The organism is Burkholderia sp. RF2-non_BP3 (assembly GCF_001522185.1).
GTDB lineage: Bacteria > Pseudomonadota > Gammaproteobacteria > Burkholderiales > Burkholderiaceae > Burkholderia > Burkholderia diffusa.
Genome location: NZ_LOSU01000033.1, coordinates 169922 through 223222 on the forward strand (window position 1 = coordinate 169922; position 53301 = coordinate 223222).

Annotated in this window: 62 protein-coding genes (2 of these 62 only partly in view); 33 read left to right on the forward strand and 29 right to left on the reverse strand. The window is 66.3% G+C overall.

Annotated elements, in window-relative coordinates; all coding sequences use genetic code 11:
• Nucleotides 1-131, forward strand: the 3' portion of a protein-coding gene (locus tag WS45_RS17050) for a hypothetical protein (protein WP_059536832.1). 355 nt of this gene lie to the left of the window's left edge; 131 of the gene's 486 nt are visible here — the last part of the coding sequence; its start codon lies beyond the left edge, outside the window; it ends in the stop codon at nucleotides 129-131.
• On the opposite strand, the gene WS45_RS17055 is transcribed toward WS45_RS17050, so the two are convergent.
• From WS45_RS17055 to WS45_RS17065, 3 genes are all read right to left on the reverse strand, one after another.
• Nucleotides 106-582 (reverse strand): NUDIX hydrolase, encoded by a 477-nt coding sequence (locus WS45_RS17055; protein WP_059700840.1) that lies wholly within the window; start codon nucleotides 580-582, stop codon nucleotides 106-108. The genes WS45_RS17050 and WS45_RS17055 overlap by 26 nt on opposite strands.
• 133 nt (nucleotides 583-715) lie before the next feature.
• Complete coding sequence (locus WS45_RS17060; protein ID WP_059700841.1) at nucleotides 716-1630, reverse strand: manganese catalase family protein; 915 nt, start codon at nucleotides 1628-1630, stop codon at nucleotides 716-718.
• Nucleotides 1631-1837: 207 nt separating this feature from the next.
• Nucleotides 1838-2137, reverse strand: a complete 300-nt coding sequence (locus WS45_RS17065) for a hypothetical protein (protein ID WP_257140481.1) — start codon at nucleotides 2135-2137, stop codon at nucleotides 1838-1840.
• A gap of 119 nt (nucleotides 2138-2256) precedes the next feature.
• Between WS45_RS17065 and WS45_RS17070 the strand changes: the two genes are divergently transcribed.
• The 3 genes from WS45_RS17070 to WS45_RS17080 all read left to right on the forward strand — a co-directional run bounded on the left by WS45_RS17070 (nucleotide 2257) and on the right by WS45_RS17080 (nucleotide 7032).
• Nucleotides 2257-3657, forward strand: coding sequence for an HlyD family secretion protein (locus tag WS45_RS17070; RefSeq protein ID WP_059701022.1), 1401 nt, complete (start codon nucleotides 2257-2259; stop codon nucleotides 3655-3657).
• Between the two features lie 85 nt (nucleotides 3658-3742).
• Nucleotides 3743-5338 carry a DHA2 family efflux MFS transporter permease subunit gene (locus WS45_RS17075; protein WP_059700843.1) on the forward strand — a complete coding sequence of 532 codons (1596 nt, stop codon included), beginning with the start codon at nucleotides 3743-3745 and terminating at the stop codon, nucleotides 5336-5338.
• A 2-nt stretch (nucleotides 5339-5340) separates the two neighbouring features.
• Nucleotides 5341-7032, forward strand: a complete 1692-nt coding sequence (locus WS45_RS17080; RefSeq protein ID WP_059700844.1) for an efflux transporter outer membrane subunit — start codon at nucleotides 5341-5343, stop codon at nucleotides 7030-7032.
• A gap of 24 nt (nucleotides 7033-7056) precedes the next feature.
• Here WS45_RS17080 and WS45_RS17085 read toward each other — a convergent pair whose 3' ends face one another.
• The 3 genes from WS45_RS17085 to WS45_RS17095 form a co-directional block, all read right to left on the reverse strand.
• A complete protein-coding gene (locus WS45_RS17085) occupies nucleotides 7057-7611 on the reverse strand; it encodes a GNAT family N-acetyltransferase (RefSeq protein ID WP_257127628.1) in 555 nt (184 codons plus the stop codon).
• 197 nt (nucleotides 7612-7808) lie between these two features.
• Nucleotides 7809-8030 (reverse strand): hypothetical protein, encoded by a 222-nt coding sequence (locus tag WS45_RS17090; protein WP_059536799.1) that lies wholly within the window; start codon nucleotides 8028-8030, stop codon nucleotides 7809-7811.
• A 65-nt stretch (nucleotides 8031-8095) separates the two neighbouring features.
• Nucleotides 8096-8359: an HPr family phosphocarrier protein gene (locus WS45_RS17095; protein WP_059536796.1), complete on the reverse strand. Its 264-nt coding sequence runs from the start codon at nucleotides 8357-8359 to the stop codon at nucleotides 8096-8098.
• 367 nt (nucleotides 8360-8726) lie between these two features.
• Between WS45_RS17095 and WS45_RS17100 the strand changes: the two genes are divergently transcribed.
• Nucleotides 8727-9071, forward strand: coding sequence for a zinc ribbon domain-containing protein YjdM (locus WS45_RS17100; RefSeq protein ID WP_031401187.1), 345 nt, complete (start codon nucleotides 8727-8729; stop codon nucleotides 9069-9071).
• Between the two features lie 46 nt (nucleotides 9072-9117).
• Entirely contained in the window at nucleotides 9118-9954 is an 837-nt protein-coding gene (locus tag WS45_RS17105) for a hypothetical protein (protein ID WP_059700845.1), read from the forward strand.
• Nucleotides 9955-9989: 35 nt separating this feature from the next.
• Here the strand turns inward: WS45_RS17105 and WS45_RS17110 are convergent, their stop codons facing one another.
• Nucleotides 9990-10175, reverse strand: a complete 186-nt coding sequence (locus WS45_RS17110) for a ribbon-helix-helix protein, CopG family (protein WP_059680929.1) — start codon at nucleotides 10173-10175, stop codon at nucleotides 9990-9992.
• A gap of 437 nt (nucleotides 10176-10612) precedes the next feature.
• Here WS45_RS17110 and WS45_RS17115 point away from each other — a divergent pair, with 437 nt between their 5' ends.
• On the forward strand, nucleotides 10613-10963 hold the full coding sequence (locus tag WS45_RS17115) for a hypothetical protein (RefSeq protein ID WP_059536789.1): 351 nt from the start codon (nucleotides 10613-10615) through the stop codon (nucleotides 10961-10963).
• Entirely contained in the window at nucleotides 10960-11172 is a 213-nt protein-coding gene (locus tag WS45_RS17120) for a DUF2909 domain-containing protein (protein WP_059511443.1), read from the forward strand. Before WS45_RS17115 ends, WS45_RS17120 begins: the two co-directional genes overlap by 4 nt.
• 71 nt (nucleotides 11173-11243) lie before the next feature.
• Here WS45_RS17120 and WS45_RS17125 read toward each other — a convergent pair whose 3' ends face one another.
• From WS45_RS17125 to hyfB, 6 genes are read right to left on the reverse strand one after another with little or no spacing between them, the layout of a single operon-like run.
• The gene (locus WS45_RS17125; RefSeq protein WP_059700846.1) at nucleotides 11244-11759 is read right to left on the reverse strand and encodes an NADH-quinone oxidoreductase subunit B family protein; all 516 of its coding nucleotides are present in this window, start codon (nucleotides 11757-11759) and stop codon (nucleotides 11244-11246) included.
• Nucleotides 11759-13321 carry a hydrogenase large subunit gene (locus WS45_RS17130; RefSeq protein ID WP_059700847.1) on the reverse strand — a complete coding sequence of 521 codons (1563 nt, stop codon included), beginning with the start codon at nucleotides 13319-13321 and terminating at the stop codon, nucleotides 11759-11761. The genes WS45_RS17125 and WS45_RS17130 overlap by 1 nt, the downstream gene beginning before the upstream one ends.
• A 3-nt stretch (nucleotides 13322-13324) precedes the next feature.
• Nucleotides 13325-14788 carry a hydrogenase 4 subunit F gene (locus WS45_RS17135; protein ID WP_059693003.1) on the reverse strand — a complete coding sequence of 488 codons (1464 nt, stop codon included), beginning with the start codon at nucleotides 14786-14788 and terminating at the stop codon, nucleotides 13325-13327.
• Nucleotides 14781-15440: a hypothetical protein gene (locus WS45_RS17140; RefSeq protein WP_059536774.1), complete on the reverse strand. Its 660-nt coding sequence runs from the start codon at nucleotides 15438-15440 to the stop codon at nucleotides 14781-14783. Before WS45_RS17140 ends, WS45_RS17135 begins: the two co-directional genes overlap by 8 nt.
• On the reverse strand, nucleotides 15441-16391 hold the full coding sequence (locus tag WS45_RS17145; protein WP_059536771.1) for a respiratory chain complex I subunit 1 family protein: 951 nt from the start codon (nucleotides 16389-16391) through the stop codon (nucleotides 15441-15443). It abuts the gene before it with no gap.
• A complete protein-coding gene (gene hyfB, locus WS45_RS17150) occupies nucleotides 16385-18391 on the reverse strand; it encodes a hydrogenase 4 subunit B (RefSeq protein WP_059700848.1) in 2007 nt (668 codons plus the stop codon). Before hyfB ends, WS45_RS17145 begins: the two co-directional genes overlap by 7 nt.
• A gap of 245 nt (nucleotides 18392-18636) precedes the next feature.
• Between hyfB and WS45_RS17155 the strand changes: the two genes are divergently transcribed.
• On the forward strand, nucleotides 18637-19404 hold the full coding sequence (locus WS45_RS17155; RefSeq protein WP_059536764.1) for a YoaK family protein: 768 nt from the start codon (nucleotides 18637-18639) through the stop codon (nucleotides 19402-19404).
• Nucleotides 19405-19512: 108 nt separating this feature from the next.
• Nucleotides 19513-19710, forward strand: a complete 198-nt coding sequence (locus WS45_RS17160; protein ID WP_059536760.1) for a ribbon-helix-helix protein, CopG family — start codon at nucleotides 19513-19515, stop codon at nucleotides 19708-19710.
• Between the two features lie 13 nt (nucleotides 19711-19723).
• Here the strand turns inward: WS45_RS17160 and WS45_RS17165 are convergent, their stop codons facing one another.
• Together WS45_RS17165 and WS45_RS17170 are read right to left on the reverse strand one after the other, a co-directional pair.
• Complete coding sequence (locus WS45_RS17165; protein ID WP_059700849.1) at nucleotides 19724-20560, reverse strand: hypothetical protein; 837 nt, start codon at nucleotides 20558-20560, stop codon at nucleotides 19724-19726.
• Nucleotides 20550-20888 (reverse strand): alkylphosphonate utilization protein, encoded by a 339-nt coding sequence (locus tag WS45_RS17170; RefSeq protein ID WP_063896542.1) that lies wholly within the window; start codon nucleotides 20886-20888, stop codon nucleotides 20550-20552. Before WS45_RS17170 ends, WS45_RS17165 begins: the two co-directional genes overlap by 11 nt.
• A 214-nt stretch (nucleotides 20889-21102) precedes the next feature.
• On the opposite strand from WS45_RS17170, the gene WS45_RS17175 reads away from it, so the two are divergent.
• From WS45_RS17175 to WS45_RS17185, 4 genes are all read left to right on the forward strand, one after another.
• Entirely contained in the window at nucleotides 21103-21549 is a 447-nt protein-coding gene (locus tag WS45_RS17175; protein ID WP_059700850.1) for a hypothetical protein, read from the forward strand.
• 321 nt (nucleotides 21550-21870) lie between these two features.
• On the forward strand, nucleotides 21871-22092 hold the full coding sequence (locus WS45_RS33665) for a hypothetical protein (RefSeq protein ID WP_082721967.1): 222 nt from the start codon (nucleotides 21871-21873) through the stop codon (nucleotides 22090-22092).
• 183 nt (nucleotides 22093-22275) lie between these two features.
• Complete coding sequence (locus WS45_RS36170; protein ID WP_257140483.1) at nucleotides 22276-22755, forward strand: hypothetical protein; 480 nt, start codon at nucleotides 22276-22278, stop codon at nucleotides 22753-22755.
• 96 nt (nucleotides 22756-22851) lie between these two features.
• Nucleotides 22852-23274 carry an amino acid-binding protein gene (locus tag WS45_RS17185; protein WP_059536754.1) on the forward strand — a complete coding sequence of 141 codons (423 nt, stop codon included), beginning with the start codon at nucleotides 22852-22854 and terminating at the stop codon, nucleotides 23272-23274.
• A gap of 608 nt (nucleotides 23275-23882) precedes the next feature.
• On the opposite strand, the gene WS45_RS17190 is transcribed toward WS45_RS17185, so the two are convergent.
• From WS45_RS17190 to WS45_RS17205, 4 genes are all read right to left on the reverse strand, one after another.
• Nucleotides 23883-24446 carry an Hsp20/alpha crystallin family protein gene (locus WS45_RS17190; protein ID WP_059536746.1) on the reverse strand — a complete coding sequence of 188 codons (564 nt, stop codon included), beginning with the start codon at nucleotides 24444-24446 and terminating at the stop codon, nucleotides 23883-23885.
• 50 nt (nucleotides 24447-24496) lie between these two features.
• Nucleotides 24497-24697 carry a hypothetical protein gene (locus WS45_RS17195; protein ID WP_257140484.1) on the reverse strand — a complete coding sequence of 67 codons (201 nt, stop codon included), beginning with the start codon at nucleotides 24695-24697 and terminating at the stop codon, nucleotides 24497-24499.
• Nucleotides 24698-24852: 155 nt separating this feature from the next.
• Complete coding sequence (locus WS45_RS17200; protein WP_059536744.1) at nucleotides 24853-25260, reverse strand: Hsp20/alpha crystallin family protein; 408 nt, start codon at nucleotides 25258-25260, stop codon at nucleotides 24853-24855.
• A 15-nt stretch (nucleotides 25261-25275) separates the two neighbouring features.
• Nucleotides 25276-25716, reverse strand: a complete 441-nt coding sequence (locus WS45_RS17205) for an Hsp20/alpha crystallin family protein (RefSeq protein ID WP_059700852.1) — start codon at nucleotides 25714-25716, stop codon at nucleotides 25276-25278.
• 249 nt (nucleotides 25717-25965) lie between these two features.
• Here WS45_RS17205 and WS45_RS17210 point away from each other — a divergent pair, with 249 nt between their 5' ends.
• Entirely contained in the window at nucleotides 25966-26349 is a 384-nt protein-coding gene (locus tag WS45_RS17210) for a hypothetical protein (protein ID WP_059537393.1), read from the forward strand.
• 41 nt (nucleotides 26350-26390) lie between these two features.
• Here the strand turns inward: WS45_RS17210 and WS45_RS17215 are convergent, their stop codons facing one another.
• Together WS45_RS17215 and WS45_RS17220 are read right to left on the reverse strand one after the other, a co-directional pair.
• Complete coding sequence (locus WS45_RS17215) at nucleotides 26391-27695, reverse strand: HipA domain-containing protein (RefSeq protein WP_059700853.1); 1305 nt, start codon at nucleotides 27693-27695, stop codon at nucleotides 26391-26393.
• Nucleotides 27685-27969, reverse strand: a complete 285-nt coding sequence (locus tag WS45_RS17220) for a helix-turn-helix domain-containing protein (protein WP_059700854.1) — start codon at nucleotides 27967-27969, stop codon at nucleotides 27685-27687. The genes WS45_RS17215 and WS45_RS17220 overlap by 11 nt, the downstream gene beginning before the upstream one ends.
• A gap of 406 nt (nucleotides 27970-28375) precedes the next feature.
• Here WS45_RS17220 and WS45_RS17225 point away from each other — a divergent pair, with 406 nt between their 5' ends.
• Entirely contained in the window at nucleotides 28376-29086 is a 711-nt protein-coding gene (locus WS45_RS17225; protein ID WP_059701024.1) for an MgtC/SapB family protein, read from the forward strand.
• Nucleotides 29087-29136: 50 nt separating this feature from the next.
• Here the strand turns inward: WS45_RS17225 and WS45_RS17230 are convergent, their stop codons facing one another.
• On the reverse strand, nucleotides 29137-31326 hold the full coding sequence (locus WS45_RS17230; RefSeq protein WP_059700855.1) for a hybrid sensor histidine kinase/response regulator: 2190 nt from the start codon (nucleotides 31324-31326) through the stop codon (nucleotides 29137-29139).
• A gap of 289 nt (nucleotides 31327-31615) precedes the next feature.
• Nucleotides 31616-31864, reverse strand: coding sequence for a hypothetical protein (locus tag WS45_RS17235; RefSeq protein ID WP_236873301.1), 249 nt, complete (start codon nucleotides 31862-31864; stop codon nucleotides 31616-31618).
• On the opposite strand from WS45_RS17235, the gene WS45_RS17240 reads away from it, so the two are divergent.
• Complete coding sequence (locus WS45_RS17240; RefSeq protein ID WP_257140485.1) at nucleotides 31841-32221, forward strand: class I SAM-dependent methyltransferase; 381 nt, start codon at nucleotides 31841-31843, stop codon at nucleotides 32219-32221. The genes WS45_RS17235 and WS45_RS17240 overlap by 24 nt on opposite strands.
• A 239-nt stretch (nucleotides 32222-32460) precedes the next feature.
• Nucleotides 32461-34872, forward strand: coding sequence for a phosphoenolpyruvate synthase (gene ppsA, locus WS45_RS17245; RefSeq protein ID WP_059700856.1), 2412 nt, complete (start codon nucleotides 32461-32463; stop codon nucleotides 34870-34872).
• Nucleotides 34873-34923: 51 nt separating this feature from the next.
• On the opposite strand, the gene phaZ is transcribed toward ppsA, so the two are convergent.
• Nucleotides 34924-36138, reverse strand: a complete 1215-nt coding sequence (phaZ, locus tag WS45_RS17250; protein WP_059700857.1) for a polyhydroxyalkanoate depolymerase — start codon at nucleotides 36136-36138, stop codon at nucleotides 34924-34926.
• Between the two features lie 145 nt (nucleotides 36139-36283).
• Here phaZ and WS45_RS17255 point away from each other — a divergent pair, with 145 nt between their 5' ends.
• Both WS45_RS17255 and WS45_RS17260 read left to right on the forward strand, forming a co-directional pair.
• Nucleotides 36284-36817, forward strand: coding sequence for a flavodoxin family protein (locus WS45_RS17255; RefSeq protein ID WP_059700858.1), 534 nt, complete (start codon nucleotides 36284-36286; stop codon nucleotides 36815-36817).
• A complete protein-coding gene (locus WS45_RS17260) occupies nucleotides 36814-39147 on the forward strand; it encodes an FAD-dependent oxidoreductase (RefSeq protein ID WP_059700859.1) in 2334 nt (777 codons plus the stop codon). The genes WS45_RS17255 and WS45_RS17260 overlap by 4 nt, the downstream gene beginning before the upstream one ends.
• Here the strand turns inward: WS45_RS17260 and WS45_RS17265 are convergent.
• The 4 genes from WS45_RS17265 to WS45_RS17280 all read right to left on the reverse strand — a co-directional run bounded on the left by WS45_RS17265 (nucleotide 39119) and on the right by WS45_RS17280 (nucleotide 41048).
• A complete protein-coding gene (locus WS45_RS17265) occupies nucleotides 39119-39541 on the reverse strand; it encodes a GYD domain-containing protein (protein ID WP_257140486.1) in 423 nt (140 codons plus the stop codon). The two genes, WS45_RS17260 and WS45_RS17265, sit on opposite strands and share 29 nt — an antisense overlap.
• Complete coding sequence (locus tag WS45_RS17270) at nucleotides 39469-39888, reverse strand: hypothetical protein (RefSeq protein ID WP_059700860.1); 420 nt, start codon at nucleotides 39886-39888, stop codon at nucleotides 39469-39471. Before WS45_RS17270 ends, WS45_RS17265 begins: the two co-directional genes overlap by 73 nt.
• Nucleotides 39889-40049: 161 nt before the next feature.
• Entirely contained in the window at nucleotides 40050-40712 is a 663-nt protein-coding gene (locus WS45_RS17275; RefSeq protein WP_059452417.1) for a phosphoribosyltransferase, read from the reverse strand.
• A 120-nt stretch (nucleotides 40713-40832) separates the two neighbouring features.
• The gene (locus WS45_RS17280; RefSeq protein ID WP_059536706.1) at nucleotides 40833-41048 is read right to left on the reverse strand and encodes a hypothetical protein; all 216 of its coding nucleotides are present in this window, start codon (nucleotides 41046-41048) and stop codon (nucleotides 40833-40835) included.
• A gap of 291 nt (nucleotides 41049-41339) precedes the next feature.
• On the opposite strand from WS45_RS17280, the gene WS45_RS35675 reads away from it, so the two are divergent.
• The 8 genes from WS45_RS35675 (at nucleotide 41340) to WS45_RS17320 (ending at nucleotide 47060) form a co-directional block, all read left to right on the forward strand.
• Entirely contained in the window at nucleotides 41340-41837 is a 498-nt protein-coding gene (locus tag WS45_RS35675; protein WP_257140487.1) for a hypothetical protein, read from the forward strand.
• Between the two features lie 72 nt (nucleotides 41838-41909).
• Nucleotides 41910-42560 carry a BON domain-containing protein gene (locus WS45_RS17290; RefSeq protein WP_059537382.1) on the forward strand — a complete coding sequence of 217 codons (651 nt, stop codon included), beginning with the start codon at nucleotides 41910-41912 and terminating at the stop codon, nucleotides 42558-42560.
• Between the two features lie 61 nt (nucleotides 42561-42621).
• On the forward strand, nucleotides 42622-43071 hold the full coding sequence (locus tag WS45_RS17295; RefSeq protein ID WP_059693042.1) for a CBS domain-containing protein: 450 nt from the start codon (nucleotides 42622-42624) through the stop codon (nucleotides 43069-43071).
• 90 nt (nucleotides 43072-43161) lie between these two features.
• Nucleotides 43162-43671, forward strand: a complete 510-nt coding sequence (locus WS45_RS17300) for a hypothetical protein (protein ID WP_257140490.1) — start codon at nucleotides 43162-43164, stop codon at nucleotides 43669-43671.
• Nucleotides 43655-43894, forward strand: coding sequence for a hypothetical protein (locus WS45_RS17305; protein ID WP_059452422.1), 240 nt, complete (start codon nucleotides 43655-43657; stop codon nucleotides 43892-43894). Before WS45_RS17300 ends, WS45_RS17305 begins: the two co-directional genes overlap by 17 nt.
• 181 nt (nucleotides 43895-44075) lie before the next feature.
• A complete protein-coding gene (locus WS45_RS17310) occupies nucleotides 44076-44531 on the forward strand; it encodes a hypothetical protein (RefSeq protein ID WP_059701025.1) in 456 nt (151 codons plus the stop codon).
• 79 nt (nucleotides 44532-44610) lie between these two features.
• A complete protein-coding gene (locus WS45_RS17315) occupies nucleotides 44611-45987 on the forward strand; it encodes a nicotinate phosphoribosyltransferase (protein ID WP_059701026.1) in 1377 nt (458 codons plus the stop codon).
• Complete coding sequence (locus tag WS45_RS17320; RefSeq protein WP_059542081.1) at nucleotides 45984-47060, forward strand: hypothetical protein; 1077 nt, start codon at nucleotides 45984-45986, stop codon at nucleotides 47058-47060. Before WS45_RS17315 ends, WS45_RS17320 begins: the two co-directional genes overlap by 4 nt.
• Here WS45_RS17320 and WS45_RS17325 read toward each other — a convergent pair.
• Nucleotides 47038-48024 carry a ribose-phosphate diphosphokinase gene (locus tag WS45_RS17325; RefSeq protein WP_059700861.1) on the reverse strand — a complete coding sequence of 329 codons (987 nt, stop codon included), beginning with the start codon at nucleotides 48022-48024 and terminating at the stop codon, nucleotides 47038-47040. The two genes, WS45_RS17320 and WS45_RS17325, sit on opposite strands and share 23 nt — an antisense overlap.
• A gap of 44 nt (nucleotides 48025-48068) precedes the next feature.
• Between WS45_RS17325 and WS45_RS17330 the strand changes: the two genes are divergently transcribed.
• The 5 genes from WS45_RS17330 to WS45_RS17350 all read left to right on the forward strand — a co-directional run.
• Nucleotides 48069-49028 carry a hypothetical protein gene (locus WS45_RS17330; RefSeq protein ID WP_059700862.1) on the forward strand — a complete coding sequence of 320 codons (960 nt, stop codon included), beginning with the start codon at nucleotides 48069-48071 and terminating at the stop codon, nucleotides 49026-49028.
• 198 nt (nucleotides 49029-49226) lie between these two features.
• Nucleotides 49227-50960: an ABC transporter permease gene (locus tag WS45_RS17335; protein ID WP_059700863.1), complete on the forward strand. Its 1734-nt coding sequence runs from the start codon at nucleotides 49227-49229 to the stop codon at nucleotides 50958-50960.
• Nucleotides 50961-51079: 119 nt separating this feature from the next.
• Nucleotides 51080-52339, forward strand: a complete 1260-nt coding sequence (locus WS45_RS17340; protein ID WP_059452514.1) for an ABC transporter ATP-binding protein — start codon at nucleotides 51080-51082, stop codon at nucleotides 52337-52339.
• A gap of 153 nt (nucleotides 52340-52492) precedes the next feature.
• Nucleotides 52493-52957 carry a hypothetical protein gene (locus WS45_RS17345; protein WP_059700864.1) on the forward strand — a complete coding sequence of 155 codons (465 nt, stop codon included), beginning with the start codon at nucleotides 52493-52495 and terminating at the stop codon, nucleotides 52955-52957.
• 196 nt (nucleotides 52958-53153) lie between these two features.
• Nucleotides 53154-53301: the 5' end (the start) of a CBS domain-containing protein gene (locus WS45_RS17350; RefSeq protein ID WP_059452515.1), read on the forward strand. 302 nt of this gene lie beyond the right edge of the window; 148 of the gene's 450 nt are visible here — the first part of the coding sequence; it begins with the start codon at nucleotides 53154-53156; the stop codon falls past the right edge of the window.

Here is a 53301-nt window from a genome sequence, read left to right on the forward strand (position 1 = left end):
TGCACGACGAAGCGCTGTGGGATGCGCTGACGCCGCTGCTCGAAGGGCTGAAGGTGTTCGCGCAAGGGCTCGCGCGCGAGCCGCGCAATCCGGCGAGCCCGTCGGTCAGCGAGCGGCCGACGGGCGCGTGATCGCGGCGAGCGCAGGCAAGCCGCGTTGCCCGCACAGCGCCGAGAGCTGATGCACGATGCGCTGCGTCGGCGTGCTCGCCGGCCACCGCGCGACCGCGTCGAAGCCGACCCAGCGGCACAGCGCGATCTCGTGCCCGGGGCACGCGTGCCGGCCGGGCGGCATGCGCGCGACGAAGACGTGATGACGCTTCACGCTGCCGTCCACGAAGAAGCAATACGCAAGCTCGAGATCGGCGAGTCCCGTTTCCTCCTGTAATTCGCGACGCGCGGCGTCGAGCGCGGATTCCCCGCGCCGGATCACGCCGCCCGGCAGCGTCCAGCGCGACGAGGGACGGCGCGCGACCAGCAATACGCGATCGTTGCGATGGCACACGATCGTCGCGCGCTCCTTCGCAAGCGGCGCGAGCGGCACCGCGCGCACCGGGAAGGCGGTCGGATCGGGGAGTGTCATGTCCAGCGGGCGACGGGTAAGGGCACGGTCCATGATCCCATCGGGCAACGGGCGTGCCCGCGCCGCGTCGCCGCATCCTGGCGGATGCGACGCGGGCGACCCGATGCGCACGCCGCGAACATGCGGGTGCTGCTCAGCGTTTGACCGGCGCGGCGTTACCCGGCGCCGCCGCCGCCGTGCTGTCGCGCGGTGCACCTGCGCCGAGATCGGCTCCCGTCACGGGATCGCAGCGCGGGTCGGACGCGAGTCGCCGTGTCATCGCTTCGAGCGCCTGCGACTGCTGCGGCTCGACCGCGCCCTTCGCGGCGCCGTCGCCGCCGTCGACCGCCGGCTCGCCGCGCCGAAACGCGAGCGAGTCGCCGCGATTCCACGGGCCCGGCACCGGCTCGCCATCCTGCATCCGGAAGTACACGCGGTCGTACGGGGGCTTCGGCGGCAGCTTGCCCGGCGGGAAATTGCCGGTGATCGCGTACAGCGCCTTCTCGAACGACACCTGGTGCGAGACCTCGCGCGTCATCAGAAAACCCAGTGCGTCGCGGATGCCCGGATCGTCGGTCACGTTGATGAGCCGCTCGTAGATGATCTTCGCGCGCGCTTCGGCCGCGATGTTCGAGCGCAGGTCGGCCGTCGGTTCGCCGATCGTGTCGATGTATGCGGCCGACCAGGGCACGCCGCCCGAATTGGTCAGCGGCGCGCCTGCGCCGTACAGCACCTGCGTGACGTGACTGTCGTTACCCGCGCCGTGCAGCTTGCGGTAGAGCTCGGCCTGTTCGTCGACGGCTTCGGCGAGCTCGCCCTTCGCGCCCCGGTTCAGCATCGCGGCCATCGAGCCGATGACTTCGAGATGGCTCAGTTCCTCGGTCGCGATGTCGAGCAGCATGTCCTTGCGGCCGGGATCCTCTTCGGTGATCGCCTGCGTGAAATAGCGCATCGCGGCGGCGAGTTCGCCTTGCGGTCCGCCGAACTGTTCCAGCAGCAGGTTGGCGAGCCCCGGATTCGGCGCACCGACGCGCACCGTGTACTGAAGCCGTGTGTTGTGAATGAACATGAAACCTCCGTGTCGGGAAATGAACGGCAACTGCGACGGAGGCCGAGCACGGGGCGCGCCCGTGGCGGTGCGGCGAAGCGAGACCGACGTGCCGTGCGGAGCGAGGCCCGATGCTCGCGGGCGCGTGGCGACATCGCTACCGCGCATCGGTCTTGTCGGGTGTCGTGTCGGGCGCGATGCATGCGCCCGCGATTTTTCAACGCGTTGTCATTTCTGCTGCGGCGGCTCGGCATGGACGATGCCCGGCTGGCGCGTGTCGCGGCGTGCGCGCGTGCGGGGTGCCGGCGCGTCGGGCAACTGCGCCGGCCGGCGCTCATCGGGCGCTTGAGGCTTGCCTTCGGCAGGATCGCGCGCGCTGCGTGGTGGCGGCGTGTCCGTGCCGTGTCGCTTGCCCTCCGGGCCGGGCGTGCTGTCGCCGCGGTCCTGTCCGTGCGAATCGGTGTCGAGCGAAGATGATCGCTTCATCGGGGCGCCTGTCGTGGTGATCGGATCGCGATTGCCGCGCATCGCTCGTGCCGGCGGCATCCGGCAGGCGGCGCGCGTGCCGGGTGCGCCGCTTGCTTGCCTGGACGCTTGAGGCCGGCGCGTGCAATACCGCACGCGGCCGCCGCCCGGAGCGATATTTCATGCCCGATGCGACCCTGTTCCCGTTGCCCGTCGATGAGCGATTGCGCGTGTCGTTCCGGCGCACGTTCGCGCCGGAACGACACGGCAGTCGGACGGGGCTGGCGCGGTTGCCGACGCAATGCTCGCCCTCGGCCGCGACGTGGGCCACGGAGGGCGCGTCGACCGCGTTTGCACCTCCGACCGTCTACCGCGCGGGCGACGGCAATGCCGACGCCGGCAACGGCGGTGGCACCGGGCAGCATCGCCATGACGAGCGAGACACCGATGCACCGGGCGGCGGCGGAGGCGACGGCCATCCGCACGACGATCGCGGCGGCCGCACCGGCGGCGATGGCGACGGCGACAACGGCGAAGGCGCGCGCAAGCGGCCCGGCAGGAAACCGCTGATCATCCTCGGCGCGGTGCTGTTCGTGCTGGTGATCGCGGGGATCGTGTGGTGGCTCGCGACGCGCGACCAGGAAAGCACCGACGACGCGTACACCGACGGCAACGCGGTGGCCATTGCACCGCATGTGTCCGGCTACGTGACACGGCTCGCGGTCGACGACAACACGTTCGTGCATCGCGGCGACGTGCTCGTCGAGATCGATCCGCGCGACTACCGCGCGCAAGTCGATGCGGCGCGCGCGCAGCTCGGACTGGCACAGGCCCAGCTCGACGCGGCGCGCGTGCAGCTCGACATCGCGCATGTGCAGTTTCCGGCGCAGTACCGGCAGGCCCGCGCGCAGATCGAATCGGCGGAAGCCGCGTACCGTCAGGCGCTCGCCGCGCAGGAACGGCAGCGCGCGGTCGATGCGCGTGCGACGTCTCAGCAGGCGATCGACGCGGCCGATGCCCAGCGTGCGAGCGCCGATGCGAACGTCGCGATGGCCCAGGCGCAGGCACGTACCGCGAGCCTCGTGCCGCAGCAGATCCGGCAGGCCGAAACGGCCGTCGAGGAGCGCCGCCAGCAGGTGCTCCAGGCGCGTGCGCAACTCGATACGGCCGATCTGAATCTGTCGTACTGCGAACTGCGTGCGTCGTCCGACGGGTGGGTCACGCGCAGGAACGTGCAACTGGGCTCATACCTGCAGGCGGGTGCGTCGATCTTCTCGATCGTCACGCCGCGTGTCTGGATCACCGCGAACTTCAAGGAGTCGCAACTGGAGCGGATGCGTATCGGCGATCGCGTCGACGTGTCGGTCGACGCGTATCCCGATCTCGATCTGCACGGCCACGTCGACAGCATCCAGCTCGGCAGCGGCGCGCATTTCTCCGCATTCCCGGCCGAGAATGCGACCGGCAACTTCGTGAAGATCGTGCAGCGCGTGCCTGTGAAGATCGTGCTCGACGGTCCGCTGCCGCGCAATCCGCCGCTCGGTCTCGGCTTGTCGGCCGAACCGACCGTGCACCTGAAATGACCGGCCGCCGCGCGATGGCCCGCCATCACCGGAGCGATCCGATGCACGACATCCATACGCCCACCTCGTCACGCGGGGCCCGCCGATGAACCGGCCGCCCGACCGGCCGGCATCGTCCGGCGGCGGCGCCTGGCGGCCGGCCGCGAACCCGTGGGTCGTCGCGATCGTCGTCACGCTCGCCGCGTTCATGGAAGTGCTCGACACGACGATCGTGAACGTCGCGCTGCCGCATATCGCGGGCACGATGTCCGCGAGCTACGACGAGGCGACCTGGACGCTCACGTCATATCTTGTCGCGAACGGCATCGTGCTGCCGATTTCGGGCTTCTTCGGGCGCCTGCTCGGTCGCAAGCGCTACTTCGTGCTGTGCATCGCCGCGTTCACGGTGTGCTCGTTCCTGTGCGGCGTCGCGACCAATCTCGGCGAACTGATCGTGTTCCGCGTGCTGCAGGGGCTGTTCGGCGGCGGGCTGCAGCCGAACCAGCAATCGATCATCCTCGACACGTTTCCTCCCGAACAGCGCAACCGCGCGTTCTCGATCTCGGCGATCGCGATCGTCGTCGCGCCGGTGCTCGGGCCGACGCTCGGCGGCTGGATCACCGATCATTTCTCGTGGCGTTGGGTGTTCCTGCTCAACGTGCCGATCGGCGCGCTGACCGTGCTCGCGGTGATGCAGCTCGTCGAGGATCCGCCGTGGCGGCGTGGCGCCGAGCGCGGGATTTCCGTCGATTACATCGGCATCGGGCTGATCGCAATCGGACTCGGCTGCCTGCAGGTCATGCTCGATCGCGGCGAGGACGACGACTGGTTCGGCTCGAACTTCATCCGCATCTTCGCGGCGCTGTCCGCGCTCGGGTTGATCGGCGCGACGATGTGGCTGCTGCGCGCGAGGAAACCGGTGGTCGACCTGTCGTGCCTGCGCGACCGCAACTTCGCACTCGGCTGCGTGACGATCGCGACGTTCGCGGCCGTGCTGTACGGCAGCGCGGTGATCGTGCCGCAACTCGCGCAGCAGCACCTCGGCTATACGGCGACGCTCGCGGGCCTCGTGCTGTCGCCCGGCGCGCTGCTGATCACGATGGAAATCCCGATCGTGAGCCGCCTGATGCCGCACGTGCAGACGCGCTATCTGGTCGGCTTCGGTTTCGTGCTGCTGTCGGGCGCGCTGATCTATTCGCGGATGCTGGTGCCGGACATCGACTACAAGCACCTGGTGATGATCCGCTGCGCGCAGTCGCTGGCGATCGGCTTCCTGTTCGTGCCGATCACGACGCTCGCGTATCTGACCGTGCCGCAGCGGCTCAACGACGACGCGTCCGCGCTGTTCACGATGTTCCGCAACGTCGCGGGGTCCATCGGCATTTCGGTGTCGACCGCGCTGATCCGGGAGCGCACGCAGGCGCGCTTGGCGCACCTGTCCACGCATATGTCGCCGCTATCGCAGAACTTTCAGGAGTCGCTGCAAGATCATGCCCGCACGATCGGCGCGCTGTCGGGCGCGCCGCCGCCGGCCGCGCTCCAGACCGCCACCGGCCGGCTGTACGAGACGTTCATCTCGCAGGCGACGATCCTCGCGTATATCGACGTGTTCGCGATCCTCGCGGTGTTCTGCGCGTTCAGCATTCCGTTGACGTTCCTGTTCTCGCCGGTGAAGGCCGCACGCGGCGCGGGAGGGCATTGAGGATGACGAATCGTCTACAGCGCGGTCGCCGCCGACATTCGCCGCGAGCGCGTGGTATCGCGGCGGTGCTCGCGGTCTGCGCGGCACTCGCGGGCTGCACCGTCGGGCCGGACTTCAAGCCGCCACATGCGGAGGTGCCGGCGAACTGGCACGACCTGAAGGCGCCGGCATCGGCCGCTTCGGGCGCATCGGCTGATTCGACGCCCGGCGCATCCGCGCCGTCGTCGCCGCTGACCAGCGCCGATCCCGACCCACGTTGGTGGCGTGCGTTCGGCGACCCGCTGCTCGACCGGCTGGTCGAGCGCGCCGCGCGTGACAACCTCGGCGTGCAGGCCGCCGTGCTGCGCATCGCGCAGGCGCGGGCGCAGGTGCGCGCGGCGGCTGCGCAGGGCTTGCCCAACGTGCGCGCGAGCGCGAGCTACCAGCGCGAGCAGTTGGGCCTGAAGGGCATCATCGAGGAACAGGGCATCGACCAGCGCGTCGACCGCCTCGGTGCGCCGGGTTCGCCGCTCGACCGGTACGGCCCGGGCACCGGCGCGAGCGTGCAGCAGGGCGCACGGGGTGCGATCGATGCCCTCGAGGCGCCGGTCAACCTGTGGCAGGCCGGATTCGACGCGTCGTGGGAACTCGACCTGTTCGGGCGCGTGCGCCGCTCGGTCGAATCGGCCGGCGCGCAGGCAAGCGCCGCTGTCGCGAGCCGCGACGACGCGTTGCTGTCGCTCGAGGCCGAAGTCGCGCAGACCTATCTGCAACTGCGCGGCGCCGAAGCGCAGCGCGCGCTGGCCGATGACCTCCAACGCGCGCAGCGCGACCTGCTCGACCTCACGCGCGAGCAGGCCGCGCACGGCCTTGCGAGCGATCTGGACGTACGCAGCGCCGACGCGCGGCTCGCGCAGATCCGCGCGCAACTGCCGCAGTTCGACCAGCAGATCGCGCTGCTGCGCAATGGTCTCGCGTATCTGGTCGGGGGGCCGCCGGGTGCGCTCGACGACTGGCTCGACGTGCCGCGCGCATTGCCGGGCGTGCCGCCCGCCGTGCCGGTCGGACTGCCGTCGACGCTCGCGCGCCGGCGGCCCGACATCCGCCGCGCGGAGGCCGACCTGCATGCGGCGACCGCGGACGTCGGCGTCGCCGTCGCGCAGTTCTATCCGGACATCTCCCTGACGGGGCAGGTCGGCCTGCGTGCGTCTCACGTTCGCGAACTCGCGCACTGGTCCCATCTGTTTTATGCGTTCGGGCCGGCCGTGTCGCTGCCGGTTTTTGCGGGCGGGCAACTGGTGTCGAATCTGCGGCTGTCGCAGGCGCGGCAGGCCGAAGCGGCGCTTGCGTACCGACAGGCGGTGCTCGTCGCACTGCGCGACGTCGACAACGCGCTGGCCGTGTATCGCACCGACCAGACGCGCGCAGCCGCGCTCGACGATGCGGAGAAGGCCGAGCGGAGCGCGCTGGAACTCGCGCGCGATCGTTACCGGAAGGGGTTGTCGCCGTTTCTCGACGTGCTCGACGCCGAGCGGCAATGGTCGGAGGGGCGGCAGAAGGCGGTGCAGGGCGCGTTGCAGACGACGACCGATCTGGTCGCGCTCTACAAGGCGCTGGGCGGTGGATGGCAGACGGCCGGCCCGGCGCCGGAAGCGGCTACGCTCGGGGCGACATCGTCGCCGGCGCAGACGGCCCACGCACCTTGGTCGCGATGAAGCGGCCGGTGCGCGACATCGCGCTTACCGGCACGCACGCGAAAACAGCAGCGAATCGGCGTCGTTGAAGCGAATCCGCACAGGATCGGCATACCCGGCCTTCTGCGCGACGCGGATCGACGCGACGTTGGTCGGCGCGATCAGGCACACGCTGCGCTCGAACCGGTGCTGCGCATCGAGCCAGCCGAGCGCATGCGACAACGCCTCGGTCGCGTAGCCCTTGCCGTGCGCCCAGCTCGCGAGCGCCCAGCCGGCTTCCGGCACGCCGCGAATCGACGGCTCGACCGCGCGATGGAAGTCGGCGAAACCGAGATCGCCGACGTAGCGGCCCGACGTCTTCTCGCGAATCGCCCAGTAGCCGTAGCCGAGCAGCGGCCACAGCCCGCGATACGCGAGCAGCCGCATCCACGAGTCGCGCGGCGCCGACGGCTTGCCGTTGAAGATGTGCGCGACGACGGTCGGCTCGGTCCACATCGCGGCGAGCGCGTCGAAGTCGCCGAGCGGGTGGCCTTCGAGAATCAGGCGGGGGGTGTCGAGAACCGGCGGGGACGTGACGGGCGGCAGGGCGCTGAGTGTCATCGGGCGTTCCATGAGGAAAGGAAGGCAGCGCGGTGCGTCGCGCTTGGGCCCCGTACGATACCGCGGAAACCGCGGCGCGGCCGCAAATCCCCGTGTGTGGCGGGGAATGCGATCGCATCGTCCGGCTTGCCGTCGTCCGATGATTGCGGCACGGGCTGGCGGCCGCATGGCGGCATCGCGCCCGTGCCGGGCGGTTTCTACTTGCGGCTTTTCAGGAAGCTGCGCCCGTGCGCGGTGATCGACGCACCGGATCGGCCGTTCGCGGCATGGCTGACGAAGCCCGCGCCGACGAGTTCCTGCTCGACCGACCAGCCAAGCGCCGGCGCATCGCGGCCGTAGCGCACATCGGCGAGGCGCTCGAGCGCCCAGATCGCGGAGGCCGACAGGTTGGGGGTGTTGGACGTGACGTTGTCGTTCATCGCTTCCTCGGAGAGTGGTGATTCAGGATGAACGGCACGAGGCCGTGGGATCGGGCGACGCAGCGTCAGCCCGCCTGCAGCAACGGCAGCAGCGCCTGGAGCGCGGCGTCCTCGTCGGGGCCGGTGGCGAGCACCTGCGCGGACGTGCCGCCATGCATCTGTAGCGCCGCGATGGCCGTCGCGTCCTTCGCGCTGCCGCTGAGCCCGTTGGCGAGCAGCAGGATGTCGCTTTCGAAGCGGTGTGCCGCCGCGACGATCGCATCACGCGCCGCGATCGCACGGTTGCGGTTCCAGGCGGGGCCGATTTCAACGTAGACGACGGTTGCCACGATGCGGATCAGCCTTGGGGAAAGTTGCCGGAACGCCGTGCAACGGCCGGCCGGCGGCACGGCGGGACCGCGCTGAGCGCGGTTTCCCGACGGGGCGCAGGGTGTTGTACACCAGGCATCGGTGCATCATTCATCTCGAACATGTCGACATCCTCAGCGAAACCGCCATCAAGTCCGGCGAACGATCGAAAGTTGACGATTATAATACGGCAACGTGTTTATGTGTATTGCATTATAATGTCGTGTGCGCGACGTGCTGCCCGGTCGATTTGTCGACGGGGCCGTACGGCGCGCGGTCCGGCCACGCGCTTGCGTGTCCGGTATTTTTTTATCGATTGACCTGAAATCCCACCGAATGGAAGCTGCAATGAACGCCGCCCCCGCCTGCCCGCAATGCGCGATGGAAAACACCTACCCGGATGGCACGCTGACCGTGTGCGCGGACTGCGGCCACGAATGGTCGGCCGGCGCCGGCGCCGAAGCGGGCGACGAACCGGCGGGCGACGTCGTCAAGGACGCGAATGGCAACGTGCTGTCGGACGGCGATTCGGTCGTGCTGATCAAGGACTTGCGCGTGAAGGGTTCGTCGATCACGCTGAAGATGGGCACCAAGGTGAAGAGCATCCGTCTCGTCGGCGGCGATCACGAAGTCGATTGCAAGACCGACATGGGCGGCTTCATGCTGAAGGCCTGCTACCTGAAGAAGGTATGACCGCACGCGGTACGAGCGACTCTCCGATCAACCGGGCCTGTCGAGCATGAGCGAGGATCGAATTTCCTATGACGCGTTCCTGCAGTTCCTGGCGGCGCCGTTGAACGACGGCCGTCCGTTCGTGCTCGAGACCAAGCACGCGGTGTCGCTGCACTTCGACCACTTCGGCACGCAGAGCTTCATGTCGCTGAAGGATCCGGTGAGGCTCGAACTCGGCTATACGCGCGTGATGATGGGTTTCCTGCTGCTGCAGCCGGCGCCCGCGCGTATCTGCATGATCGGGCTCGGCGGTGGATCGCTGGCGAAGTACTGCTATCGGCACTTGCCCGACACGGCGATCGACGCGGTCGAGATCAATCCGGACGTGATCGCGCTGCGCGACGTGTTCAGGATTCCAGAAGACGACGCGCGCTTCGCGGTGATCTGCGCGGACGGCGCCGACTACGTCGAAAGGCCGGACGTCCAGGCGGACGTGATCCTGCACGACGCATTCGTCGCCGACGGCATGCCGGGCCGCTGCACGGGCACCGCGTTTCTCGATGCGTGCCGTGCGCGGCTGAGCGAAACGGGCGTGCTCGCGATCAACTTCATGGACGACGATCCGGCGTTGCCGCGGCATCTCGAGCAACTGCGCACGGTGTTCGACGATTCGTGTGCGCTGGTGCCGTGCGGCGACGACAACAACTTCATTGCGTTCGCGTGGAAGAACGGCAACCCGCTGCCGTCGCTGCGCATCCTGCTCGAGCGCGCGCTGGGATTCGGCTCGGCGGGCGCGCTCAAGCTGTCGTCCACCGCTCGGCGCATGAAGGCGGGGGAGCGCATCGATCCCGCGCGGCTCGTCTGGCGCGCGCGCGAACATTCACGATGGGAAATCTGCGCCTGACGGCGCCGCAGGTTTGACCGCGCCTACTTCATCCCTTACTTCACTCGCTTGCCGAGCGTGCTCTTGGTCTTGTACGTGACGCCGTGTTTGTCGAGATACTCGCGGATCAACTGACGCACGACTTGCGACGGTGTGAGGTCCTGCTCGGCGCAGAGCATTTCGAATGCTTCTTTCTTGGCGGGATCGATCAGGACGGTCAGGCGGGCGGTTTTCGTTTCCATCGGGATGGCAGGGGTGGTCGATATGTTAATCAAATTATAATCCATCCGCTTTCGGCGCCATGTCCGGATGTGTCATGCACGGGTCGTGCACCGGTTCAACGCCGGTGTACGAGCCACGTGAACAGCTCGTCGAGCATCGGTTACGATGCCGGTCGCCGGTGCGAGGTGGCTGCGCGGGCCGCAGGCCCGGGAGCCTCGAATTGCTCGAATCATATGGCAAAGATGATAACGAGATTATCATGCGCTGTTGGTTGTATTGGGCTTTAAGTACAATATCGACCGGGGCTGCCTGCTCCGGCTTGCCCGAGCGGCTCGGTCGTCCGCGCGGCCGATGATCCGGCTGCTTCCGTTTCCACGCGGCGTGCGTGCACCGTTACTGCGGCGCTGCCCGGTCGTCACTTCGTCTTTACTGCACAGCCCACTTCGCTATTCGCCTCATGACCCCGATCAAGTTCGTTCTCCGCTACACGGCGATTCCTTTCGCAGCCATCGTGGCCGTCGTGATGTGGGCAGTCGTGCCGTCGTCGAAAGAGGTCGACGCGCGCCAATATGCGGCGCTGTCGCGCGGATACGCGAGCTTTCCGCTACCGTTTCGACATGAAATCGCGGAAGCGATGGAGCAGGGCCGTATCAGCGACCGGCGTTACCAGACGCTCGTACGCGATTCGCTGGGTAATGGCGTGGCGCTGGACTGGCCGGCGTCGGGTGTTGCCGACGTCGCTGCCGAGCGGCAAAGACTGGCAGCACTGCTGAAGGCCGATTCCGGCCTGGAGGAACATCAACAATGAAGATTGCGCTGGTTTCGGTGGCTTTCGTGATGATTATCGGAAGCCTGGTTTTCGCGCTGTATTTCATGAATCACGACCGGGGCGGCAGCAAGCGGATGGCGTGGTCGCTCGCGGCGCGCGTCGGGCTGTCGATCACGCTGTTCCTGTCGCTGCTGATCGCATACCGGCTCGGGTGGATCGAGCCGACCGGGCTGCCAATCGGGCGGTGATGCGGGGCATTCGCCCTCGCCGCCGCAGCGCACGAGCTATTGCCGACTGAAGGATTGCCACTGGCTCCGTTTCAGTCTCCGCGCGATCGGCAGGCCGTCAAAATGCCGCGCAGCAGATCGATCGGCGGCGGCGGACATCCAGGAATCGTCACATCGACGGGCAGCACCGACGAAACGGGGCCGCACACTGCATAGCTGTCGGCAAAGATGCCGCCCGTGCACGCGCACTCGCCGGCTGCGACGACCAGCTTCGGCGCCGGCGTCGCCTCGTACGCGGCAAGCACGGCTGCCTTCATGTTCAGCGTGACGGGGCCGGTCACGAGCAGAAGGTCCGCATGGCGCGGGCTGGCGACGAATTTGATCCCGCGCCCTTCGATGTTGTAGTACGGGTTGTTCAGCGCATGGATCTCCAGTTCGCAGCCGTTGCACGAACCCGCGTCGATCTGCCGGATGCACAACGCGCGGCCGAGGAGGTCGAGAATGTCCTGACGAATCTGCTGCGCCTCGTGTCGCCAGGCGGCTTCGGCGGTCGGCACGGGCTCGTCGGGAAATTCAGTGCGCGCGAATTGACGGATGAGTTGCCACATCAGAGATCGTGCCCCGCGTAGTTCAGGTTGAACGATTTATTGATCAACGGGAAATCGGGAACGATGTTGCCGATGATCGCGTGCTCAAGCGCCGGCCAGTTCTGCCAGGACGGATCGTGGCAATGGCAGCGCGCGATGGCATCGCCCGACGCCGTCTCGAGCGCGACGAACACGTCGCCGCGCCAACCCTCCACCCAGCCGATTCCCCTGGATGGCGCCGCCGCGGGCGTGACGGTGGTGGCGATCGGCCCGTCCGGGAGAATCGCCAGCAGTTCGCCCATCAGGCGCAACGATTCGTCGATTTCGGCAAACCGCACGGCGACCCGCGCGGCCACGTCGCCGCGCGGGTCGCTTGCCGCCTTGACGGCCAGGTTGCCGTACGGGGCCGGCCGCAGGTTCGCGCGCACGTCGAATGTCTCGCCGCTGGCGCGGGCGGCCATGCCGCGCACGCCGAAATGTGCGACGACGTCGGCATTCAGTCGGCCGGTGCCGAGAAACCGGTCCTGCAGCCCGGACTGGTCCTCGTAGATCTTCCGCATCACGTGTACTTCGCGTGCGATGCGTTCGCATTGTTCGGTGAGCGCCGCCGCGTCCTCGGGATAAATGTCGACGGCCAGCCCGCCCGGCACGATTCGATCCATCAGGTATCGATGCCCGAAGATCCCGTCGTTGGTCCGTACCCAGTTCTCCTTGAGCCGCGAGAACTGCGCGAGACCGAACGCGAATCCGGCGTCGTTGCCGAGCGCGCCGAGGTCGCCGAGGTGATTGGCGATGCGCTCGCGTTCGAGCAGGAGGGCGCGCAGAACCAGCGCACGCGCCGGCACGGCTGTGCCGCACGCCTGCTCGAGCGCCATGCAGTAGGCCCATGAGAACGCAACGGTCGAATCGCCGGCGACCCGGCCCGCGACGCGATGGCCGTTCGACGCGGCCGTCCGTTCGAACAACCGTTCGACGCCGCGATGCACATAGCCGAGCCGCTCCTCGAGCCGCAGCACTTTCTCGCCGACGACCGAAAACCGGAAATGGCCCGGCTCGATGATGCCGGCGTGAATCGGCCCGACCGCGATTTCGTGCACGCCGTCGCCGGAAACCTGCACGAACGGATAATCCGCTTCGTTCGATTCGAACCGCTCGATTCCGGTCGCCCGCTTCTGCAGCGGAAAGTAGTCGCCGGGCCAGTTGCCGTGATTGAGCCACGGGCGCGTGTCGCGCGCATCGCGCTCGCGCAGCCCGGTCAGGTCGAAAATCGCGCGCTGCATGCGCGTTGCGGCGGGAAACACGCCCGCCAGATCGGGATAGTCGCCGTCGGGACGCGGTTCCGACCCGGTCGCGAGACGCACCCACATGACGCCGTCGTCGCATTCGTAAGCCGCGTTGACCGAAAATACGCGCTCGGGCGTTTCGCCGCCCCACATCGCGACGAGGCGGCTTCGCTCCATCCGCGCGGTATGCGCGATGTCGAGCCATCGCGCTTCGTCGACGTCAACCACGGTAGCCGGAACCTGGCCTGCTTCGTGCCCGAGGCGAGTCGAGCCGTCCGCCTGAATCAAGTCGAGTCGCATCGCTTATCCCGCCAGCATCGTTGCAGCCTGGCGATACCACATCGCCAGATAAGGCGGCACGTACAGACCCAGCATCAGGCCGAGCCCCAGATGCACGAACACCGGCAGCAGCGCCGGCCGGTGTTCGAGCGGCGTCGCCGTCGTCGTTTCGCCGAACACCATTCGCTGCACGCGCGCGAAGATCGCCGCGAACGCGACGGCGAGCCCGAGCAGCAGCAACGGCGCGGTCCACGGGAGCGCGTTCATCGCCGTCGTCAGGATCAGGAATTCGCTCGCAAACACGCCGAACGGCGGCAACCCGAGAATGGCAAGTGCGCCAAGCATCAATGCCCAACCGACCGTCGGGCTGACCTGCAGCAGCCCGCGAATGCCGTCGATCGCCTGCGTGCCGGCCTTCTGCGCGGCATGACCGACCGCGAAGAAGATCGCCGACTTGACGAGGGAATGGACCGTCATGTGCAGCAACCCGGCGAACGTCGCGATCGGGCCGCCGAGCCCGAATGCGAACGTCATCAGGCCCATATGCTCGATCGACGAGTACGAGAACAGGCGCTTCACGTCCTTCTGCCGGAACAGCGAGAACGACGCGATCAGGACCGACACGAGCCCGAACCCGACCAGCAATCGCCCAGGCAGGCCGTTGCCGAGCGCGCCGTCGGCCAGCACCTTGCAGCGCAGCACCGCATACAGCGCGACGTTCAGCAGCAGGCCGGACAGCACCGCCGAAATCGGCGTCGGACCTTCGGCGTGCGCGTCCGGCAGCCAGCTATGCATCGGCACGAGGCCGACCTTGGTGCCGTAGCCGACCAGCAGAAACACGAAGGCGATCGACACGATCGTCGGATCGAGCTGCGTCCTGATCGCGGCCAGGCTCGTCCACAACAGCGCGTCGCCGTCGGTCAGTTGCCGGCTCGCGGCAAGATACAGCAGGATCGTGCCGAACAGCGCCTGGGCGATGCCGACGCCGCACAGGATGAAGTATTTCCATGCGGCTTCGAGGCTCGCGGCGGTGCGGTAGACGCTGACGAGCAACACGGTGGCGAGCGTTGCGGCTTCCATCGCGACCCACAGCACGCCGACGTTGTCGGTCAGTAGCGCGAGCAGCATCGCGAACATGAAGAGCTGATACATGCTGTGATAGAGCCGCATGCGTGCGGCGGTCATCCGACCGCGGGCTTCCTCGATCTGCATGTAGGGCCGGGAAAACAGCGAAGTCGTCCAGCCGACGAACGCCGTGAGTGCCACGAGATAGACGTTGAGCGGATCGACGAAAAACGCGCGTCCGAATGCGAACGACGGGCCGTGCTCGACGGTGCGCGCGGCAAGCACCACCGTTGCCGCGAACGTCAGGAAGCTGAAGCCGACGTTCAGCTGGCGCGCGACCCGGCTCGGCCGCACGCAGGCGAGGCACGCCGCTCCCGCGAGCGGCAGGCCGAGCACGGCGAGCACGACGTGGGCGTCATTCATCTTTGAGTTTCTCGAGGTGATGGATGTCCAGGCTGTCGAACTGCTCGCGAATCTGGAACATGAAGACGCCCAGGATCAGGATCCCGATCAGCACGTCGAGCCCGATGCCGAGCTCGACGATCATCGGCATGCCGTTGGTCGCGGCCGCCGCCGCGAAGAACAACCCGTTTTCCATCGACAGAAAGCCGATCACCTGCGGAATGGCCTTCGCGCGCGTGATCATCGCCATGAACGACAGCAGCACGCATGCGAGCGCAATGCCGAGCGTGCCGCGTGCGACCGATGTCGCGAGCTGGCTGATCGGCGCCGCGACATTGAACGCAACGATGACGAGCACGATGCCGATCAGCAGTGTGGTCGGGATATTGATGAGCGGCTCGACGTCGGTCTTGACGTCGAGCCTGCGAACGAGCCGATACAGGAACCACGGAATCACGCCGACCTTCAGCACGAGCGTCAGCGCGGCGGACACGTACAGGTGCACGTCGTCCGTGACGAAGCCGAGGATCAGGTTCGCCGACACGAGCGCGACACCCTGCAGCGTATAGAGATGGATCAGGGACAGGATCCTGCGCTGGCTCAGCATCGCGAACGACAGCATCAGCAGCACGGCCGCGAGGAAATTGATCAGTTGTGTTGCGTAGGCGTGCATTCATGCTCCCAGCAGCAGATGGACGAGCATGCCGATCACGGCCAGCAGGAAGGCGGTCGCCAGGAATTCCGGTACCCGGAAGATGCGCATCTTCGCGTTGGCCGTTTCGACCACGGCGAGCGTCACGCCGCCTGCCGCCAGTTTGACGAAGAGCACCGGCACGGCCAGCAGCAGCGCAACCGGATCGCCCGCGTTCGCGATGCCCCAGGGCACGAACAACGCGAGACCGATGCACGAATACGCGAACAGCTTGAGGCTTGCCGCCCACTCCATCAAGGCAAGGTGCCGTCCCGAATATTCGAGGATCAGCGCCTCGTGGATCATCGTGAGTTCGAGGTGAGTGGTCGGATTGTCGACCGGCAGCCGCGCATTTTCGGCCAGCGCGACCAGCGTGAACGCGATGCCGGCGAACGCCAGGCTCGGGTAGATCGTGAGCTCGCCGCGGCCGAGTGTCGCGACGATGCTCGTCAGCAGCGTCGACTGCGTAATCAGCGAGGCAGACAGGAGCACCATCAGCAGTGCCGGCTCCGCGAGGAAGCCGATCAGCATTTCGCGGCGGGCGCCGAGCGTGCCGAACGCCGTGCCGACGTCCATCGCCGCGAGCGACAGTGTGACGCGCGCGAGCGCAAACAGGCCGACGAGCGCGATTGCATCGGCGGCGGGCGACAGCGGCAACTCGGTCGACAGGGTTGGCACGATCGCGCACGCGAGCGTCATGGCGGCCCAGACGACATAGGGCGCGCCGCGGAACACGGGGCTTGCGCCGTGCGCGATGACCGATTCCTTGTTGAACAGCTTGTGGAGCATCCGGTACGGTTGCCAGATGGACGGTGCACGCCGGTTCTGAAGCCAGGCGCGGCATTGGTTGACCCAGCCCGTGAGCAATGGCGCGGCCGCGATCGCTATCACGATTTCGAGAGTCTGCGAGATGACGCCGGACAGGGTTACCATCGTCTCACCAGCATCAGAAGCACGATCAGCACGACGAAACTGTATGTCAGGTAAACCGCGATCTTGCCCGTCTGCAGGCGGCCCGCCCAGTCGGCGATGCGTTGCGTCAGTGCCGCGATGCGCAAGTAGAGTGCGGACCAGGTGCGATCGGTCACCGACACCCGATAGGCCGGCTGTGCGTCGAATGGCGACGGTAATTGCCGCTCGATGTGCAGCAGCGGTGCGAAGATTTCGCGGATCGGTTGGCCAAATCCTTCCGCCGTATCCTGCATTCGCGCGGTCGTGAACGGAAAGCCGCAGCCCCACGGCGCCGCGCGTCGCAGCCGGCCGTGATAGAAACGCCGTACCAGCACCCACGCGAGTCCGCAGCATGCGATGAAGAACAGCATGAAAGCCGCCGGCATGTAGCTCGCGCGAGCGGCCGACACGGGCGCGAACAGCAGCCAGCCGTGATTGTCCGCGCCGACGCCGGCGCCGACCAGCGTGTGCGTGACGCGATCCAGCAGCTTGACGAACTGCGCCGGCATCAGCCCGAGCAGCACGCTGGCGGTCGCGAACCAGCAGAACGCGAGCCGTTCCCACATGTTCGCATCGCGGGCGCGGTTCAGCTTCGCTTCTCTCGGTTGCCCGAGGAATACGATGCCGAAGAACTTGACCATCGTGTAGCCGGCCAGCGCGGCCGACATGGCGATCAGCGCGGCGGCGATCGGCACGGTCATGGCGAGCACCGAATCCGGCAAGCCTGGCGCGAACAGGAAACTCTGCAGCAACAGCCATTCGGCCGCGAAGCCGCTGAGCGGCGGCAAGCCCGCGCTCGCCGCGACACCCGCGAGCACCGCCCATGCGGTCCAGGGCATGAAGCGAATCAGCCCGCCGAGCTTGCCGAGGTTGCGCTCGCCGGTGGCGTGGAGCACGGCGCCCGTGCCCAGGAACAGCAAGCTCTTGAATGCCGCGTGCGCGACGATTTGATAGAGCATCGCGGTCAGCGCGAGCGCGGACAGGCTCGTCATCCCGTATGCGCGAAACAGCACGGCAAGACCGAGCGCGACGATCATCAGGCCGACGTTGTCGATCGACGAATAGGCGAGCAGGCGTTTCATGTCGGTCTGGATGGTGCTGAACACCACGCCCAGCAGCGCGGTGCCGATGCCAAGCACGAGCAGCAGCACGCCCCACCATGCGATCTGCACGTGCAACAGGTCGAACAGGGTGCGCAGCAGGCCGTACAGACCAACTTTCAACACGAATCCGCTGAGGAGCGCCGAGACGGGTGACGGTGCCGCGGGATGGGCCTCCGGCAGCCACACATGCAGCGGGAAGATGCCGGCCTTCGCGCCGAACCCGACGAGCGCGAACAGGAAGGCGAACGATGCGGAGAAGGTATCCAGCGACTGCGCGCGCAGGTTGGCGAAGGTGTAGTCGCCGGTGCGCGCCTGCAGAATGCCGAAGCAGAGCAGCAGCGCGAGCGCGCCGACGTGCGAGATCAGGAAATACAGATATCCCGCACGGCGGATCTCGCCGATCCGGTGGTTGGTCATCACGAGAAACGTCGCGGACAGCGTCAGCGTCTCCCAGGCGACCATGAACACGTATGCGTCGTCCGCGATCAACACCAGTGCGATGCTTGCGACGCAGACGTGGTATTCGAAGCAGATCAACCCGGGCGCGGATCCTTCGCCCTTGCGGAAATAGCCGGCTGAAAAGGCGCCGATCCCCGTGCTGACGAGGCCCAGCACGAACAGGAAATAGCCGGACAAGCGGTCGAGACGCAGATGAAAGGGCAGGCCGGGAAGCCCGATCGGCAGCACGGCGGCAGACGGTTCGGCAAAGATGCCGGCGAGGCCCGCCGCGGCGGCGAACAGTCCGACCAACGCGCCGAGCGGAAAGAGGCCGTGGGCCACGAGCCGCGTGCGACGCAGCGCCCCGAGCCCCAGCGTGCCGACCGCGAGCCACGCGGCCACGGCCAGCAGGACGAAGTGGACGACCGGCACGGGTGCCATCCGGAATGTCTCCAGTACGCTCGGGTTGGACGAGGTGGTTGGAATGGCCGCTTCTCCCGCGACGTATTCCTGCCCGCATTATGACACCGAAAGGCCAATCCGGATAACAAGGTATGATAATGTCGTTATCATTAAAGTCTCATGAATCCTCGGATGGAGCGGGCGCCCGTGGCGGTTTGTCGCGGCGTTCCGGGTTCCGCCCAGGGCGTCGTTGTCCCCGATCCGGGCGAATGAGGGAAGATCCTATGCCAGCGCAGTACTTCCGAGGCCTGACGGGAAAACACCGTAGCGCGGCCGCGAACCGCCAGCTCGGGTTTTCGCTTGCCTTTGTTGCCGGAGCAACCAATGCCGGCGGTTTCCTCGCGGTCAAGCAATACACGTCGCACATGAGCGGGATCGTGTCGGCGATTGCGGATCAGACGGCACTCGGCGACATCCGGCTCGTGCTGGCCGGAGTGGGTTCGCTCGCGTCGTTTCTGGTGGGCGCCGGCTGCTCGGCGATGCTCGTCAACTGGGGGCGCCGCCGCGGCTTGCAGAGTCAGTATGTGCTGCCGTTGCTGGTCGAAGCCGCGCTGCTGCTCCTGTTCGGGCTGCTCGGCAGCCATCTCGCGCTGTGGGAAGCGTTCTTCATGCCGGTCACGGTCATCTTGCTGTGCTTCATCATGGGGCTGCAAAACGCGATGATCACAAAGCTCTCCGGAGCGGAAATCCGCACGACGCACATGACGGGCATCGTGACGGACCTCGGCATCGAACTCGGCAAACTCTTTTACTGGAACCGCTCGAATGCAGACGTGCACGCGCAGGCGGTGATCGCGAACCGCGCGAAGCTCAGGATTCACGGGACGATGCTGGCGTCGTTCTTCGTCGGGGGGCTGGCCGGCGCAATCGGCTTCAAGCATGTCGGCTACGTGTCGACCGTGCCGCTTGCCGCGGTGCTCGTCACGCTGGCGATCGTGCCCGTTGTCGACGACGTGCTTGAATATCTCTATCGGCTCGACCGCAGGTCGTGAGCGGGGCGCCGAGCGGATCAACGCGTGTGTGACGAATGTTTTCCGGTGCTGGCGGCAAGGGCCGGTGCATTATAATTGGATTAGCATATTCGCCGACTCTGTCCTGTAATGGAAACGAAAACCGCACGCTTGACCATCCTGATCGATCCCGCCAAGAAAGAAGCGTTCGACATGCTCTGCGCGGAGCAGGACCTCACACCGTCGCAAGTCGTGCGGCAGTTGATTCGCGAGTATCTCGAGGAACACGGCGTGAGCTACAAGACGAAAAGCACGCTCGGCAAGCGGGTGAAGCGAAGCGCGGGCTGAGTTCGCAAGCCGGCTAGACGTCGATTTCCCAGTGTGCATGCCCCTGCGCATGCCAGATCAACCGCTTTGGATCGAGGCGTTCTCCTTCCTTCACGCGCCGAGCGGTTGACGACAGCTTGAGTTCGCCGGCAAACGCGAACGAGCGCGCGCGTTCGGACAGCACTCGCCTCGATGGCAAACGAAGCGGCCCTTTCCAGGCGAAAGCGACGAAATTGCTGTCGTCGTCGCAGCGGACAACCGCATACGAAGGGCCGAACACGCAGCCCAGGCGCGCGATGTGAGCGGGCAGCGACGGGTCATCGTCAGCCAGATTGATCGCGAGCACTCCGGAATCGCTCAATCGCTCGCGACAGGCGGTAAAGAACGCGATATTCGCACACCGGCTCGGCATGCCTTCCGCGACGAAGGCATCCAGCAGGATCACGTCGGTGTGGACATCCTCCCGCGTCACGTACTCCGCGCCATCTGCACAGATCACCTTGAATCGAGAGTCGTCCGCAGGAATCCTGAACACGTCGCGTAGCGCGATGACTTCCGGATTGATTTCGACCGCATCGATGGTCACGCTGGGCAGATGCCGATAACAATACTTTGCCAAGGAGCCGCCGCCGAGCCCGATCATGCATATATGTCCGGCGGCTGGGTGCAGCAGCAAACATCCCATCATGGTTCGCGTATAGCCGAGCGCCAGTTCGTCGGGCGTGCGCAGCGACATGAAGCTTTGGGTGGCCTGGTGATCGAAGTGCAGTGAGATCGCGTGCTGCGTCTCCAGTACGTACGGTCGCCCGTCGTGCAGCGGGGTCGAGAGAAATTCGACGAACGCATCGTAGGATGTTCGGTCATGCTCCATGCTCGATCGATCCGGGTAGGCAAGTTGTTGGGGGTGCGTGCAGCGAACGGCAACGACAAGCGGGTTCGCCGTTGTGATCGCCGCCGACGAGATGGATGCTCTTGACCTCGGGGCCCATCTTCAACGCGATCGACGAACCCTTTACGCACAAGTCCTCGATCAGCACGACGGAATCGCCGTCCGACAGGACGGTGCCGTAAACATCCTTGACCACCCGCTCGACGGATTCGTCAGTCGATTTGATGCCGGCGCCGGCCGCCCATTCGTGACTGCAGTCCACGCATACGATCAGCGCGCCGTCCGGGGCAGAGTTCATCGCGACTTTCATTTGTCGGATTCGGGAGAGGCAGGGGAAAGCGGGCGTGCACTTTCATCACCGAGGTTGCCATCGTGCCATCGTGCCGTCGGCTCGCGGGTGCGTCCAGCTCAAAGTTTGATGTGCACCGCATTATAATGCGATACACATTTGTTTATTGCTGTCTTATAATCGCGGCTTGCCGCCGATCGCCGGAGTTGCGGGCGGATTCGCGGAGGTAGTCGACATGTTCGATCTGGATGGGGTGCTACTGCTGCCCGATCGGCGGCCCGTATTCCTGCCGGAGGTCGCGGGAAGCCGAGGGCTTATCGTTGTGGGTGTCGGACGCGGTGGCGAGCGCGGCTTCCAGATGGTTCACCGCTTCCATGATGCGGCCGAACGGCTCGCGGCTGCCGGTATCCATCTGGCCTTCGTTTATCCGAGGGAATCGGCTCGGCATGTGATGGATCCGATCTCAGTGGCCAGTGCGCGGTTCCGGCACCACCCGCGTCTGCTTCTCGATGCAGATGGCTGCTGTTTTGCGCAGGGTGTGCCCCCTCGATTGCTCAATGCCGTGTATCTGAGCAGCGAGATGAAGCGTCTCGCCGGTTTCGAGATCGACGTGCGCAATGCTGCATGGGAGACCGAGTTCCAGGCGTTTCTGATGGCCTGCCAGGTTGCCCCGTCCCACTGAATACCAGGATCTGTCTCACGGCACGCGCGAGGAATATGGCAACCGTCGTCCATTTCGAAATGGGTCCCGCATGGAGCCGGGACGATGTGAACTCCGTCCGTGATGTGCTCGTGGACATGGCGCGTCGCAGCATGTCCGCACAAGTTCTTTCCTGTATTTGCAAGCGACTTCGTCTCGCTGGGCTTTGAAGGCTGTGAGATGTCCTCCGTACACACCGAGGTCGGTGTCAGATGCGACTGGACACGCCTGAGTGCGTGTCTTGCCACATTTGAGCTCGAGACATGCAGCACCCTTGACCATGATCAAATCTTTGGAGACGCCATGAGCGACAACGAAACTTCGACGGTTCAAACTATCTCGGCCTCCGCGATCTGGGCGCTCGAGCGCCTTGCCGATATTCGTTATGGTCGCGATACGCCCGCGCTTGGCTGGTCCATTACCCGAGAACTCATTGGCGCTGGATTCGTGCGCTATCCGACGAACGGTCGAGGAAGCGTTTCGATTACGGCAGCCGGGCAGACTTTCCTGAAAAATCGGAAATAGTGCTTGTCGACGTCGCTCGGGAATCACACGGTCGCGTTGATTCAAACATCCAGGCGGAGTCGTTCATGTTGTGCGCGGTTGTGTCTGATATGGAAAGCGCCAACGTGGCAGTGCGCGGCTGCGGATTGCTGTCGCGCGCGAAGATGAAGAACGTATCGCTGCGGACATGACAAAAGGCTGAACGTGCTTTCCTTCCTGCGGTCCCTTTTTGTTCGGCGCAAGTTTCGCCGGCTTCCGGTGGTTCGTTTTCAATCCAGACCGATCGATCTTGGCATCGACGGTGCCATGCATCCGGGCTGGGAAGTCGCGATCCTGGAGGCGTCCGGCGGTACTGTCGGCGCGGCGACATACAGTCTGGCGCCACGGACCGATCGGGTCTACGTTCATCGGCTGGAAATTCTCGCGTCAATGAGGCGCCGCGGCTATGGTCTTGCCTTCCTGTCGTATTTGCATCGAACGTACCAGTTGCCTATCACCGCCATCGACGATCTACCGGAAGTCCGACCGTTCTGGCGCGCGGCGAGAACCTTTCAATCCGGAACATTGCGGGTAACGGCCGGGCAATCATCCGATGAGTTCCGCGACGAACTGCTTCAATGGCGGCATCGGCAGGCGGTCTTGCTCGCGTTGTGCCCCCAATCAAAAAAATCATCGGATTCCTAGACAAACGCGCATGCCGACCCTCGCGTAAACGGCCTTGCTCGCCGGTCATGCGCGACATAGATTGTCTTCATCGAGGTCCGATTTTCTGGAGGGGGCATGGAACTGTTCGTCGAACGCGTTGACGTTTGGGCGGCCACCATCGAGGACAAGCCGGGCGGTCTTGCGCACGTTTTGAACGCGTTGCGGGATGCTGGCGCGGATTTGCAATTCGTTGTCGCCCGGCGCGCACCGGAAGCACCAGGCAAAGGGGTCGTATTTGTCGCGCCGCTGCAGGGAGACAAGGAGATCCGCGCTGCCACGCAGGCGGGATTCAATGCCACTTCGGGCCTTCACTCCATCCGTGTGATGGGACTGGACCAAGCGGGGATCATCGCGGAGCTGACCCAGAAACTGTCGGACGGCGGGATCAATCTCCGCGGCGTATCCGCTGCCGTGCTGGGCTCGCAGTTCATTGCTTATCTCGCGCTCGACTCGCTGGCCGACGCCGAGCGGGCGATGGATATTTTGCAAAGGGCTTGACTAGCCGTTGTCTCCCGCTGCCTTTGCGTGTCTTCGCGCTTCGTCGTGCCATATGCGGCAAGTACAGTGCGAGGGCAGGAGGGATTGAATAGCTCGACGGTAATCATTCGCGGTTGAGTTTTGAATGAAAGTCGACGCATTGTGATAAGAATACTTATCCTGTCTTATTTATCCAGCATCGCCCATTGCCCCCGCTTGTCGCTTTCGTTCGCTGGTCACCGCAGGCCGGATCTTGCGGCCGTGATTCTCCGTGACGTTGCCCGTTGGCATATGACACCCCCTGAATAGCCTTGCGCCCAACGCGATCCCGGCAATGCGGGCGCGGCCGCACCATACGTCGCCTCGGCAGCGGCCATCGCGTTTCGCTGGCGATCAGAAGCAATTTGTTACAAAGAGCTGTTTTCACGCCCTCTTGAAGCGTGCGATGGGCGCCTCTATTTCGCAATCCGCCAGACATTGGCTCCGCTGCACTGCGGCGTTCCACGCGTCCCGGTACCCGCAGCCCGACTCCCTTATTGGCGATCCTTTGATCGCTCGGAAGATGGAAATGCAGATTCGTCCCCTCTACGATCGGGCGCTCGTCGATGGGGACTTTTTGCATAGTTGCCCTAACATATATCGATCGTGCGACTCACGGTCTGCGTCGGCTCCGACTTTGGCACGGTCAACGTGAGTACACCGTTATCGAACTTTGCCAACGTGCGATCGGGGGCGGCGTATTCCGGCATCGGGATCGTGCGCACGAAGCTTCCATGGGCGCGCTCCAGCCGGTAACAGCCATTTTCCTCGCTGCGTACGTCCTGCTTTTTCTCTCCGCGCAGCACGATTGCCCCGTCCTCGATGCTCACTTTCAGATCTTCGCGCTTCATTCCGGGCAGTTCGGCGGTCACGCGCAGCACCGGTCCTTCATCGACGACGTCGATGCGCGGCTGGAAGCGCGATGAACTGAAGTCGCCGAACCATCGCTCGAGCGCGCCACGGCCTGCGAACGGGTCATGAAAGAACTCCTCCACCGTACGCCACGGTTCACGTGAGAACAATCTCGGCATGTCGGGCCACGCGGCCCGCCACTGTTCGCTCGTCGGCGGGTTTTCCGGGCCTTCTCCGTCGGACTTGCGGGCAGTTCCACGAAGGAACTTGAAGGGATTCCACTTTTTCAGATCGGTATTCATGGCGTCCTCCGATTCAGCTTCAATCCGTTTCGAGCGTGGCGGCCAGTCCGTCAGGTAGCAGGCGTGCCCCGAGCTTCGACTGCTCCGGGCACGCCGCGATCGATCGGCTTCACCGCGTACCCGAGCGCACCGCACCGCGCTTCGGCCCTGCTTGTCCAGTGCTCGCCGAAACGCGTCAGATGCCAATCGGCCGACACCTCATCATTCCGTTCGATCCGGACGATGGCGATGTGGCCATCCGGTGTGGACATGCGTGTCGCGATCTGTCGAACGGGGACGATGCGGACGCATGCCCTTTACAGGACTCCTGAGCGGCATCGGACACCGGTTCCTGCCGCGCCTGGTTCGCGACGGGCGGCGGCGCTTTCCCCGCCGCCCGTGTTCCCGACCCGCCGTTGCCGAAGGGTCAGCCGGTCCTGACTTCAATGCGCCGTGGGCGAGCCTCGTCGCGACGCGGGATCGTCAGCTTCAACACCCCGTCCTGGAGGTTTGCCTCGATCTTCGACGTATCGAAGTCCGGTGACAGCGTGAACGTCCTGGCGAAGTGCGGCTCGCGGACCTCGGCATGCTGCAGGCGCAGGTTTGCCGGCGTCGGCACGACCGCCTCGGCCTCGATCGAGAGGCTGCTGTCGTGAACCTTGACGTCCAGTTTGTCCTTCGTCACGCCGGGTAGATCCGCCCACAGTGTGACGCCCTGATTGCCCTCGTAAATGTCGACGGCAGGGGTGAGGGTGATCCGGCGCGTGGCCTGCTCCGTGTCGCGACGCGTGACTGCGGACGGGGCGCGTTCAGCCAGTTGGGTCATGTCGTTCATGATCGGCTCCTGGAGTTACTGGACAGTGATGGCGCGTGGCTTGGACGACTCGCGCTTGCCGATGCTGATCGACAGGCAGCCATTTTCGTAGCGCGCCTGGACTTTGTCGGGATCGGCGGTGTCGGGCAGCTCGATGACGCGCCGGAAGGTGCCGACAAAGCGCTCCTGCGCATACGTACGCGTCTCGCTTCCAGGGTCGGGTTGTGCCGATTTGCGTTCGCCGCTGATGGTCAGCAAGCCCTTGTCGATCGATACGTCGAGTTCGGCGGCGTCGATGCCCGGGGCGAAGGCAACGATCTCGATCGACTCGTCCGTCGCGCCGACGTTGATCTGGGGAAATGCGCCCAGCCGGCTGGCGCGGATGCTGGACGGGAAGCCGCCGAAGAGTTGCGCCATCTGCTGCTGCAGGCGGTCGAACTCGCTGAAGAGGTCGGTTCCGAAGTAAAGATCGCTCATGATCGTATCCTCCTTGATGGCAATCGGGAGGCGAACGGGCCTACGCGCTCCAGTTCGCCTGCCGGACTGCCGGCAAACAAATCGAAACACGCAGCGCGCGGGATGAAACGGTTCGCGCGTCTGCCTGAGCGAAACTCAAGATAGGCATTCTGCGGAAAATTTCAAGGGGCGTCGCCGGATTTTTGGACTTGAAATTTCGGCGCTGGAACCTATCATCGCACCGGCTTGGAACTGCATGCGGAGGACGCCATGGAATTCGATACGGACTGGCTTACGCTGGGCAGGCATCGTATCCGGCTGCGCTCGACGAAGGGCTTTCCGACCGAGACGATGCGTACCGTGACCGAGGTCGTCAGGCTGGCGATCGACAACAACATGAGCGCGCGGGCGCGACTCGTCGAGATCGTCTGCCGGCAGGAAAAGACCTACGATGTGCTGGTCGGCACGACGATGGCGGAGGACAAGGCTTGTGCACCGCAACTTGAAGCCGCGGTCGCGGTCGTGCTGGGCCTGTTGCCTGACCAGATCAACATCACGGTCACGCCCGTCACGCAAAAGGAGGTCGATCTGCACTTTGGCGTGTACGAGCGGATGCTGTCGGAGAAGCTGAGTACGACGCCGCCGCTCCGCTGACCGATCTGCCTGAACCGGCGCGCCTTTTTCGATATCCGTACTCAATCACCCGTCGACCGAAGCGCGCGCCCCATCTCGGCGATCGGCATCGCCGCGATCGAATTCAGCAACCGCGTCTCCCCGGCGTCCGGGCGGGCGATTGCCCGCACGTCATCGAGCGTCTGCGCGACGTGGCGATCGAGCGGTTCGAGGAAACGCCGCAGTTCGCTGGCCGCCGCCTTGTCCCTGAGCCCGAGTGCCTGTCCGAACGCGATCAGCGCATCCGCATCGATATCGACGAACCGCGTCGCGGTGCCGAGCGGCATCGTCAGTTCGCAGTGCGGCCAGTAATCGCCGCGATGGTCGGGCCGGTGCGTCGGCGTGTGATACACGACCGTGCTGACGATGTCGTAGAACGGCGCGAGCCGGTAACCACGCGCGTCGACGAAGAACGACAGGTTCTTCAGGTGCGCATCGGCATTGCCGACCACCACGTTGAACACGGTCCAGCGGAACACCGACAGACGCGCCAGCGCGCGCGTGCTGGTGCGGTCGATCGCGCGGGCAAGCTCCTGCGCATTCGCGCGCTGGTACTTGAAGCCGCGGTCGTAGTTGAGCAGCTGCATTGCGTCGATCGTATGCACGCGCCCGGCCGGCGCCGACGCGACGTCGCGGTCGAACCGGTCGATCACGTAGCACGCCGACGGCGCGCGCAGGAAGTGCACGTCGGGCACGTCGAGGCCCATCTTCTTCGCGAGCTTCATGCAAAAGAATTCGTTGATCGCCGAGTGCGGGTAGCCGGCCGCGCGCATGTCCGGCTTGAGCAGGTGCATCGACGGCTCGCTGCCGACCGGCTCGTACAGCGCGTAGTCGGGTGCGTCGCCGCGCAGCACCACCAGCAGCTTCTGCTGCGCGCCGGCCGCCGACATGCGCTTGGGCGCGGTGGCCGTCAGTGCACGCTCGGGCATCGCCTGGATCCGGCGTTCGAGCTCGTCGAGCGGCAGCGGCTGCAGGCTGCCGGGCGCTTCCTGTTCACCGTCGGCCAGCAGCGTCAGCGCGCCGGCCGATTCGCGCCCGAAGTACGCGAGCAGGCCCCACGCGTCGGCGGCATCGACCTTTGCCTCGCGCGCGAGCGACGTGCGCATGCCTTCCTCCGGCAGCAGGTTGTCGAAGAACCACTGGACCGGGCGATCGGTCGACGTATCGGTGAAGGTGCCCGCGCGCAGCGCGAACGCCGGCGACAGCGGATAGGCGGTCGGGGATGCGAGCCATTGCGGGTCGTACGCGAACGACCAGATGCCTTTGTCGTCGGTCAGCGTGCCCATGCGCTCGCCGTTGGCGGAGGCGATCAGCGTTCTAGCCGCCATGATTGCTCCTGCGGCGTTGCGAGGCCTTCAACGCGGTGGCTTCCGAAATCTCGACCGACGACTCGGCGTACAGGCGCACGCCCAGTTCGCCGAGCAGCATCATGACCTTGCCGATTTGCGCGGTCGGCTTTCCGGCTTCCACCTGGCTGATGAATTTCGGCGACAGCCCGGTCGCGTTCGCGAGTTCGTCGCGCGTGAACCCCTGCTGGAGCCGCGCCGCGCGGATGAGGTGGGCGAGCGCGCCGATCGTGTCGACGGACTGGGATTCCGACATGACGTTCTCCGTGCTCCGTATCTGATCGGGAACAGTATTGCACAACTGGTCGGCTGAAGCATTACTTCGTATCCGTGCAGGAACGGAGATGCGGGGAAATGACTTGAGACCTCATTTCGTACCCGATCGGGAACAGAAGCTACTGGAGCTGCCTGTTGAAATCATCTCCGTATCCAGTCGGATACGAAAAAGAGGGCTCGGCGTTGTGCTGATCGCATGCGCAGGTGACCGGCCAGGCCGGCGAGGGTGCATGGAGCCGGCGACGGTCACGGTCAGCGAGCCAACGTTCGTCGTCGACGGCCGGCGCCGCGCGCGTCCGTCGTTCCGCCAACAGATCGGGCCCGAACCTTGCGCCCCGCAAGCGCCGCGACGCGTCACGCAATGACGGACTTGAATGGAGGCGCGCATGGAGCCCATGCCGGTCGTACTTCAGTGGGATGCGGTCCTCGTCAGGATCGCCCTCGCGCTGGTCGCGGGCGGGCTGATCGGCCTCGATCGCAGCGAATCCGGCAAGACGGCCGGGCTGCGCACGACGATCCTCGTCTGCCTTGCCGCGTGCCTGGCGATGCTTCAGGTCAATGCATTGCTGCTGCAGGCCGGCAAGCCGGAGGGCGCGTTCTCGGTGCTCGACCTGATGCGCCTGCCGCTCGGCATCCTGACCGGGATGGGCTTCATCGGCGGCGGCGCGATTCTCCATCGCGACGGCCTCGTATCCGGCGTCACCACGGCCGCGACGCTGTGGTTCGTGACGGTGGTCGGTCTGTGCATCGGCGGCGGCCAGCTGTCGCTTGGCGCGCTCGGGCTCGTGCTCGGACTCCTGGTCGTATGGCCGCTGCGGTTGGTCGAGCAGCGCGTACGGAGCGTCAGGACGGCACTGCTCACGATCGAATACGAACTCGGCTCGCCGACGCGCGACCGCCTGACGACCGGGCTGCGGGACGCAGGCTTCGCGTGCCGCACGCGCGGTTTTCGCGAAACGGCCGCGCGTGCCGTGCGCGAGGAGGAACTGCTCGTAACGTGGCGCGAACCGACCAACGCCGATGCGATGCTGCCTCGACTGATCCGGATCGCCGAATTGGCAGACCTGACTTCGATCCGCTGTTCCGCGGAGAACTGAGCCGCACGGTGCCTTCCGGGCGTCGGCTGGTCGCGCGGCCCGTGGCCCGTTCAGCGTCCGGCTTCCGGCTCGGCGCCGTCGTGCGCATCGCCGTTCGTTCCGGGCGGGCTCATCGCGAGATGAAGCGCGGCCGGGTCGACCGGTTTCACGAAATGCTGCAGAAACCCGGTCGCGAGACAACGTTCGCGATCCGCGTTGCGGCCATAGCCGGTCAGCGCGAGAAAGATGCACGGCGTGACTTCGTTGATCGCCTTCAGCCGCCTCAGCAACTCGTAGCCGTCCATCACAGGCAGCCCGATGTCGAGGATCGCGACGTCGGGACGGTAAGCGCGGTACGCGGCCAGCGCGGTCACCGGGTCGTGCACGACGGCGACTTCGTGGCCTGCCTCGCGCAGCCATTGCGCGAGCGTCGACGCGGCATCCTCGTTGTCGTCGACCAGCATCACGCGCCGGCCGGTGCGGCCCGGCGCCATGTCGCGGATGCCGAGCGGCGGCTGCGGCGCGGCGATCGCCAAGGCTTTCGGCCGGTACTCGGGCAGCGAGATCGTAAACGTGCTGCCGCAGCCGGGGCCGGCGCTGTCCGCGCGCACCGTGCCGCCGTGCAGGGTCACGAGACTGCGCACGAGCGCGAGGCCGATACCGAGGCCGCCGTGCGCCTGCTTCGCGTCGCCGTCGAGCCGGTAGAACGGCTCGAAGATGCTGTCGAGGCGGTCGCGCGGAATGCCGGCGCCGTTGTCGCATACCTCGACGAGCGCGGTGCCGTCTGAACCGTGGGCCGCGCGCACCGTGATGTCGCCGCCCGGCAGCGTGTATTTCGCCGCGTTGGTCAGCAGGTTCGCGATGACCTGCGACAGCCGCACCGGGTCGCCGTGGCAGCGCGCGTCCGGATCGGCGTCGACATGCAGGCGGTGACGGCGCTGCTCGAGCAGCGGGCTCGCGACCTCGACCGCATGGTCGACGATGTCGGCGAGCTGCACGACTTCCTTCTTCAGCGTGATCTTGCCGCGCGTGATGCGCGACACGTCGAGCAGGTCGTCGATCAGCCGGACCATGTGATCGAGCTGCCGCTGGATGATCGCGATCTCGTTCGGCGTCGCGTGGCCGTCGCGGTTGCGGATCAGCTCCAGCGCGAGCGAGATCGGCGTCAGCGGATTGCGCAGCTCATGGCCGAGCACCGCGAGAAACTGGTCCTTTGCCTGATTCGCGTCGCGCAGTTCGCCGAGCAGCCGGTCGCGTTCGGCATTCGCGGCGACGAGCTTCTCGCGCGCGGCGACGTGCTCGGTCACCTCGACCGCGCTGACGATCACGCCAAGCCCGTCGGCAAGCGGCTGCGGATTGAAATGCAGCCGGTACACGCGGGCCCCGTCCGGCTCGGGACGGTCGCGGTGCTCGGCGATCGTCGTCGAGCGGCCCTGCGCGCGGGCGGTTTCGAGCGCGCGCACGATCGCCGGCGTATCGCCGCCGGGCAGCACGGCCGTCAGCGGCTGGTCGACGATGTCGGTCCGGCCGCACAGCGCCGAGAAGCGGTGATTCGCGAGCACGATCCGGTGCGCGGCGCCCGACAGCAGCGCGATCGGCAACGGCGCGTGCATCAGAACGCCGTTGCGTTGCTGTTCGGCGTCCTCGCGACGGCGGATTTCATCGCTCAGCGCGCGCGAGCGCTGTTGCGACAGCGCCAGCGTCAGGTGCAACTCGTTCTCGTCGTTGCGCAGCGATGCGGTGGGCAGGATGCGGCGATGCAGCGCGCAGACATGGCGGAACGTCTCCGACTGCTCGGTGCTGGGAAACACGTCGACCGGATAGCCGCAGTAAAGCGAGAAGCGGTGTTGCTCGACCAGTTCGTTCCATAGCGCTTCGAGCCGCAGCGCACCGGCGTACCGCTGCTGCGCGCACAGCAGCGCGACCATTTCGCCGAACGCATGCACGGGGCGGCCGGCGCGGACCGCCGCTTCGACGATCGTGCCGATCGAGCGGCGAAAGCGCGCGGGGTCGGGGAGGTTGCCGTCCATGAAGCTGTCGAGCAGCGTCTGCGCGCTCGACATGAAGATGCGCTCGCGGGCCGCGTCGCCGATCGACGCATCGAGCGTACGCAGGCGTTCGTGCACCGCCGCAAGGCAATCGGGTCGCGCGATCACGATCGCGCTGCCGCCCACGCGCAGCGCCTCGGCCGCGAACAGTGCGACTTCCGACACGAGCTGCGCATCGGACTCGTAGAACTGGACGAAGTGATCGGCCCGCATCGGTGCCGATTCCAGCAGGGGAGGCGCAGTTTTCATAGCTCACGACCAGGCAATGCCGTTGGCGGCCGGCGATTCCGTGCCGCGGCCATATCCGGGCCGACGCGAGCAAGCCGCGTGCCGCGCGCGCCCCCAGGCCCGACGGCCGTGCGGCGTGAGCCCGGCACGCGCGGGCGGCGCCGGGTGACGCTGCGTTTGTAAATTCTGCCGCGGATTGGAGGACGGATGCGCGATCGGGGTGGCGCGGGGGAGGGGGGGCTCGACGGCACGCGTTACGCGCGAAAGCCTGTCATCAGGAAAACGTCGTCGCGACCATGATGCCGAACACGAGGCCGAGCGCGATGCCGGTCAGCCGGCCGTAGATGGATGCGCGCACGTTGTCGTCCAGTTCGAACGGCGAGCGCTTGTGCTTCCATACCGTGCTGAATGCCACCGGACGGGTCAGCAGCACGGTGCATGCGATCAGCACCGGTGTCGCGACGAGCATCGCGATACGCGGCCCGTTCCAGTCGACGCCATGCATCATCAGCGAAACGAGCACGGCGAGCGGCACCTCGACGCACAGGCCGAGCAGCGATCCGATGCGATCCTGTCGTTCGAAGTCTTCGAGCATCATCCGGATCCCCGAAGCCTGTTCGCCGACATCATCCGGTACAGGGGGCCTACCGGCGCACTGCTGTTTCAGACGTCCCTGATCACGCCGGAAATCCTTGCGCGCGGGATCGAGCAATGGTGGTATTGCGTGCCGCGCAACGGGCATATTTCGTTCTACACGAGCCAGGCGCTGACGCTGCTGGCGACGCAGCATGGGCTCGAATTCGGCTCGTTCAGCCCGGAATTGCACGTGGTTTTCGATCGTGCGGCGGCGCCGGGGTGGCTTTCGAAGTTCTTTCAGTGAGGCGGGGGGCTCGGTCACCCGCGTCATCGGGCGCCAGGATTCCGTGACGCCATTGCTCCGGTAGCGAACCCTCGTCGCGAGCCGGATACCCCGTTCGCGCGTTGGCCGCCGTTCTTGATGCAGGTCACGAGAGACGCCGAGGTGTCGGGCCACGATGACCGTGTTCGGCCGACCGCGCCGGCCAATGCCGGACCGCGCCTGTCGCATGTCACTCGGCCGCGACCATCGGAGGGCTCGTCATGGATCACGGGAAAGCACACGTCGTCTGGTTCGACGACCTGCGGCGCGGCGACGTGGCACGCGTCGGCGGCAAGAACGCATCGCTGGGCGAATTGATCGGCAACCTGTCTGCACACGGCGTAAGCGTGCCACCCGGGTTCGCGTCGACCGCGGATGCGTACTGGCGATTCATCGATGCGAACGGATTGAGGCAAGTCATCGGCAGCACGCTCGAGGCGTTCGGCGCACGCAAGATGGCGCTCGCCGACGCCGGTGCGTCGATCCGGCAGGCGATCCTCCAAGGAGACTGGCCCGACGACATCGCCGACGCGATCCGGGACGCGTATCGGCAACTGTGCCGACAGGCCGGCGGTGACGACGTCGATGTCGCCGTGCGCTCGAGCGCGACCGCCGAGGATCTTCCCGACGCGAGCTTCGCGGGCCAGCAGGAAACCTACCTGAACGTGCGCGGCGAACATGCGCTGCTCGCGGCGTGCCGCCGGTGCTATGCGTCGCTGTTCACCGACCGCGCGATCGCCTACCGCGAAGAAAAGGGCTTCGATCACCTGCGCGTCGCGCTGTCGGTCGGCGTGCAGCGGATGGTGCGTTCGGACCTTGGCGCGGCCGGCGTGATGTTTTCGCTCGACACGGAAACCGGATTCGACAAGGTGGTGCTGATCAGCGCGGCGTGGGGGCTTGGCGAGAATGTCGTGCAGGGCACCGTCGACCCCGACGAATACGAGGTGTTCAAGCCATTGCTCGGCGATCCGGCGTGCACGCCCGTCATCGGCAAGACGCTCGGCGGCAAGGCATGCAAGCTGATCTATGCGCGCGACGAGCATGCACCGACCCGCAACGTGCCGACCTCGAAAGCCGAGCGTGCCACCTTCGTGCTGCCGGACCGCGACATCCTGGCCCTTGCGAAGTGGGCCTGCGCGATCGAGGCGCATTATGGCCAGCCGATGGATATCGAGTGGGCAAAGGACGGCATAAGCGGCGAACTGTTCGTCGTGCAGGCACGTCCCGAAACGGTGCAGTCGCGGCGCGAAGCCAGCGCCATCAAGACCTACCGACTTGGTCAGACCGGCCGCAAGCTGCTCACCGGCGTCAGTGTCGGCGAGGCGATCGCGGCCGGCAGCGTGTGCGTGATCGATAGTCCGCACGACATGGGGCGATTCGTCGACGGCGCGGTACTGGTGACGCACACGACCGATCCCGACTGGCTGCCGGTGATGCGCCGCGCCGCCGCGATCATCACCGATCACGGCGGCCGCACCTCGCATGCCGCGATCGTGAGCCGCGAACTGGGATTGCCGGCCATCGTCGGCACCGGCAACGCGACCCGCATGCTGCACGATCAGCAGGAGGTGACGGTATCGTGCGCGGAGGGCGAGGCCGGGTTCGTGTACGAAGGCATCGCGCAATACCACGTGGAGGCGATCGACCTGACCGACCTGCCGGCCACCCGCACGCAAGTCATGCTGAATCTCGCGAATCCGGCCGCGGCGTTCAGATGGTGGCGACTGCCCGCCGACGGAATCGGCCTCGCGCGCATGGAGTTCGTGATCAGCAACCATATCAAGGTTCACCCGATGGCGCTGGCCCACTACGATGCGCTGACCGACGCGCATGCGAAGCGCGAGATCGCTGCGCTGACGTCGGGGTACGACGACCCGTCGAACTATTTCGTCGACCGGCTGGCGCACGGCCTCGCGCGTATCGCGGCGGTCTGTCATCCCGCGCCGGCGATCGTGCGCATGAGCGACTTCAAGACGAACGAGTACGCGCATCTGGTCGGCGGCGCGCAGTTCGAACCGCAGGAAGAAAATCCGATGCTCGGATTTCGCGGCGCGTCACGCTACTATTCGCCGCGCTACCGTGACGGATTCGCGCTCGAATGCCGGGCGATCGCGCGGCTGCGAAACGACATGGGATTCAGGAACGTGGTCGTGATGATCCCGTTCTGCCGGACGCTCGACGAGGCGGACCGCGTGCTCGAGGTCCTGGCCGCCAACGGTCTGAAGCGCGGCGAAGACGGATTGCAGATCTACGTGATGTGCGAAATCCCGTCGAACGTCATTCTGGCGAGCCAGTTTGCGCAGCGCTTCGACGGCTTCTCGATCGGAAGCAACGATCTGACCCAATTGACGCTCGGCGTGGACCGCGATTCGGCGGAACTGGCCGGATTGTTCGACGAACAGAACGAAGCCGTGAAGTGGATGATCGCCCGCGTGATCGAATCCGCGCGCAACGCGGGGGCGAAAGTCGGCCTGTGCGGCCAGGCGCCGAGCGATCATCCGGCATTCGCCGATTTTCTCGTCGCGTGCGGCATCGACTCGATTTCCGTCAGCCCCGACAGCTTCATCGCGGTCAAGCGGCGCGTGGCCGCCGCGGAAAACGCTGCGCCAGGCGAGCGTGCGTCGCCGGAATGAACGGTGTCGGATGATTGCATGACGACCATACCGGGCCGGGCGGACGGCGCATCACGCCGCGCACGAGCGCGCCCCGCCGTGTTCGGCGCGGGCGAACGCCGCCTGCAGTACAGGATGCACGTCGGTGCGCCAGTGATCGCCGGTAAAGAGTCCGTAGTGGTCGCAATCGTCGATGTCGACGCGTTGCCGCGCATTCGCTGCGAGACCGCTGCACATCGCCAGCGCGGCATGGGTCTGGCCGGCACCGGTGACGGCATCGCATTTGCCTTCGACGGTCAGCAACCCGATCGAGCGCAACGCGGCGGGCTCGACCCGCTGGCCGTGGACGTGCCACGTTCGATTTGCCAGGCATGCGCGCTGGAAAACGATGTCGACCGTATCGAGGAAGTATTCGGCCGGCATGTCGAGAAGCGTCAGGTATTCGCGCAGCGCCCGGCGGGCGGTTGCGAGTGCGTCGGCGTCGCCGCTCGACACCGCTTGCCGATAGCCATTGACGAGCGCCATGTAGTGTTGCGGGTAGGTGAGCGCGATCTCGGCGCGCTGAAGATAGGCCGGAAAGACCTGTCGCCCGCATCCGGCGAAGCCATGCGGCACCGTATCGATCAGCGTGGCGCGACACCAGTCGAGCGAATGCGAGCGGGCAGCGGTTCCGAGCGCGCTCGGATTGATGCGGGCATCGAGCGGGCCGCCGATCAACGTCAGGCTCGCCGGCAGCGCGGCGTCGCGTTGCGCGCGCAGCGCGATGGCGCCAAGCGACGGAAACGTCGCCTGACAGACCGCGACGACGTGCACCGGACGCGCGTCCGCCAGCAGGGTATCGATGAAGCGGTCGAGCATCGACACATATTCGTCGAGGCCGAATCGGCCCGCGTCGCACGGCACATCGCGCGCATCGATCCAGTCGGTGATGCACACGTCGCCGTCGACAAGCAGCGTCTCGACCGTCTCCCGCATCATTACGGCCGCATGGCCGGCCAGCGGCACGCAAAGCAGGATCACGCGTCGCGCACCCGCGTGCGAGAAGCGGCGCAGCGTGCAAAACGGCGTGTGCGCGACGATCGTTTCGTCGACGTCGATTCGACGGCCGTCCACGTCGACCGAATCGATGGCGAACCGTGGCGCATCGGCATGCAGGTCGAGCAGGGGTTCGAACAGGTCGGCGTAGCACGACGACGCGACATCGGGCCAGAGACCGCACGTGAAGCGCGCCGCCGCGTCCCACGTTCGCAGCCATTGCCGCTGCTGTTCGATCAGGTCATACCACATGGCGCATGGGCGGAAAATCGCGGGAAATTCGAACAAGCCTACTGTCGCCCGATCGTGCCGCGACGGTTTGACCTGCATCAGCGTCGCCCCGATCGGCGGTGCATAAGCTGGTCTACGGATCCCGGACGGATGCACGGAGCGGAATATGGACACGTCTCGACGCATGCTCGTCGTTTTCTACTCGCGCAGTGAAACGACGGCGGCGATTGCGCGCCGGCTTGCCACGGAACTCGACGCGGATTGCGAACGGCTTCAGGAAGTCGACGATCGGCGGCGGGCGGGGGCCGTCGGCTTCCTGCGTTCGCTCGCCGACGTGATCCGCGATCGTGCCGCGGACCTCCGGCCGACGGCCTGTTCGCCGTCCGCATACGATGTGGTCGTGATAGGCACGCCGGTCTGGGCGGGTCGTGCATCGACGCCGGTTTCGAGCTGGCTCGCGCGGCACGGGAGCGAACTGCGCGCGACCGCATTCTTCTGCACGATGGGCCAGCGCGGCGACCTGACAGCATTCGGGCAGATGCAGGCGCTGGCACGGCAGGCGCCGATCGCGACGTGCGCGATTTCCGGACGCGATATCGGTCGCGGCCTGGCCGCCGGGAAGCTCGCCCATTTCGCACGGTCGATCGCTCACCGGCTTGCCGACCGCGAACGGCGCATGAGCGGGGAGCGGGCAACGTGACGGCGCAGTCTGGGGGCAAGCGCGACTACGATCATGTGCTGGTCGGAGGCGGCATTGCCAGCGTGTCCGCGGCGCATGCGTTGCGGCGCGAAGATCCGTCCGCTCGCATCGCGATCCTGTGCGGCGAACACGTGCTGCCGTATCAGAGACAGCCGCTGACAAAGGAATTTCTCGCAGGAAACCTCGCTCCGGCGGCAATCGCGATACACCCGGCGGGGTTCTACGAGATGCGCAGGATCGACCTGCTTCTGGGAGCGAGGGTCGCGTCGGTAGACTGCGGCGCGCATGTCGTCAGGCTGGAGGATGGCTCCGCGGTACAGTACGGCAAGCTGCTGATCGCGACCGGTGCGTCGCCACGCGGTCTGGCGGTGCCGGGGGCAACGCTGGCGGGCATCGGTCACCTTCACGACCTCGACGACGCGCTCGTGCTTCGCGACAACGCCGCCCGGCGACGACGCCTGCTTGTCGTGGGCGGAGGCTTCACAGGTTTCGAGGCGGCGGCCACGCTGCGCGAGCGCGGTCTGGATGTCACGCTCGTCGAACGCTGCGAGCGGCTGTTGCCGCAGCTGAATTCCGTTCGGCTGTCCGTTCACTTTGCCGGGTTGTGTGCGACGCGTGGCGTCGACGTTCGAACCGGAACGACGGTGGAGCGCTTCATCGGAAAGCAATCGATCGAGGCGGCCGTGCTTGCCGACGGTTGCGTCATCGAATGCGACCTCGTCGTGATTGCCGTGGGCGTCGAGCCGAACTGCGGGTTTCTCGCGGGCAGTGGCATTGCGACAGTGGATGGCGTGCTTGTCGACGAATGCCTGCAATCGTCGGATCCGGACGTCCATGCGGCCGGCGACGTCGCGCGGTTTCGCGACCCGGTATTCGGCGTGCAGAGGCGTATCGAGCACTGGGACAATGCGGTGCGTCAGGGGCGCCTGGCCGCCAGGAACATGCGCGGTGCGCGCTTGCCTTATCGGGATGTATCGATTTTCTACGGAAATGTATTCGATGTACCGTACAACTTCCTCGGCAACGCTGCCGATGCGACCGAAGTCGTCGAACAGGGCCGATTCCCGCATGCTCCGTACTCGTTGCTCTATCTGAGACATCATGTCCTGCGTGCGATGTTCTCGATCGGTGTCCGCGCGGATGAAATGACCGCCGCCGAGGAGACGATCCGCCATCGGGTCAATCTCGGCGCGCAAGTCGGGGCTGCGACGCACGACGTATTGCGGCTGTGCGAACTGCCCGCACAAACGGTCCTGATCCTGCAGGGTGGCGGTGCGCTCGGCGCATTCGAAAGCGGCGCGATCACCGCGCTCGAGGCGCGGGGCGTCCGTCCGGATGTGATCGCGGCCGTGTCGATCGGCGCGTTCAACGGCGCGATCGCCGCGAGCCATCCGGGGCATGCGGCCGAAGCACTCGACGCATTCTGGCGCGAACTGTCGATCAGGAGTCCAGTGGGCGTGCCATCGTCCGCCTATGCGGGACATGCGTTGCTCGCGTGGCATATCGCGCTATTCGGCGTTCCGAATTTCCTTCGGCCGCACTGGTGGCCTGACGGGATTCCGCCGTCCGGCCTTGCTCCGTGGTGGACGAGCTGCTACGACACGCAACCAATGCTCGCGCTACTGCGCCGCCATGTCGATTTCGACGCCCTGGCGGGCAGCGCGACGCGCCTGCTGCTTGGAGCAGTGGACGTGGAAAGCGGGGAACGGCGCATCTTCGACAGCTATGTCGATCGCATCACGCCCGAGCACCTGCTCGCCAGCGGCAGCCTGCCGCCCGCGATGCCGTGGACGCGCATCGACGGCCGCGCTTACTGGGACGGCGGCATCATCAGCAACTCGCCGCTCGATCTCGTGATCGAACGGTGCGGGCGGATAGCAGGGCGCGTGTTTGTTGTCGATTTGTTTTCCGGGTCGCGCCCGTTGCCGTCGAACCTGATCGAGGTCATGCTGCGGCGCGACGAGATCGTCTATGCCGATCGGGTTCGTAACGACCTGCGGTTCGAGGAAAACGAGAACGACTTTCGCGATCTCGTCGAACGTATAACCAGCCAGCTTGATCCGGAAACGGCAGCACGCATGCGACAACTCCCGGAATACATCCGACTGATGGGGAGTCGTGCGCCCGTACGGGTCTTCAGGATCGCGCTGGATGGCCTCGCCGGAGCGAGGGACACTTTCGCGCGCGACTTCGATTTTTCCGATACATCGATTGCAGCGCTGTTTGAACTCGGCCGCAGCGCGGCGCTCGCAGTGCTCGAGTCCAATGCAACGGAACCGCTCGGGGGCGCAGCCGGCCGGCCTAGTCGAGCGAGGCCACCAACGCCTTGAACACTTTCCACTCCACGGCGGGGAAGATTTCGACGCTCGCGTGGCCCAGTGTGCGCATGCCGGCGGAAATTCTGAAGGCGGTGTCCAGATCGGGGGCGGTAAAAATGTCGAGATAATCATAGCGGCCCATCAATGCGAAATTGTGCAGCCATTCGATCTGACCGCACGTCTTCTGCAATCGGTGGACGGCGTGATGCTCGAGCTCGGCCAGTTTCTCCGGCGTCTTGACTGCGTCCGGCGACACGCGTGTAAGCATGACAAAGGTAGGCATGACGAATCCCCAGGGTGTCGCCCCGTGACGGGCCAGGAATGGACGGTCGATCACGCGATCGGCGATGTGCGAGCCGGTCGCCGGGCGGACGACGATGACGGTCCCAAGCCTTGCCCGAACCATGGAATCTCGGCACGGAGCGACGCGACATACCGAGCCCAGCCTCCCGGGTTGTCGGAGAACAGCCAAGCGCACACGGGCTCCGCGAGGGCATCGCGATCGAGCGGCTCGTCGAGCAACAGCTGCGGCCACAGGCAGTATGCGTGGAGGACGGCGCGCGTGAATTCACGCACGGTCGTGTGCGCGAACACATGATTCAGCAGTGGAATGTCCGTGAGCATCGGCTGTGCGGCCAGCAGCGAATCGAGCGTCATGTCATCCGGCTCGTATTCGAGCACGCAACTGAGCGTTCGCAGAATGCTGCCCAGATGCACGAGCAAGGCGCGGCGAGCTTCGGTTTCGTTTGGCATGGGTGGCGTCCGGAATGGCGGAACGGATTGCTCCGCGTGTTCCCTTGCAATCTATGAGCGATGTCGCGCGCGAACGTTGATGGAGGTCAACCGCAGCAGTCAGGACCGTTCGGCATATCAGCCGCGGTGGCCTCGGCAGCGCGCGCCTGCCTGCCATTCTGTCAGCGGGGCACCGTGTCCTCTCCGGTCCGCGACCGGCACGCCGCTGCCAGTATCGCGACGGCCTCGTCGTCGTCCACCTGAGAAAACGAGCGATAGAACGCGCCGACCGAGAAGGCTTCGTCGGACTGCTCGATGCACACCACCTCGTCTGCATAGGGGCGGACTACATCGAGGCCGCGCGCGCAGGCGACCGGTACCGCGCAGACGAGCAGTCGCGGGCGACCCATGCGCGCTGCGTGTAGCGCGGCAATCATGGTCGCGCCGGTCGCGATGCCGTCGTCGACCACGATCGTGATGCGATCTTCCCGGACGACGGGCGGGCGGAAACGCGCATAGTGCGTCCTGCGTGCCGCAAGCACGGCAAGTTGCTCGTGCTGTTCCGCTTCCAGGTAGCGTGACGGAATCGCCATACGCACGGCGTCGCGCGACAAATAGCACCAGCCGGATTCGTCGATCGCGCCAATCGCGAGTTCCGGGTGCCATGGCGCGCGCAACTTTCGCACCAGCACGACGTCGAGGTCGCCATGGAGGCGCGTTGCGAGGATGCTCCCCAGTATCAATGCGCCGCGTGGTATCGCAAGAACCAGGGGGCGTTCGCCACGGTAGGCCTGAAGCACGGACGCAAGCTGATTGGCCGCGTCCCGGCGGTCGTCGAAGATCATTTCACCTCCTGTTGGCGCCGGGGGCGTGCGTTGCTGCGCGCTGGCGCGAAATTCCGTTGTCGAAGCCAGGGCACGGTCGGGCCCGCGGTCGCCCGATCGCCGTCGAACTACACGTAGCGATCAAAGCCGTTCGAGCCGTGCGAGGATCTCATCGGTCCGCCGCAGCAGCGTCCTGTTCCGCTCGGCCGTCTGTCTGACGGTATTCAGTCTTGTGCGCCAGTACGCGGGGGCGGTGATGGATGTCTGCTTGTGAAAGCAGGATCGGGTCTGCTCCAGCAGACGAATGGATCCTTCGATATGTGACAGCTCGCGTTCGACGTCGCAGTACCAGTTCATGCGTGGTCTCCGTTGCATTGACATGACCCATGTTGGATTTCCGATATCGGGCGCGTCTTGATTTCACTCAATGCATCGAATTCATCCGATTTTTCGGTAACTGAAAAGTGATTGGCAGTACGAGGTGACGAGACGTTCAATGCGAAGGCCAGGGCAAGCAACCCCGCCCGGTTTTGCGAGGCGTGCGCATCGGCGCTTCGATGGTTGCATCAGACGAATCGGGGGGCGTTTCGATCGCTCGCGTCTACCGGATGACCTGCATCAATAACGCTTGCCCGGCAGGAGCGAATATTGACGTTCTCGCATGTCGCTCTCGACCGCTATCGACATGTTCCGTGCCGTCTGCGCCTTCACGTTCATGATACGGACACCATCATGCCCGCCTTGCTTACGAACACGCCGAATCGCCAGATCATTTCCCGTTGCGAAGCTTCGGCACTGAGCGTGTCGGCTGCCACGCGTCACAAACACCACCCGATCGGCGCCGATGGCGACCGGCTGCTGAGTCCCCACGAAATCGCGATCCTGATGGTGCTCGCCAGCGAGCCGCGGCGCCAGCAGGGCGACCCCGCCGATCTGCGCTGCCTCGTCGATCGCGGTCTCGTTCGACTGGATGCAGCGTCGCTTGCCGAGGCGCCCGCTCGCCTGTCGGCCGACGGGCGCCAGATGGTGTTGCGACTCGTCAGACGCGATCGCGCCAGGCAAGGGAGCAACGTCGACGTCACGACTGCGTTTCGCGCGATCGCGGCGGAAACATCGGTTGCGATCGCGCACCACGCCGCGCGCTGACCTGTATCAATTCCACGCGGGGCAGCGGGAATTACCGTTGTTTTCATCGATTGCGGACAGGAGTCGATGGCCATGAAAAGCGACAGCGAACTGAAGAAGGACGTCGAGCAGGAACTCGAGTGGGACCCGTCGATCGATGCGGTTCGCATTGGCGTGGAAGTGCACGAACGCATCGTGACGTTGACCGGGCACGTCGCCAGCTATCTGGAGAAGGTCGCGGTGCGCAAGGCCGTCGAGCGTATCGAAGGCGTGCGCGGCATCGTGCTGGAACTCGAGGTGCAAACGGACGACGGCAAGCGTCGCTCGGACGAGGACTTGGCCATCGCAGCGCGCTCGCTCCTGATGTGGGATGCGGGGCTTGGCGAGCAGGCCGTGCACGTCACGGTCGAGAACGGATGCGTGACGCTGTCGGGCGAGGTGATGTGGAGCTACCAGATGCAGGAGGCGGAGCGGGCTGTCGAGCGGCTGCGCGGCGTCACCCGGATCATCAACGAGATTCATGTCCGGCCGCATCCGACGCAATCCGACATCGCGGGCAAGATCCAGGCGGCCTTGATTCGGCATGCAACGGAAGAGGCCGCACACGTCGGCATTACCGTTCAGGACGGTTGCGTGACGTTGACCGGCCAGGTCGGCTCGCTGGGCGAACGGCGGCTTGCCTTCGATGCCGCATGGTCGGCGCCGGGCGTGCGCGACGTGGTCGATCAACTTACCGTTGCATGATGGTTCGGGCGGCGGCGGACCTCGATCGAGGGTCCGCCTCGCCCCGGCCGGGAGAACGAACATGAATGCCGCGATGCTCTGTACCCGCGATGTTGCCACGTGTTCGGCACAAGCAACCGTCGTCGAGGCGGCTGAAATGATGCGCGACGCGCACGCCGGCGATCTGATCGTCGTGCGCGAACAGGAGGGGCGATGCGTGCCGGTCGGTGTGGTGACCGATCGCGACATCGTGCTGACGGTGGTCAGCCCCGATGCGCAGGCCGGCTCGCTGTTCGTCGGTGACATCATGTCGGCGCCCGTCGCGACCGCGAACGTCGACGACGACCTCTGGCTGCTCGCGAAGCGGATGCGTCAGCACGGCGTCCGTCGATTGCCGGTCGTCGGCGGCGACGGCGAACTGGTCGGCATCGTCTCGCTCGACGATCTGCTGCGCGCGGCCGCGGCGCTGCTCGACGAGTTGCGGCTCGTGGCGGCCCGCCAGCCGTATTTCGAGGAGAAGCAACGTGGCTGATCCGGTCGGTTCCCGCTTCCGTCGCGCCGCGCATGGCGCAGCGGCGGTCTCGATGCCGGTGCGACGCGCCCTCCGGACGCGCGCGAATCCATGACACGCGGCCGGCATACCGACCCGCGCAACCGGATGCGCCGGTGGCTCGGCGCAATCGGTCTCTGCCTGCTGCTGTCGAGCGCGACGACGTGGCTCGGCGCGATCCACGACCATCCGGTAAGCACCGGTGTCGTGGCCGGCATGACCGCGTCGGAATGCGGACGCGTGGGTGCCCGGCCGGCCGGATCGATGCTGACGACACCGCTCCCCGAACAGGACGTGTGCCTGCCGCTGTTCGTTTATCGCGCGTCGTATCCGGATGCCGCGAGCGACGTCGCGTCGTACCGCACATGGATCCTGCAGCAGCGGGTCGGTGAATTCTGGCAATTGTTCGGCTACGTGCTTCTGCTGTGGGCGGCGATCCTGGGCCTCGTCGCCGGCCCGATATGGCTCTTCAGGCGGCGGGCCGGATATCGCCATCGCGGCTCGCGGCGTGGCGCGACCGATGATGGGAGCGGCATGCGCTCGCACGGCAAGGAAAGGGGCAATCATGACGATTTCCGGTGAATTGAACGAGGCGGACTGGACCGTGGCGATCGAAACGGTTGGCGTTGAGACCGGCGGGTACCGCTGCCGTGTCCACGTGACGGTCCGCTCACCCGACTGCAAGTGCGAGCATGTTTTCCCGCATCACCGGGTATTCGCGACCGAGCGCGAGGCCGCGTTGGAGGGGCTGCGCAGCGGAATGACGTGGGTCGAGATGAAGAAATCGGACACGTTCACGTACTGACGGACGGCGTTGTTCACCGTCATCCACGCCGCATGCGAACCGGCGACCACGGCATGACCTGAAGCCTGCGAATGCCGCGTCGCCGGCGTCCCGCCAGGCCGCGGGCATGCGTTGATCCCGGTCAAAGCTGCGCGGCGCGGCCTCAATACGATGGATCGCATCTCCGCGAAGAATGACGACCATGAACAGGCTCGGACGCGCATGCCGCTTGCTCGTCGTGTGCGCGGCCGCATGCTGCGTGCCGACGCAGCCCGCACATGCGCAGCATGCGCGCCATGTGCCCCGCCAGGATTTCCGCGGTCGCGATTTCCACGGCCGGGACTTTCGCCATTTCGCGCCGAGGGAGCGTACGCTATGGCAGCGTGGTCGATGGGTCCAGGACTGGCACGGCGGGCGCTACGCGTGGTGGTGGGTCGTCGACGGCTACTGGTACATCTATCCTGAACCGATGTATCCGTATCCGACCTACATTCCGCCGGCGATCGTCGTTCAGCGGCCGCCGCCGACGCCGGCGCGGCTGCCGCCTGCGCGCGCGTGGTACTACTGCAACGACCCGCGCGGATACTATCCGTATGTCGCGTCGTGCAATGGCGTGTGGACCGCGGTTCCGTCGACCCCGGGCCCCGCGCCGCAATGACGGAAGCGACGCTTGTCCGTATCGCAGCGGCCGGCTACAGGCTGCACGAATGCACGCGAGCGGCGCGGGAGGGCACATGATGAACGGATCCTGGCCGGACGCTGACGTCGACGACGTGCTGCTGACGGATTGGTATGAACTGACGATGATGCAGGCCGCGTTCGATGCCGGAATGAACGACGTGGCCAGCTTCGAGTTCTTCGTACGGGCGCTGCCCGAGCATCGGGCATTCCTGATGGCGGCGGGACTGGCGCCCGTCCTCGACTATCTGGCGGGCCTGCGCTTTACGGCCGCCGCCCTTGAGCGACTGGCCGCGACCGGGCGCTTGCGCGCCGATTTCCTCGCATCGCTCGCCGGCTTCCGCTTTACGGGCACCGTCGACGCGATGCCGGAAGGCACGGTGTTTTTCGCAGACGAACCGATCCTGCGGATCACGGCGCCGTTTCGCGAGGCACAGTTCATCGAGAGCCGCGTGATGAACCTGCTCCATTACGCGACGCTGGTTGCCAGCAAGGCCGCACGCGTCACGCTCGTCGCGCATGGCAGGTTGCTGGTCGACTTTGGCATGCGGCGCGCGCATGGCGCGGAGGCGGCGATGCTGTCCGCGCGGGCCAGCTACCTGGCGGGATTCTGCGGCACGGCGACGCTGCTCGCGGGGTTGCGCTACGACATCCCCGTGTACGGCACGATGGCGCATTCATACGTCCAGGCGCACGACGACGAAGCGCTCGCGTTCGAGCATTTCGCGCGATCGCAACCGGACAACGCGTTGCTGCTGATCGACACGTACGATACGGAGCACGCGGCACACAAGGTCGTCGAACTGGCGCGGCGGCTTGCGCCCGACAACGTGCGGATCAAGGGCGTCCGGATCGACAGCGGCGATCTGGCGGCGCACGCGCGCAACGTGCGCGCGATTCTCGACCACGGCGGCCTGACGGACGCGACGATTTTCGCGAGCGGCAATCTCGACGAAATCCGGCTGCGGGAGCTCGTCCACCAGCATGCGCCGATCGACGGATTCGGAATCGGCACGCAGATGAGCACGTCGGCGGACGCACCGTGCCTCGACTGCGCGTACAAGCTCGTCGAGTATGCGGGCCGGGCGCGCTGCAAACGCTCGGAGGGCAAGGCGACGCTGCCCGGCCGCAAGCAGGTGTTTCGGCAATACGGCCCGGACGGACGAATCGCCGCCGACAGCCTCGGACTCGACGGCGAGCATCTCGACGGCACCCCGCTGTTGCAGCCCGTCATGATCGCAGGGGCACGACTCGCGGCCCCCACGCTCGGCGAGAGCCGCATTCACGCAATGCGCGAACTGTCCACGCTGCCCGATCCGATGCAGACGCTGGCGCCCGTCATGCCGCTGCAGCCGGCGATTTCTCCGGCGCTGGCGGCACTCGTCGCGCAGGAGAATGCGAGGCTGGACGCGCACGCGGGGCAGCAAGCGGCATGAACGATGCCCATATCCCGGTCGGCCGTGCGATCACGCTGAGCGACAAGGTGGCGGCGTTGCGCGAGCGCGCAGCCTGGCCAGACGGCACGAGATCGGTCGAGGCCGTGGAGACGCACATGTCATGGGTATTCCTGACGGATCGGTACGCGTGGAAGCTCAAGAAGCCCGTGCGCGCGCCGCAACTCGATTTTCGAACGCTGGCCGCGCGCCATCGCTTCTGTTGCGAGGAGGTGCGTTTGAACCGTCGGCTTGCGGCCGACGTGTATCTCGATGTGGTGCCGCTCGTCGTCGACGCCCGCGGTTGCCTGCATGCGGACGGACCCGGCGAGATCGTCGACTGGCTGGTCAGAATGCGGCGCCTGCCGGCCGCACGCATGCTCGACCGCGTGTTGTCGCGCGGCATGGCTACGGCAGGCGATGCGTGTCGCATCGCGGCTCGCCTGAGCGCCTTCTACCATACCCTGGCACCCGCGCGAATCGACGGTGCGACGTATCGCGAAGCGCTGCGTTGCACGATCGACACCAATGAACGCGCGTTGTGCAAGCCGCTTGCGAGCCAGTCCACCGATGTCGTGCGGACGCTCTGTGCGCGGCAGCGCTCGTTGCTCGGGTGTGAAGCCGCGCGCTTCGACCTGCGTGTGCGGCAGGGGCATGTCGTCGAAGGGCACGGCGATCTGCGTCCCGAACACGTCTGCATCGACGATCCGGTTGCGATCATCGATTGCCTCGAATTCTGCAGACGACTGCGAGTCCAGGATGCGGCCGACGAGGTCGGCTTTCTCGCGCTCGAATGCGAGCGTCTCGGCGCACCGGGTTTCGCAGACGCGCTCGTCAATGCCTATCGCTCGGCGAGCGGCGACGATGTCGACGACGGATGCGTGCATTTCTACCAGAGCTGCCGGGCCATGACGCGCGCGCGGCTCGCCGTGTGGCACCTGCGCGAGCCCGCATTCAGGGCGACGCCGGTCTGGCGCGATCGCGCGAGCACGTACATCGCGCTCGCCCGGCGGCACGCCGACGACTGCGAGCGCACGTGGGTGGCAAGCCACGTCAGCGCCGCAGCAGGTCCGTGAGCGAGCCGCCGCGATGGATACGCGCAATCGCCTCGGCAAACAGCGGCGCACTGTCGAGTATCGCGAGCTTGTCCTTGAGCGGTCCGGCCGGCACGCGCCAGGGCGGCACCGTGTCGGTCACGGCGATGCCGGCGAGCGCGTCGCCGCCGAGCAGTTCGGCCGCGTCATCGAAGAACATCCCATGCGTCGCGACCGCGTAGACGGATTGCGCGCCGAGCGTGCGGCAATCCTCGGCCGTGCGGGCCAATGTCGTCCCGGTGCCGATCAGGTCGTCGACGATGACGGCACAACGGCCGGCGACCTCGCCCACGATCGGCTTGGGTGTCACGATGCCGCCGCTGCGCAGCTTGCCGGCGAACGCCGCGTCGACCGCGCGCCCGATGCGCGCTTCGAGCCGGACACGGAAATCCTCGGCTCGCCGCACGCCCCCCGCGTCGGGCGATACGACCACGACCGGCCGTTCGCCAGCTTGCGCGGCGAACCACTCGACCAGCATGCCGTTCGCCTCGAGATGCTCGGTCGGACAGCGAAACGCGTTCTGGAACGCCGCGATGTTGTGGATGTCGATCGTGACGACACGATCGACGCCTACTGCTTCGAGCAACGTAGCGACATAGCGCGTGGATACCGGATCGCGCGGCTGAGACCGGCGGTCCTTGCGCGAGTAGCACAGGTAAGGCGTCACCGCACAGACGCGTGCGGCCGACGCGTCCTTCAACGCGCCGATGAACAGCAGCAACCGGCACAGCTTGTCGTTGACGGAACTGCCTGGCTCGCCGTGCAGCGACTGCACGACGTAGACATCGTGGCCGCGCACGCTGACCAGCGCACGCGTCTTGTGTTCGCCGTCCTCGAACGGACGTTCCTCGTGCGCGGCGAGCGTGACGCCGAGACGCGTCGCGATTCGTTCGCCGAAGGCGCGACACGAGTTGAACGCGAACAGGCTGAAAGGGAGTTGTTCCATGGCATGGCTACCTCGATTCATGCAGTTATCGGGCGTCGCGCATCATGACGCGCTTTGACGTGTTCAACGGTGATGCGGACGGCATCTGTTCGCTTCAGCAGCTCCGGCTCGAGATGCCGGCCGAGTCGGTGCTCGTGACGGGCCCCAAGCGCGACATCGCGCTGCTCGCGCGCGTGCCGGCCGTCGGAGGCGACATCGTCACCGTCCTGGACGTTTCGCTCGACGCGAACCGCGCGGCACTCGATGCGCTGCTGGCGCGCGGGGTCGACGTCGACTATTTCGATCACCACATGCCCGGCGCCGTGCCCGCTCATCCGCACCTTCGCGCGCATATCGACACGGCGCCGGACACCTGTACGAGCGTCATCGTCGACCGGTATCTGGCGGGCCGGCAGCGCCTCTGGGCGGTGGTCGGCGCCTATGGCGACAATCTCGTCGGCGTGGCCGGCAGGCTCGCCGCCGCCTGCGGCCTGACGGATGCCGATGCCTACCGGCTGCAGGTGCTCGGCGAATCCGTCAACTACAACGGTTACGGCGATTACCCGGACGATCTCTTCATGGCACCGCTGGCCGTGTATGCGGCGGTGCGGCACTATGCGAACCCGCTCGAGTTCGCGAGGTCGCCCCTCGCGCGGCGGCTCGACGCCAACCGGCGACGCGATATCGCGCGTGCGGCGCGACAGCGCGCGAACATCGCGCTGCCGGGGGCGGACGTCTATATCCTCCCCGACGCGCGCTGGGCGCGTCGCGTGCGCGGCGTTTTCGCGAATCGGCTCGCGCGTGGTGACGCGGCGCGCGCTCACGCGGTGCTGACGTTGTCGCCCTTCGGTGGGTACACCGTCAGCGTTCGCGCGCCCGTCGCCGCACCATACGGCGCCGATCGTCTTTGTCACGCATTTCCGGAGGGCGGCGGCCGGGAAGGGGCGGCCGGCATCAACCGGCTCGCGCCGGAGCGCCTCGACGCGTTCGTCGAGGCGCTCGCGAACGCGTACCCCGCCGCGTGAGCCGACGCGGGCGCGCTCGTCGGTGCGGTACGGCGTGGCCGGAACGGGTGTCATCGGGATGCTCCTGAACGGTGGCCGTTGCGCGGCAGGACTCGCTGCAATCGTGGCGCCACGCATTGCAGGGCGGTTGACGCAGGTCAAGCGTGCCGGCCGTCCCGCCCGGGAAGATGAACCGCCATCATCGGCGGGAGAGGCATCGTGGAGCACCATGCGGAGGTATTGCGGGGCGGGCGCTGGACGCTGCCCGTGCCGGGCTGGCGGGATCTCGCCGCGATGCTGATCGTGGTCGGCTTCCTGTTGCTGGCCGGCATCTCGGCGCACCAGATGGCCGGCCCGCTCGCGGTGGCGCATCCCCCGGCCATTTCGCTGTCGCCCGCGGCGCTGCCCGGCTACACGCTGCGCACCGTCGCGCGCATGTTCGCGGCACTGCTCGCGTCGATCGTCTTCACGTTCGTCTACGCGACCGCGGCGGCGCGCAGCCGTCGCGCCGAGCGCGTGCTGATCCCGCTGCTCGACGTGTTGCAGTCGGTGCCGATCCTCGGCTACCTGTCGTTTACGGTGCTGTTCTTCCTGTCGCTGTTTCCCGGGCGGATCCTCGGCGCCGAGTGCGCGGCGATCTTCGCGATCTTCACCAGCCAGGCCTGGAACATGACGTTCAGCTTCTATCAGGCGCTGCGCACGGTGCCGCTCGATCTCGACGAGGCCAGCCGCAGCTTCCGGCTGTCCGCGTGGCAGCGCTTCTGGCGCCTCGACGTGCCGTTCGCGATGCCGGGGCTCGTCTGGAACGCGATGATGTCGATGTCGGGCGGCTGGTTTTTCGTGGTCGCGTCCGAGGCGATCGCGGTCGGCAACCTGCACGTCGACCTGCCGGGCGTCGGCGCCTACGTCGCGCAGGCGATCGCGAATCGCGACCTCGCTGCCGTGGGCTGGGCGATCGTCGCGATGAGCGTCGCGATCGTCCTGTACGACCAGTTGCTGTTCAGGCCGCTGGTCGCATGGTCGGAACGGTTCCGCTATGGCGATGCCGCGCCCACGGTCGCGTCGCGCAGCTGGATGCTCGACCTGTTCCACCGGTCGCGATGGATCGGCCGTGCGGTCGGCCCGATCCGCGCGGTGCTGCGACGAGCGGCGCGCGCGCGGCTGCGCGGGTTCATGTCGGGATGGCGCGACCGGGTCGCGCTGCCGCGACACACGGGCGACGTGCTCTGGTTCGCACTGTGCGGCGCGGGATGCGCGTATGCGGCGTACGAACTGTTCCGGCTCGGACGCGCGACGCTCACCTGGGCGGACTTGCGCGTCGTCGCAAGCGAAGGCGGGCTCACGTTCGTGCGCGTGACCGTGCTGGTCACGCTCGCGTCGGCGATCTGGGTGCCGATCGGCATTGCGATCGGCCTCCGGCCGCGCGTGGCCGCCCGCATCCAGCCCGTCACGCAGTTTCTCGCCGCGTTTCCGGCCAACCTGCTGTTTCCGGTCGCGGTGTTCGCGATCGTGCGCCTGCGGCTCGAACCCGACATCTGGCTGTGCCCGCTGATGATATTGGGCGCGCAATGGTATGTCCTGTTCAACGTGATCGCCGGTGCGAGCGCGTTCCCGGCCGACCTGCGCGAAGCGGCCGCATGCTTCCGCGTGCGGCCGGCGACCTGGTGGCGACGCGTCATGCTGCCGGGCGTGCTGCCGTACTTCGTGACGGGCGCGATTACCGCGTCGGGCGGCGCATGGAACGCGAGCATCGTCGCCGAGGCCGTGAGCTGGGGCAGCACGCGCCTGGACGCCGGCGGACTCGGCGCCTACATCGCGCGGATGACCGACGCCGGCGACTATCCGCGCATCGCGCTCGGCGTCGCCGTGATGTCGCTGCTCGTGATCGCGACCAATCGGCTCGTATGGCGCCCGATGTACGCGTTCGCCGAGCGCCGCACGCGGCTCGATTGAGCCCTCAACCGATCATTTACTCACGGGAGACCCGTGTGCCGAACCTCAGCGAATACACGGAAGGGCATGTCGCGAGCGCGGCCGCACCGCCTTCGGACCCGGCGGCGGTCGTGCTCGAGATGCGGGCGGTATGCAAATCGTTCACGAAGCCGTCCGGCGAGCCGCTGCACGTGCTGGCCGATATCGATCTCGCGCTGCACGAGGGCGAGATCCTCGGGCTGCTGGGCCGCTCCGGCTCGGGCAAGTCCACGCTGCTGAGGATCGCCGGCGGGCTCGTCAAGCCGTCGTCCGGCGCGGTGACGTATCGCGGTGCGCCGCTCGCCGGTCCGACCGACGGCATCGCGGTGGTGTTCCAGACCTTCGCGCTGTACCCGTGGCTGACCGTCATCGAAAACGTCGAGCTCGGCCTCGACGCGCTGGGTCTGGCGCCGAGCGACGCACGCGCCCGCGCGGCCGCCGCGATCGAACTGATCGGGCTCGACGGGTTCGAATCGGCGTTTCCCCGCGAACTGTCGGGCGGCATGCGTCAGCGGGTCGGTTTCGCCCGCGCGCTCGTCAGCGAACCCGTGCTGATGTTGATGGACGAACCGTTCTCGGCGCTCGACGTGCTGACCGCGGAAACGCTGCGCACGGATTTTCTCGACCTGTGGGACGCGCACCAGTTGTCGATCCGGTCGGTGCTGATGGTGACGCACAACATCGAGGAAGCCGTGCTGATGTGCGATCGCATCCTGGTGCTCGGCGCCGGTCCGGCGCACATCGAGGCGACGCTGAGCGTGCCGCTGCCGCGACCGCGCAGTCGGCATGATCCGGCCGTTCAGGCGATCGTCGGCCGGATCTATGCGACGCTGACCGCACGCATCACCGACGCGGCGGCAGGCCGGGAAGCGACCGGCAGTGCGTTGGCCATGAAACTGCCCGACGTGTCGAGCCACCATCTCGCCGGATTCGTCGACACGCTCGCGGCCGCGCCATACGACGGTCATGCGGAGCTCGGCACGATTGCATCGGCGCTCGCGCTCCGGACCGACGCGCTGTATTCGACGGCGGCCGCGCTTCATCTGCTCGCGTTTGCCGAATGGCATGACCGGAGCATCCGGCTGAGTGCCGCGGGCCACGTGTTCGCGCAAAGCGACGACGATGCCCGGCGGCGTCTGTTTCGCGAGCATGTCGTCCGGTTCGTGCCGCTCGCCGAACATATCGACGAAGTGCTGGGCGAACGCGAAGGGCATCGTGCACCGCGCGCGCGTTTCGAGCTCGAACTCGAGGATCATCTCGATCCGCGCAGCGCGGAGCAGGCGCTGCGGGTCGTGACCGACTGGGGCCGCTACGCGGGACTGTTCGACTACGACGACCATACCCGCACGTTCGGCCGCTGACCATTCGGGGCGCATGTCGATCGCGTGCTTGATCGGCATCAAGCGTCGCGCGGCGGGGCGTGCGACGCTGGACGAACCGTCGACGCAACCGCGTCGATCCGGCAGACACGCTCCGCAACTCGACGTCCATGACCGTTCACGGGAGGACTGACCATGAACTGGCTTTCCGAATACTTCGCCCAGCGCACGAGCCCGCTGTCGCTTTCGCTCTGGGCTCATCCGCCGCTCGCGCTCGGGCCCGACGGCCCGATCTGTCGCGAGCCTTACCGTTTGCCGTACCCGGGGGTGGAACTCGTGTTCACGCCGGCGGAAGCGGTCGAGCGTGGCGGGAAGATCTACACGCTGCCGGCGCGCTATGACTCCAGGGGGCTGCTTGCCGCGCGCAGCACGGCGCACGACGACGCCGCGTCGTTCTTCCACGAGGTGACGATTTTTGCGCCGTCGCAGTTCAATCGCGACTTCGTCGTGACGGTCAACGGCGAATTCTCCTTCGTGCCGTCGTTCTGGCAGGACGGATCGCCCGGTTTCTCGGGCGTCTGCGTGCCCGCCGCGAGCGGTCGCGCGACAGGCGAGAGAACCGGCCCGCCGTGGCTGTTCCAGGGATATCTCAGCATCTAGCGACCGTGCCCGCCATCGGCGGGACCGGGCGTCACGCGCGCTCGTCCGCGCGTTGTCGGCCACGGCGGCGAGCAGCAGGTTGACGTGCGTCAACCCTGCCCGGGGCGCCGCGCTTACCCTGAACTCGGGAAACATGCGTCGCCGCAGGGCGGTGCGCATGCGTATCGTCCACGCGAAGGGCAACGGGAGCCTCATCATGCACATCGGAAGAATCAGTACCCAGCCGGTCGAATCGTGCACGGCCGAATGCAGTGCGTTTGAACTCGCCGATCGCATGCGGCACGCGCATGTCGGCGACATCGTCGTGATCGAGTACCGCAACGGCGAAGCCATTCCGATCGGCC

What these genes read in the sequence shown, in the direction of transcription:
- phaZ (WP_059700857.1), bottom strand. Translation starts at nt 36,138, where the DNA reads ATGTGGTATGACCTGATCGAACAGCAGCGGCAATGGCTGCGAACGTGG.
- WS45_RS17300 (WP_257140490.1), top strand. Translation starts at nt 43,162, where the DNA reads ATGACACGCGGCCGGCATACCGACCCGCGCAACCGGATGCGCCGGTGG.
- WS45_RS17140 (WP_059536774.1), bottom strand. Translation starts at nt 15,440, where the DNA reads ATGCACGCCTACGCAACACAACTGATCAATTTCCTCGCGGCCGTGCTG.
- WS45_RS17215 (WP_059700853.1), bottom strand. Translation starts at nt 27,695, where the DNA reads ATGGCGGCTAGAACGCTGATCGCCTCCGCCAACGGCGAGCGCATGGGC.
- ppsA (WP_059700856.1), top strand. Translation starts at nt 32,461, where the DNA reads ATGGATCACGGGAAAGCACACGTCGTCTGGTTCGACGACCTGCGGCGC.
- WS45_RS17125 (WP_059700846.1), bottom strand. Translation starts at nt 11,759, where the DNA reads ATGTGGCAACTCATCCGTCAATTCGCGCGCACTGAATTTCCCGACGAG.
- WS45_RS17175 (WP_059700850.1), top strand. Translation starts at nt 21,103, where the DNA reads ATGTTCGATCTGGATGGGGTGCTACTGCTGCCCGATCGGCGGCCCGTA.
- WS45_RS17110 (WP_059680929.1), bottom strand. Translation starts at nt 10,175, where the DNA reads ATGGAAACGAAAACCGCCCGCCTGACCGTCCTGATCGATCCCGCCAAG.
- WS45_RS17305 (WP_059452422.1), top strand. Translation starts at nt 43,655, where the DNA reads ATGACGATTTCCGGTGAATTGAACGAGGCGGACTGGACCGTGGCGATC.
- WS45_RS17200 (WP_059536744.1), bottom strand. Translation starts at nt 25,260, where the DNA reads ATGAACGACATGACCCAACTGGCTGAACGCGCCCCGTCCGCAGTCACG.
- WS45_RS17270 (WP_059700860.1), bottom strand. Translation starts at nt 39,888, where the DNA reads ATGCCAAACGAAACCGAAGCTCGCCGCGCCTTGCTCGTGCATCTGGGC.
- WS45_RS17060 (WP_059700841.1), bottom strand. Translation starts at nt 1,630, where the DNA reads ATGTTCATTCACAACACACGGCTTCAGTACACGGTGCGCGTCGGTGCG.
- WS45_RS17340 (WP_059452514.1), top strand. Translation starts at nt 51,080, where the DNA reads ATGCGGGCGGTATGCAAATCGTTCACGAAGCCGTCCGGCGAGCCGCTG.
- WS45_RS17280 (WP_059536706.1), bottom strand. Translation starts at nt 41,048, where the DNA reads ATGAACTGGTACTGCGACGTCGAACGCGAGCTGTCACATATCGAAGGA.
- WS45_RS17080 (WP_059700844.1), top strand. Translation starts at nt 5,341, where the DNA reads ATGACGAATCGTCTACAGCGCGGTCGCCGCCGACATTCGCCGCGAGCG.
- WS45_RS17240 (WP_257140485.1), top strand. Translation starts at nt 31,841, where the DNA reads ATGCATCATCAGCGAAACGAGCACGGCGAGCGGCACCTCGACGCACAG.
- WS45_RS17085 (WP_257127628.1), bottom strand. Translation starts at nt 7,611, where the DNA reads ATGACACTCAGCGCCCTGCCGCCCGTCACGTCCCCGCCGGTTCTCGAC.
- WS45_RS17165 (WP_059700849.1), bottom strand. Translation starts at nt 20,560, where the DNA reads ATGGAGCATGACCGAACATCCTACGATGCGTTCGTCGAATTTCTCTCG.
- WS45_RS17120 (WP_059511443.1), top strand. Translation starts at nt 10,960, where the DNA reads ATGAAGATTGCGCTGGTTTCGGTGGCTTTCGTGATGATTATCGGAAGC.
- WS45_RS17170 (WP_063896542.1), bottom strand. Translation starts at nt 20,888, where the DNA reads ATGAAAGTCGCGATGAACTCTGCCCCGGACGGCGCGCTGATCGTATGC.
- WS45_RS17070 (WP_059701022.1), top strand. Translation starts at nt 2,257, where the DNA reads ATGCCCGATGCGACCCTGTTCCCGTTGCCCGTCGATGAGCGATTGCGC.
- WS45_RS17255 (WP_059700858.1), top strand. Translation starts at nt 36,284, where the DNA reads ATGGACACGTCTCGACGCATGCTCGTCGTTTTCTACTCGCGCAGTGAA.
- WS45_RS17320 (WP_059542081.1), top strand. Translation starts at nt 45,984, where the DNA reads ATGAACGATGCCCATATCCCGGTCGGCCGTGCGATCACGCTGAGCGAC.
- WS45_RS17075 (WP_059700843.1), top strand. Translation starts at nt 3,743, where the DNA reads ATGAACCGGCCGCCCGACCGGCCGGCATCGTCCGGCGGCGGCGCCTGG.
- WS45_RS17290 (WP_059537382.1), top strand. Translation starts at nt 41,910, where the DNA reads ATGAAAAGCGACAGCGAACTGAAGAAGGACGTCGAGCAGGAACTCGAG.
- WS45_RS17315 (WP_059701026.1), top strand. Translation starts at nt 44,611, where the DNA reads ATGAACGGATCCTGGCCGGACGCTGACGTCGACGACGTGCTGCTGACG.
- WS45_RS17105 (WP_059700845.1), top strand. Translation starts at nt 9,118, where the DNA reads ATGAGCGAGGATCGAATTTCCTATGACGCGTTCCTGCAGTTCCTGGCG.
- WS45_RS17185 (WP_059536754.1), top strand. Translation starts at nt 22,852, where the DNA reads ATGGAACTGTTCGTCGAACGCGTTGACGTTTGGGCGGCCACCATCGAG.
- WS45_RS17090 (WP_059536799.1), bottom strand. Translation starts at nt 8,030, where the DNA reads ATGAACGACAACGTCACGTCCAACACCCCCAACCTGTCGGCCTCCGCG.
- WS45_RS17190 (WP_059536746.1), bottom strand. Translation starts at nt 24,446, where the DNA reads ATGAATACCGATCTGAAAAAGTGGAATCCCTTCAAGTTCCTTCGTGGA.
- WS45_RS17225 (WP_059701024.1), top strand. Translation starts at nt 28,376, where the DNA reads ATGGAGCCCATGCCGGTCGTACTTCAGTGGGATGCGGTCCTCGTCAGG.
- WS45_RS17130 (WP_059700847.1), bottom strand. Translation starts at nt 13,321, where the DNA reads ATGCGACTCGACTTGATTCAGGCGGACGGCTCGACTCGCCTCGGGCAC.
- WS45_RS17145 (WP_059536771.1), bottom strand. Translation starts at nt 16,391, where the DNA reads ATGGTAACCCTGTCCGGCGTCATCTCGCAGACTCTCGAAATCGTGATA.
- WS45_RS17330 (WP_059700862.1), top strand. Translation starts at nt 48,069, where the DNA reads ATGACGCGCTTTGACGTGTTCAACGGTGATGCGGACGGCATCTGTTCG.
- WS45_RS17345 (WP_059700864.1), top strand. Translation starts at nt 52,493, where the DNA reads ATGAACTGGCTTTCCGAATACTTCGCCCAGCGCACGAGCCCGCTGTCG.
- WS45_RS33665 (WP_082721967.1), top strand. Translation starts at nt 21,871, where the DNA reads ATGAGCGACAACGAAACTTCGACGGTTCAAACTATCTCGGCCTCCGCG.
- WS45_RS17295 (WP_059693042.1), top strand. Translation starts at nt 42,622, where the DNA reads ATGAATGCCGCGATGCTCTGTACCCGCGATGTTGCCACGTGTTCGGCA.
- WS45_RS17210 (WP_059537393.1), top strand. Translation starts at nt 25,966, where the DNA reads ATGGAATTCGATACGGACTGGCTTACGCTGGGCAGGCATCGTATCCGG.
- WS45_RS17230 (WP_059700855.1), bottom strand. Translation starts at nt 31,326, where the DNA reads ATGCGGGCCGATCACTTCGTCCAGTTCTACGAGTCCGATGCGCAGCTC.
- WS45_RS17055 (WP_059700840.1), bottom strand. Translation starts at nt 582, where the DNA reads ATGACACTCCCCGATCCGACCGCCTTCCCGGTGCGCGCGGTGCCGCTC.
- WS45_RS17065 (WP_257140481.1), bottom strand. Translation starts at nt 2,137, where the DNA reads ATGCGCGGCAATCGCGATCCGATCACCACGACAGGCGCCCCGATGAAG.
- WS45_RS17100 (WP_031401187.1), top strand. Translation starts at nt 8,727, where the DNA reads ATGAACGCCGCCCCCGCCTGCCCGCAATGCGCGATGGAAAACACCTAC.
- WS45_RS17135 (WP_059693003.1), bottom strand. Translation starts at nt 14,788, where the DNA reads ATGAATGACGCCCACGTCGTGCTCGCCGTGCTCGGCCTGCCGCTCGCG.
- WS45_RS17195 (WP_257140484.1), bottom strand. Translation starts at nt 24,697, where the DNA reads ATGTCCACACCGGATGGCCACATCGCCATCGTCCGGATCGAACGGAAT.
- WS45_RS17220 (WP_059700854.1), bottom strand. Translation starts at nt 27,969, where the DNA reads ATGTCGGAATCCCAGTCCGTCGACACGATCGGCGCGCTCGCCCACCTC.
- WS45_RS17160 (WP_059536760.1), top strand. Translation starts at nt 19,513, where the DNA reads ATGGAAACGAAAACCGCACGCTTGACCATCCTGATCGATCCCGCCAAG.
- WS45_RS17265 (WP_257140486.1), bottom strand. Translation starts at nt 39,541, where the DNA reads ATGGTTCGGGCAAGGCTTGGGACCGTCATCGTCGTCCGCCCGGCGACC.
- WS45_RS17115 (WP_059536789.1), top strand. Translation starts at nt 10,613, where the DNA reads ATGACCCCGATCAAGTTCGTTCTCCGCTACACGGCGATTCCTTTCGCA.
- WS45_RS17155 (WP_059536764.1), top strand. Translation starts at nt 18,637, where the DNA reads ATGCCAGCGCAGTACTTCCGAGGCCTGACGGGAAAACACCGTAGCGCG.
- WS45_RS17275 (WP_059452417.1), bottom strand. Translation starts at nt 40,712, where the DNA reads ATGATCTTCGACGACCGCCGGGACGCGGCCAATCAGCTTGCGTCCGTG.
- WS45_RS17310 (WP_059701025.1), top strand. Translation starts at nt 44,076, where the DNA reads ATGAACAGGCTCGGACGCGCATGCCGCTTGCTCGTCGTGTGCGCGGCC.
- WS45_RS17325 (WP_059700861.1), bottom strand. Translation starts at nt 48,024, where the DNA reads ATGGAACAACTCCCTTTCAGCCTGTTCGCGTTCAACTCGTGTCGCGCC.
- WS45_RS17205 (WP_059700852.1), bottom strand. Translation starts at nt 25,716, where the DNA reads ATGAGCGATCTTTACTTCGGAACCGACCTCTTCAGCGAGTTCGACCGC.
- hyfB (WP_059700848.1), bottom strand. Translation starts at nt 18,391, where the DNA reads ATGGCACCCGTGCCGGTCGTCCACTTCGTCCTGCTGGCCGTGGCCGCG.